Raw genomic sequence first — 43,134 nt, 5'->3', positions numbered from 1 at the left:
GGGGAATCATTCCTGAATGTCACCCACAAATATTTTACTCACACAAATCAGCCTTTCCTCTTGACAACCGGAGCATTTGGCGTCATAATTTCTTACAAATTGCACTCCTTGACAAGAAAACAACAGGAACGGCACGGGACTAGTAAACCGAGGGAACGCGCCAGAGAGTGGAACCCATAGGCTGGAAGGTTCCTCGCGGGAAGCCGGTTGAACCTGCCCTAGACGGCCGCTTATGCAAACATAAGCCGCACGCCTGCGTTACAGGCTCGAGGGGGCGCTTTAGGCGCCAAAAAAGGTGGTACCGCGGAACGCTTTTCCGTCCTTTTGCGAAAGGAGGAAAAGCGTTTTTTATTGGCCGGCCGCTTCGCAGGACGGCTAGGCAATCCAACTCATGCCATTCAACACGCAAAGGAGGGAGGAACGCGATGAAACGGCAGCGCGTGGTGGTCAAAATCGGCAGCAGCTCGCTCACCGATCCGAAAGGTGGCCTTTGCCGCGACAAGCTGCACGGCCATGTTGAAGCCATCGCCTATCTGAAACAGCTCGGCCATGACGTCATTCTCATCACGTCCGGCGCTGTCGCCGCCGGGTTCGGGCCGCTCGGCTACCCGGCGCGGCCGACGACGATCGCCGGCAAACAGGCCGCGGCTGCCGTCGGGCAAAGCTTGCTTATGCAGGCGTACAGCTCGGCGTTCGCCCGCTTTGGCTTCACGGCCGCCCAATTGTTGTTGACGCGCAGCGACTTTTACAGCCGCGAACGGTTTCGCAACTTGTTCGCCACGATGACGACGCTGCTCGAACACGGGGCGATCCCGATCATCAATGAAAACGACTCCGTTTCCGTTGAAGAATTGACGTTTGGCGACAACGATATGCTGTCGGCGCTTGTCGCCGGCTTTTTGCACGCCGATGCGCTCGTTTTGCTCACCGATATTAACGGGCTGTATGACGCCAACCCGAAAACGAATCCACAGGCGAAAAAATACGCCTTTTTGCCGCACATTACCGACGAAATGATCGAAGCGGCCGGCGGCAGCGGCTCGGCAGTCGGCACCGGCGGCATGCGCTCAAAGCTTCTCGCCGCTCAAAAAGCGTTGTCCTTCGGCGTCAGCGTCTTTATCGGCACCGGGCGAGGCAAAGAAGCACTCGCCGATATTTTAGCCGGAAAAGGTGATGGGACGTACATCGGCGCCCCATTTCCGAAGCAAATGCAAATGCACAAGCAATGGATCGCGTATCACGCGCCTGTCGCCGGCACGATCACCGTCGACAGCGGCGCGGAGGAAGCGCTCCTTGCGCGCGGCAAAAGCTTGCTTCCCGCCGGCGTCACGGCCGTTTCCGGCGACTTTCATGCGATGGATGTCGTCGATGTTGTCAATGAGAAAGGGATCACGATCGGCCGCGGCCAAGTGTATTATGCCGCCGCCGATTTAGAAAAAGTAAAAGGACTTCCGAGCGAGGAAGCGCGGCAATACTCGTACTTGCACCGCCCGGAAGTCATTCACCGCGACAATTGGGTCACGTTGCGAAAGGAGAGTGTATTCAAATGACCGAACTGCTTGAAAAAGCCGAGCGTCTGAAAGCCGCGTCGCAGACGCTGGCTATGCTGTCAACAGAGGAAAAAAACGCCGCATTGGAACAAATCGCCCAAGCGCTTGACCGCGAACGCGCCTTCATTTTGCAAGAAAACGAAAAAGATATGGCCCAAGGCCGCGAGCAAGGGCTGTCACCGGCTTTGCTTGACCGGCTCCAACTCACCAATGAACGCCTGGACCAAATCATCGGCGGCGTCCGCCAAGTCGCTTCCCTTCCCGACCCGGTCGGAGAAATCGTCGAGGAATGGACGCGGCCGAACGGGCTTCGCATCCAAACGGTGCGCGTGCCGCTTGGCGTCATCGGCATGGTGTATGAAGCGCGGCCGAACGTCACGGTCGATGCCGCCAGCCTTTGCCTGAAAACCGGAAACGCCGTCCTGCTTCGCGGCAGCTCGTCAGCGCTTCATTCGAACAAAGCGCTTGTTTCCGTCATGAAAGGGGCGCTCCGCACCACCGCCGTGCCCGATGCGGCCATTGAACTGCTCGAAGACACGCGCCGGGAAACGGCACAACAGATGTTCCGCCTCAATGACTATTTGGATGTGCTCATCCCGCGCGGCGGCGCCGGGCTCATCCGCTCGGTCGTCGAAAACGCCACCGTGCCCGTGCTTGAAACCGGCGTCGGCAACTGTCATATGTTCATCGACGAATCAGCCGAGCGGCAAATGGCGATCAACATCGTCCTGAACGCCAAATTGCAGCGTCCGTCCGTCTGCAACGCCATCGAAACGGTGCTCATCCATGAGCGTTGGCCATATGCCGACGACTTGCTTGAGGCGCTGCACGCCCGCGGTGTCGAGCTGCGCGGCGACGACCGCCTCGCGTCATCGCACCCGTTCATCAAACCGGCGACGGAAGACGACTGGCATGCGGAATATTTGGCGCCGATTTTAGCGGTTAAGCTCGTCGCCGATGTCGATGAGGCGATTGCCCATATCCGCCGCTACGGGACGAAGCACTCGGAAGCGATCATCACCGAAAACGAAGCGAACGTCCGCCGCTTTTTCCAAGCGGTCGACGCGGCGGTCTTGTACCATAACGCCTCCACCCGCTTCACGGACGGCGAACAGTTCGGCTACGGAGCGGAAATCGGCATCAGCACGCAAAAGCTGCACGCCCGCGGTCCGATGGGGCTTGTCGCCATCACGACGACAAAATCGCTCGTGTACGGGACGGGGCAAATTCGAACCGTGTAACCAAGGGCGGGAAGCGGGACCCCGCCCCTGCGCTCCCGTCCTTTTGACGCATACAACGATTAGGAAAGAAGGGGGGCCACGATGCCGTTCATTGATTTTCGCAGCGATACCGTGACCAAACTGACGCCAGAGATGCGCCGGGCGATGTCGGAAGCCGAAGTCGGCGACGACGTATACGGCGAAGATCCGACCCTCAATCGTTTAGAAGCGTTGGCGGCCAAAATGCTTGGAAAAGAAGACGCCTTGTTCGTCACGAGCGGCACGCAAGGAAATCAAGTCGCCATCTTGACGCATTGCCGCCCGGGGTTTCTGTGAAAATGTCGCACCGACGAGCCATGATTTTCACCCTGAGTGGAGAGCGGACCGCGGCTCATGGACCTTTCCGTGAAAATCCCATGCGGGAAGCGATGATGTTCGTCTCCGGGTGGAGGGCAAACCGTTGCTCGTGAGCCCTTTCTGTGAAAATCCCTGGCCGGCAATCCATGGTTTTCATCCCCAGGTAGAGGGCAAGACGTCGCCTATAGATTTGTTTCTGTCAACGTTCGCTTCGCGGTGCCGCAAACACCCAACAGCGGCTGCCGATGAAATTCACCGCCATGCCCATGATCGTGGCCGCACCTTTCGCGAGCCAAAGCGGTCCAAGCCGTTCGGCCGCCAACAAGACAACAAGCGACACCCCAAGCGACAGCCCGTTGACCGCAAGAAACCGAAGCAATTCCCCAATATTCGCCCTTTGCTTCATTTGAAACGTCCAGCGCCGATTCCAAACGTAGCTGTTCGCCACCCCGGCGCCGTAGGCAACGGCTTGGGCAACCGCCGCCTTAGCGCCTGCAGCAGTCAACAAAAAAAAGACGGCGAAGTCCACCGCGGTATTGCTCACCCCAACGAGGCCAAACCGCCATACGGCTTGTTTTTCTTTACGGAATATATGAAGGCTTTCGTTCATGTTTCGTTCCGACTCCCCACGTTTCGTTGACAATATAGAGCGGACGCTCTTTCACTTCATCGTAAATCCGGCCGATATATTCGCCAATCGCGCCGAGCATGAGCAGTGTCACCCCGTTGCCAAGCAGCATGACCATCGACAACGACGCCCAGCCGGCGACCGTTGAATGGGCAAACCATTTAAGGTAAAGGACAACGAACATCCCCACCACACTGGCCGCCGACATCAAGAACCCAAGCCAACTCGCTAGCTTCAACGGCTTGTATGAAAACGAGGTAATGCCATCAAGCGAAAAACGGATCATCTTTTTGAGCGGGTATTTCGTCTCGCCGGCGAAACGCGGCTCCCGCTCGTATTCAACCGCCGTCTGCCGGAAGCCGACCCAACTTACCAGCCCCCGAACAAACCGGCTTCGCTCTCTCATATAGCGTAACTGATCGCACACTTTCCGGTCAATAAGGCGAAAATCGCCTGTATCGACCGGAATGTCGATTTCAGTCGCCGCTCGCAGCAAGCGATAAAACACGTAAGCCGTCCATCTTTTGAACACCGTCTCGCCCTTCCGCTTGACGCGCCGGGCATACACCACTTCATACCCTTCCTTCCAGCGTTCGATCATCTCTAAAATAAGCTCGGGGGGGTCTTGCAAATCAGCGTCAATGACGATGATCGCTTGGCCCGAGGCATAGTCCATCCCTGCGGTAATGGCGATTTGGTGGCCAAAATTGCGGGAAAAGTCAATGTACTTCACGGTGTCATCCTTCACGGCCAATTCCCTCAAGATCTCCAGCGTCTCATCCGTGCTGCCGTCGTTAATGAACAACAATTCATACGGTTCGTCCGTTTGCTCCATGACAGTTTTCAACCGCCGGTACGTCTCGCGGATGACCAGCGCCTCATTATATACAGGGATAATGACAGAATAGGTCGCCATTCATGTCCCCTCCTTCGTTCGCTTCTTGCCTTTTTCTGCGAAAAGACAGCTCACACACGCCTCTATCCTCACACCCGAAAAAAGAGAGCGATGCAAACCGCATCGTTTTGCACCATCGTGCTCAAAGCGCAGCTTTTCGCGTGCGACGTCCCATGATTTCGCGAAAAACCGCACGGCGCTTCCGTTGCAAGTGGAAAAACGTTATCGAAGTATTCGCCAACATACTCGAGCACCAGATGCTAGCCGTTGTACACGTACAGCGTCATTCCTCCGCGGCCCATGCCGCCAAAGGTCTCGCTTTGCCCACCGCCCCATTGTGACGACGGCACTTCTTGGCAATGCGTTTTGATCCATTGCACCAGCTCATTGTCGCCCCGTCCCTCTCCGGAGAGAAGGAAATACTTCACCTCGCCGTTTTGGACCATCTTCTCCAACTTCGCGGGGGTCAACACTGGATCGGTTCCCCCAAATCCACCCATCGCCATCACCGCGCGGTCGGTATGAAGCATCATCTCCGCCGCTTCGGTTGCTCGAATGGTCGCGGCCAAGTATTTGGTTTTTCCAGCGTGTTGCTCTAAATAAGCCACTAAAGCGGCCAATGAATGGCGGCCTCCAAGCTCAGTCCCTTCATCCGAATGCACATCCCTTTGCCCTTGCCGCCAGCGCCCGTCCTGCCCCGCCGGCATCGCTGCAGTCAGCATGGCGCCTCCTTCCCGGCGTAAATCGGGCCCTGCATATGGGATCGTGCTGTTTGTTCCGTACAACACAGGTGTGAGCGACCAATACGCCGGCAGCACAAGCAAACCAAACAGCGCGGCCGCATAGACGATTCGCTGCCAGCGCTCGCGCCCTTCCATCGCCAACCAGAGGCAAACGATCGCCAGTCCGTAAAATCCAACTGCCATCGGCCACACGGCCGACAATGAGTGGTTGTATTGCCAAGCAATCCATATATCAAACGCATAAGTGGCCAAAAGAGCCGTCGGAAACAGCCATGACATTCGACGTTCACCGGTTCCAAACGAAGCGAGCATCTTTCCTCCGGCTCCCACCAACACTGCAATCGCCGGAGCCAGCATACTTAAATAGTAACGATGGTAAAACCCGGCGATGCTGAAAAACACCATCATCGGTCCAAGCCAAGCAAGCCAAAAGAGCAAGAAACGATGAAACAACGTTATTTGGCGGCGGCGCCATACATCAGCCATCCATCCGACAGCTACCACCATAACAAACGGCAGCAGCCAACTCGCTTGTCCGGCTAAAGGAAGCTGGAACAGCCGAAAAACGCCGGGATCGCCAATCTCGCCGCGGCCGATTCCGCCCATGCCGCCTCCTGGAGCAGAAGGAGGGGCTCCTGGCGCTCCGGACATCGAAGGCGGTGCTCCTTCTGAAGGAAATGCGCCATTGTCTCCATCGTTTGACGGTGCAGTGATGCCGCTCGTTTCTGTCAACCTCTCTCTCCCATTAAAATCCGTCCCCATTCTGCCGCCCGGCCCGGCCTCCCCCGTCAGCCGTTCAATGCCGTTGTAGCCTAGGGCCAGCTCCAACACCGAATTGGTTTTGCTGCCGCCAATGTACGGACGTTTATCGGCCGGAATCAAAGCGACAGCTCCCGCATACGAAAGGGAAACGGCAAGCAGCACGACCGTGGCCATCGCCAAATGGCCCGTCCGTTTTTTCCACGATGTTTTCGCCGCCAACCAATAGAACAAGTAAAACGCCGGCAGCACCATGTACGCCTGCAGCATTTTCATATTAAACCCCACCCCAACGACCGCAAAGCTGCCGATCAGCCATGCGAGCCGCTTGGTCATGACGGCTTTCATCAACATCCAAACCGCGACAAGCAGCGTAAACACCAATACGGCGTCAATGTTGTTCGTACGCGCCACGGCCACAAACACCGGGGTGCAGGAAAAAATGAAGCTTGCCCAGCGCGCCGCTATCCGACCCGCCCACGGCTTGACGATGACGTACATCATCCACGTCGAGGCAACCCCCGCCAACGCTTCCGGAAGAAGCACGCTAAAATCGCTCACTCCGAACACTTTCACGCTCAACGCCTGCAGCCAAAGCGCGGCCGGAGGCTTATCAACGGTAATGAATCCCTCTGGATCAAGCGCGGCGAAGAAAAACGCCTTCCAACTTGCAGCCATGCTTTTCGCCGCCGCCGTATAATACACATTGGAACCGCTGTTTCCCATTTGATAGAAGTGCAAAAAAGCTGACCATGCCATGATCGCCGTAATCCATCCATCCCATTTCCATTTTATGTTCTTCATCGACTCTCCCTTTCCGTCACGTTCTTCGTCTCCTGCCGTTACGTTACCCCGTGTTGGTGAAAGTTTGGTGAAAAAATCGAGCGAATGGACAAGGTTTTCATTTCGCTGGCCGCAGACGTGTGCTATGATAAAAGGCGAAGGGAGGTGAATCGTGTGGAAGGAGCCACCATGGTGCAACAAATTTTAAAGGCGCTCGACTTGCATTCCGGAAAAATCCAGAAACAAATGAAGGAAATGGAAGATCGACTGCGCGCTGAAATCCAAGACACAGAAAACCGACTGCGCGCGGAGATCCAAGATACAGAAAATCGGCTGTATGCCAAAATTCGCGAAACGGAAGACCGGTTGCACCAAAAACTCTTGGATCTGGAAAAACGCACCGACGCTCGGTTTGAGCGCTTGGAAACGAAAATGAACTATTGGCGCCTTGAATGGTCGGAAACACAGGAAACCGTCGACTTCCTCGCCCGCAAAACCCTCCAACATGAACGAAAACTCCGTTCCCGAGCTGAACAAAGCGAAATCTCTTAAAAAACGAAAAAAGCCAAACCGACCGCCGGCACTTTCCTGCTTGACGATCGGTTTGGCTTCTGCCTTCTGTTGTTTGAACAGGCGCCTGCTTTGATGAATGATCGCGATGTCGAGAGGAGGCAAGCCCTTTTCTTTTTATTCCACTCCCTGCTGCTTTGCGATGTTCACGCGTGAAAACGCCTCTTTCATCACCTCATACGACTGCTTCAGCCGCTCATGATAGCGCGGCGCCTCCCACACCGGCCACGTGTACTCATAAAATCGCGCGGCCGGCAGCACATTCCCGTTCATCGCCGGGAAAGAAAACGAACTGCCCTCGCCCGCGACGTACACACCGAGACGGATGCCCGCGACGATCCGCCGGCTCTTCAAGCCATCTTTCGACCACATGTCGCCCATCACCTCGCGCCGGCTCGGGTCGGTCACGTTCAAAAGCGCCCATGGCAGGCGGATTTCGTACATATCGCCATTGCGGCTGACGCTGATATCCGCGAGTGAATCGTACGCTGCATCGTCGGGGTTGGCCGTGCCAAACCGCAACACCCCGGTTTCATATGAGTCGAACGGCACGGCCTTGCCGCGGGCTTCTTCCAATTTTTTGTTCAATGTCAGGCGAATCGGGTGGTAGACGCCGTTATCTTTGCGATTGGCGTACGGCGCCGCCGGCATCATATGCAGCTCTTTTCCGTAATGGAAGTAAAACGTGTCATAGTAGCTGTCGACAAGCAGACGGGCGCTCTGTTTTCCATGAATGACCAAGGCAAAGTCGATTCCCGCTGTCCGGACGCCAGACAGGCCGGGCAGACGCGATTGCCCTTGATTCGGAATCGTATCAAACGCCATGTAGACCGTCGTCCGATCGGTGATGCGTCCGCTGTCAAGCCGCACATACAAATACCCTTCATCGCTTGTGACGTACAGCGCCCGCTTGCCCTCTGTCCAAGCCGGCCGGATTCCGTTGAATGTCCAATCGTCTTTTCGGCCGTCGACCTTCATCATCGCGGCTGCGCTTGGACCTGGCTCAAACCGAAGCAATCCAAATTGTTGTTCGTTCGTCTGCACGTTCAGCCAAAACGGGCGGCGGTCCTGGTTGTCATAATCCATTGTGTTCCATGTCCGCTTGAACCATTCATCCTGCCAGGAAAACAACAGCCCTCCCGCCATCCACTCATGGACGATGTCCTCAAACAGCTCCCGGTCGATCGTTCCTTGTTCTTGTTCCGACAAAAACCCCTGATTTTTCCCGTGTACATTTCGATGCGCCATGCCGCGCGAAGAAGGAACGCCAAATTCAGCGACCAAAATCGGCATCCGGTGCGCCGCCTTCATGTCATGCAAGTAGGCGGCATAGCTGTTCTGCTCGCCGCGTTGGTCAACATAGCTGACGTATTTTTCCTCACGATTCAAAAAGTCAGGGTAATACGGATAAATATGGTATGACGCAAACAACCCGGCCTGCAGCTCGTGAGTGGCGTACATGACATTGGGGTTGACGGAAACAAAATCTTCTTTCACAAACGGTTCGGCCGGATGGCGGAGGAGGTCGGTCGTCACCCAATTCGTAAAACTGACCGGCCGCTGCCAGCCGTATGTTTCCGTTTCATACGCCACCGCTTCGTCGATCATACGGGCCAGCCATGCCTCAAACGGGCTCGCTCCTTTCGTGTATACGTATTTGCCGCGGTAGTCGCCCTGCTTCGGGTGTTTTTCGTTCGTCGCCGCCACAACGTCCGGATCCCACTCGACACCGAAAATCCAGCCGAGAACATACGGAGAAAGGTCGTATCGGTACATCCCGCCGGCATGCCCAGGCCGTTTTGCAATGCGGGCCTTGCCATGAACGAGGTCAATCGTACGGCGAATGTCCGTGCGAAACGCCTCACTCACCTCAGGCGCCCACACATCCTTCGTCCGCAGCATCGTCCTTTCATCGATCCAGACGCCATGGAACAAATAAAGCGGCTGCTTCGCTATTTGGTTGTACTCGTAAAGCGCCTCGTAAAACGCCGGCGGGTGGATCGTATAGACGCGGATGGCATTCGCCCCCATCGCCCCGATGTACTGCAGCCAGCGGAAATATTCTTCCTTCGTAATCTTCGCCTCTCCCGGAAACGCGCCGGGCTTGCTGATGCCGAGGTTGACGCCTTTAATAAGCAGCGGCTCCCACCGTCCATTGCGATATACTTGAAGATAGTCGCGCCCGACCGTTCCCGCCAAGCGGACGCCGCTTTGTTCCGCCGTTTGAACGGCGTCCTGCAGCTTGCCATCTTCCTGATATGCCTTGATTTCCCGCAAAATCGCTTTCATCATCGGCACGTACGCCTTCCAGTAAAAGGCCGCGCCGTTGTCCGGGCGGCTGCCCGCCGTCCATTTGCGCCATACATCCAGCCCCACGGTCTGATAAACGGAAGGCAGTTCCCCTTGATCAGCGTAATCGCCGCAAAAGTAATACGACTGATACGTCTTTGTCTCATAGCGAACAACGGCTGGAAACGAAAGCGGCAGCCCGATCGCCCGCAGCTTCTCTTTCCCGCGCTCAGACAGTGACAACGTATACGTTGCCAACACCATGTGTTTATCAAGCGGCTTGACGATGTCAAACCAATACGAATACGATGTGCGCATCTTGCCGCCCCAACGGGCTTCCCCCGCTTTTGTGGAGGAAAACATGACGCCACCGCCGCCAAGGTCGCGCCGATCGAGGACAAGAAGCCGATCCGATTCATCGACCAACACTATACCCGGCCCGCGGAACGAAAACGGCTTTCCGTATTGCGCTTTGTAGTTTTCTTTCACCCACACCGGCACTTCCCGGCTTCCCAAGTCAGAAAAATAACGGCCAATCCAGCCGGTCCACTCAAGGCCGAACAGCTGGGCAAACGAGGCGCGCACTTCGTTTTCTGTCGGATGGGCCATCGAATTGAACTCAGCGATCAACGTTTTCCTGCCTTGGCGGGCAAACCGCCAAAGCGACTCCATCTCCTGCCGCTCAAGCCCGCCGTACACTTTCGCCGAACGGGCGCCGTCCGTTTGCTTGCGGACGAACTCCTCCTCATATACCCCCGTATGTGTCAACGATATAGACCGCATCGTACCGCGCCATCTCCTTTGGCAGCGGCCGCACCTCGTACGTTCCATCCTTTTTCGGCCCAAACCCGGCGTAATCGCGTGCTGCTTTGTATCGCTCTCCGTTGCCGTGGACGTATTTTTGCTGATTCAAGACCCAAACGAGCCCTTGATGCTCGCGGTACGACTGATCGGGCACCGTTTTGTCGACAATAAGCAAATCGAGCTTCGTTTCTGGTTTCAGCCACCAAAGCCAATAGGGCGCGAACAGAACCAGCACTGCCAAGACCATATACACATAAAGCCAGCTGAACACCCGCTTCTCCATCTCCCCACTCTCCCAATCTTTCACCTATTTCCCCTATTTATAACAAACGAAACGATTGTCCGGCAAGAACAGGCAGATGCGGCATTCGAAATTTCTTTTTTGGTCAACCGAAGTCCATTTCCAATCAAATGGCGGCAACCCTTGCCGATGAAAAAATCAAAAAAGCAAGCTCCCTTTCCTAGGAGCTTGCTTGCCTGCCACTAGATCCTCTCAACGGTTCGGCTCGTACACATCCCACGTCCATTTAATCGACTGAACAATTTGGTCCGCCGCCTGTTCAGCCTCGAGCTCATTGATGATGACGCGGGAATGGTAGAGCGCATAGGCTGATTGGCGCTGGAAAAAGAGCTGCTCCACTTCTTCCAACGTTTTGTTTTTCAACACCGGCCGGCTGTCGACAATGAGCGGCAGCCGCTCTTCCTTCCAATGCTCCCACGACAAGTCAAGGAAAAAGACGATGCCGTGGGCCAAACAGGCGCGCCGCACCTCTTCCTGCAAATACGCGCCGCCGCCGAGCGAAAGGATTTTCAACCTTGTATTCGTGCACAAATCAACGATCAGCTCGCGCTCAACTTGCCGAAAATACGCTTCCCCTTTTTGCGCGAACATCTCCGGAATCGTCATCCCGTGCTGCCGCTCGATTTCCGCATCGACATCGATAAAGTCGCGGTACAGCTTCTTCGCGACAAGCTGCCCGATCGTTGTTTTCCCCGCTCCCATAAAGCCGATCAAAATGATATTTCGCTCGCGGAGCGGGATGGCGGTTTGCCTCTCCACGTTGCTTCACCTCTTTTTACTCTCTCTTTCCGGAAGACTGGCGGATAACGAGCTCCGGATGCAAAATCGTCCGTTTCGGCTCGCCGTCATCCCCTTTCATGCGTTCGTGCAATCGCCGCGCTGCGCACGCACCGATCTTTTCTGGGAATGCAGCCACCGTCGTTAGCGGCGGTTGAAACAGCGCGGATTCTTGAATGTTGTCAAAACCGACGACCGCAATGTCGCGCCCCGGAACGATCCCTTCCTCTTTTAAGCCAAGCATTGCGCCGAACGCGACGACATCGTTGTAACAAAAGAGCGCTGTCGGCGGGTTGGGTTGCTGCAGCACGCGTTTGGCCGCCATTCGCCCGCCTTGCCTTGTCGTCGCCGATGGCACAAGCAGCGTGTCATCCACCTCAATGCCTGCTGTGCGCAAGGCGTCGCCGTATCCTGCCCGGCGCGCCTTCCATACGGACGACTGCGGGGAACCGCCGATAAAGGCGATGCGCCGATGGCCGCGGTCGAGCAAATGCTCGACCGCCATCCGCCCGCCGGCCACATTGTCAATCCCAATATAATCAAACAACCCGGGCGGAAGCTCTTCGCGGGCGAACAATACGACGGGGATGTCCCATTGCCGAAGCCGCTCGAGCATCTCTGCCGAACATCCGGGAACCGGGCTCATGATCACACCGCCCACCCGATGCTCCAGCATCGTCGACAATAAGGCGTCTTGTTTTTCCGGCCGGTCAAACGTCGTGCCTAAAATGACCGTATATCCTTCCTGATCGAGCGCCTCATGGACGCCAACGAGCAATTCGGAAAAAAACGGGTTGTCAAGTTCGGTGATAATAAGACCAACTGTCGACGAACGCTGCGAACGCAAATTGGCCGCCACGCGGTCATAGACGTAGCCAAGCTCTTTCATCGCTTGGAGCACTTTTTTTCGCGTTTCTTTCGAAATATTCGGACTCCCACGGACGACAAGAGAGGCGGTCGCCCGCGACACGCCGGCGTGTTTGGCGACTTGTTCGAGCGTCACGCGGGAACGCTTTTTATCTGACACCGTTCGAATCACCTGCTTTACCGTCGCTTTCACCTATCAAAAGTATAAAGGCTGGCGGCAAGCAGTGTCAATGCAAGGCGTGGGCTGCCGGGAAAACAAACTTCGAAACAAAAAAACCCGGCAGCCTCGCACAAGGCAAGGAGCCGGGAAGGCGGAAAGCCGCAGCCGTTCGCTCATTCATATGATCCCGTTTTCTCGCAGCCGCTCAATGTCTTCCTTGGACATGCCAAGCATCGTTTGCAAAATCTCTTCGGTATGCTCCCCTAAATCCGGAGCAGTGCGGCGGATGGCGCCTGGCGTTTTTTCGAATTTCGGCACAATGCCGGGCATTTTAATTTTGCCAAGGCGTGGATGGGCGACTTCGATGATGTTTTCCCTCGCTTGGTAATGCGGGTGCTCAAAAATATCTTTAATGCTCAAAATCGGACTGACCGGCACGCCATGCTCATCCAAAATGCGGAGCAATTCATCGCGCGTCTTCGTGCGGATCCAGTCGGCGACGATGCCGTTTGTCTCTTCATGATGAGCGAGCCGCCGTTCGTTTGTGCAAAATTTCTCATCCGTCAACATATCTTCCCGCCCCATCGCTTTCGCCAGCCGCTCGAACGTCGAATCGGTGCTGGTGACAAGCACGACCCAATGCCCGTCTTTCGTCATAAACGTGCCCGCCGGGCTCGAATGGCCGGACAATCCCGGCGACCGCTCGCGCACTTTGCCCAATTGGTCATATTCCGCCACCAAAAACTCCATCATGCGGAACACCGATTCGTAAAGACCGATATCGACCATCTGCCCTTCGCCATTCGGATGGACATCGCGGTGGTAAATGGCCGTCACCGCCGCAAACGCCACATAAATGCCGGTAATGTAATCCGTCAACGAAAACGATGGGCTGACCGGCGGACGATCCGGATACCCTTGCAAATACGTAAACCCACTGAACGCCGTTGCCGGTGTACCGAATCCGGCTTTCTCGCGAAACGGACCCGTTTGCCCGTAGCCCGAGACGCGAATCATCACCAGCTTCGGATTGATCCGCTTCAGTTCTTCATATCCGCCGCCCCATTTTTCGAGCGTGCCGGGACGGAAGTTTTCAATGACAATATCGACGTGGCGGACGAGCTCTTTAAAAATGTTCATTCCTTCTTCTTTGCGCAAATCCAACGTGAGCGACCGTTTATTGCGCGCCAGCCCGGGCCAGCGAAGCGGCTCACCGTCCTTGAACGGCCCGACATGGCGGAGCGTATCCCCTTTCCCTGGCAATTCCACCTTGATGACATCGGCGCCAAAATCACCGAGCAAAACCGCTCCAAACGGCGCCGCGATCATCGTTGACACATCGAGCACTTTGACGCCTTCCAACGGCAAACGCCCCATGATGCTCTCCTCCCCCTAAAGGTCCAATTATTGGCTGTATTTCATGATGACCGACAAAGCGGTCCGGACGTCTTCAATCGGAATTTGCCCGGGCGCCGAGCTTTGCCGCCCGACTGCGAAGGTGACAGCAGAGCCGAACAATCCGCCCGCCAGGCGGGTGATGGCGCCCAATGCCCCCATCGACATCGTGATGAGCGGAATTTCCACCTCTTGCCGCGCCTCTTCCGTCGCCTGCAGCAGCACGAGCACATCCCCCCGCGATTTTGGCATCACAGCCGCTTTCGCGATATCAGCGCCGCATTGCTCAGCTTGGCGCATTTTCGCAACAAGCTCTTCCTTCGAGGGCGTATCAGTAAAATTATGATAGGACAGCACAAGGCGCACCCCATAGCGGCGCGTCAGCTCCCGGACTGCGGGGACATGCGGCTCATGGACAAGCTCGTAATCAAGCAAATCGATCGCGCCGCTTTGGCATACAGTTTCAAACAACCGAAGCTTTTCCTCTTCTGTCAAGGAAATCGGTCGGCCGCCCTCCAGTTCGGAACGAACCGTAAACAAAATCGGGATGTCTCCGGCAATCGCCCGCATCTTTCTCGCCGTTGCCGCCACTTGCTGTTCGTCCTGAATCGCCTCGAAAAAGTCCGCCCTCCATTCAATGAGATGCGGCTTTTTCGCGCTGATTTGCCTTGTTTCCTCTAACACTTGCTCCGCGTCCGCTCCGACGACCGGGGCGCAAATGCACGGTTCGTCTCCCCCGATCAAGACATTGCGCACACGGACGGCGCGTTTTGAAATCGCCATATGCTCTCCCCCTTATGGTCGATAACCTAGTTTTTCTGAAATCGCTTGTGCTCCTTCTTTCACGGTCGTTTCGAACTTCCCAAGCACATCCGGCGCAAACCGATGCGTCGGCCCGGAGATGGACAAGCAGGCGCGAACTTCCCCACGAATATTGAAAATCGGCGCGGCAACGGCTGCAGAGCCGACTTCCCGCTCATCGACGCTGGATGCAACGCCGCGCTCCCGAATCACCTCAAGCTCCGCCGCTAGACGAGCCAAGCGTTCCTTTGTCGGCACTTGCGCGAAAATCCGCTCTTGAAAAGCAGGCGATTGATAAGCCAACAATACTTTTCCTCCCGCTCCCGCCCAAAGCGGCAGCCGTTCGCCGATTCTCACCATATGACGCAGCGCCTGAAGCCCCTCGCACTGTTCGACGCAAACGCGGGCATCTTGTTCGAGCACATACAAATTCACCGTCTCCCGCGTCTCATCGCGCAGCCGCTCCATCACAGGCCGCGCGATTTCCCGCACTTCCATCGATTTGCCGGCAATATATCCTAAATAGTACAATCCTTGTCCAAGACGGTACTTTAACGTCTCCGGATCTTTGACGACCAAGCGGTTTTGCTCCAGCGTAGCGAGCAAGCGCGTTGTCGTCGATTTAGGAAGCGAAATCTTTTTCGCAATTTCCGTGAGTGATAGCTCTTGTTCCTCAAGGGTAAAACAATACAAGATGTCAATGGCCCGCTGCACCGTACGCAATCCGGCCTCATGCTTTTTTTCTTCCTTCAACTGTTTGTCTCCCCCCTTCCTTACGTTCCATTCAACGGAATTTAATTTCCTTCAGTGGAACCTTACTCCCATTTTAGCATCTTCGGTCACCGCCGTTCAAGCTTTTTTTCGCGTTTCCTTCCTTTTCGGTTTCAACAAGGGAAAGGACGGCGAAGCCTCTTTTATATTCACACATGCTGCTATGGCCCGTCTTCCTGTCCGTCCATTGGTTGAACGGATTGCATAAACAGTTCAAATTTTTCAACAAGTTATGGACAAACGAGAGCGAACTTTGTTATAATCCATTCAAGAATTCCATTTATAGAAAATGAGTTACACATAATGGAACAAAGAAAGGGGATGATCAGCGAACATTGGGGAATCGATCATTTCATGGGATGATGAAACATCGAAACGCGATGTCCATTGAAAGGGAACTCGCTATTTTTTCTCTCTAACACTGTATGCGTTTTCCCGCATCAACACAAGGATGGTGAACAAAGATGAAGCACAAACGACGTTGGGCGATTGCGTTTTTGATCGCGTTAGGCGTCATTATCAACTATTTCGACCGCATCAACATGTCCGTCGGCATTCAGCCGCTGGCGAAAGAGTTCGGCCTCACGCCCGGACAGCTCGGCATTTTGCTGTCTGCGTTTGCTTGGTCTTATGCCATTTTGCAAATCCCGGCCGGCGTGATTCTCGATAAAATCGGCGTCAAATGGGTGACGCGCATCGGGACGATCATTTGGACAATCGCGTGTTTCTTGACCGCTATCGCCAGCGGCCAAGGCCTTGTCATGTTATCACGCGTCTTGTTGGGCATCGGGGAGGCGCAGTATTTCCCGTCAGCCGCCAAAGCAGTCGGGCAATGGTTCCCGCGCCATGAGCGGGCGACCGCGATTGCTCTTTACGACGCCCAGTCGAAGCTGTCAAACGCCATCGGCACCCCGATCATCGCCTGGATCATCACCGAGTGGGGATGGCGGGCTGGGTTCTATACGACGGCAGTGCTCAGCTTCATTTACGCCATCCTGTTCTGGGCGACATACCGCGACCCACATGAAGACAAACGGTTGTCGAAAGAAGAGTACAACTACATCGTCCAAGGCGGAGCGCAAAAATCAGACGAAACTTCAGGAAACGTTTGGGAGACAATTCGATATTTGCTGACGAAGAAAAAAGTATGGGCGACATTGATCGGGTTTGCTGCGTATGGCTACTCGTGGTTTTTGTTTCTTACGTGGCTTCCCGGCTATTTGGCGACGGAAATGCACATGTCGGTGCTGAAATCAGGCTGGTACGCCTCGATTCCGTGGATCGTCGGCACGATTTCGGAGATCGCGATCGGCGGATGGCTCGTCGATCGGCTTATCAACAAAGGAGGCCATTCAACGCGCGTACGAAAAACGTTTTTGGTCATCGGCATGCTGCTTGGGCTGTCCGTCATCGGCGCCGCTTTCACGACAAACCCAAACATCGCGATCCTTTGCATTTCGATTGCGCTCGGCGGCCTAGTCATCACGTCCTCGATTGCCTACAGCATTCCGACATTTATTGCACCGCCAGGCACGGTCGGGACGTTGACCGGCCTGTTGACGTTCGGCAACAACTCGATGGCGATTGTCGCCCCGATCGTGACGGGATTCATCGTTCAAGCGACCGGCTCGTTCATGTACGCGTTTCTCGTCGCGGCGCTCATTTTGCTCGCCGGCATTTTCAGCTATTTGTTCCTGCTGACCGATTTAGAGCCGATCGAACCGATGGCTCGGCCGGACACAACGCAAAACGCAAGCATCGGACATATAAAAGTGCGATAGCGAAAGAGAAGCGCCTTCGTCCAACGCGGCGAAGGCGCCTTTCTATGCTGCGGATGTGCGGTGAATCAAGCCTTCACTCCTCCTCAACGCAACACCATCCGTTTAATGACCCGCAAACCACCCAAGCGGCACGGTCACAAGAGACGGGAAGAAAATCAACAACAGCAACAGAAGCGTCTCGACCAGCAAAAACGGCCAAACTCCTTTCATAATGTCTTCCATGTTGATTTTCGCCACCCCGCAGGCGACGTTCAGCACTGTGCCGACCGGCGGCGTGAGCAGCCCGATGCAGTTGTTTAAAATAAACAATACCCCGAAGTACACCGGATCAATGCCTGCTTTTTCAATAATCGGCATCAGCACCGGCGTTAAAATGAGCACCGTCGGCGTCAAATCCATTGCCGTCCCGACCAACAGCACCAAGGCGTTAATGGCCAAAAGCAGCGCCAACGGATGATCGATAAACGGCGCAAGCACATTTGTCACGATCGCCGGAATGTTGGCGACCGTAATGAGCCAGGCCGACACCATGGCGGCGGCCACCAAAAACATGACGACGCTTGTCGTTTTCGCCGCGGCCACGAGCACGTGAAACAAGTCTTTCACCTTCAGCTCACGGTAAATGCACAAGCCGACAATCAACGCGTAAAACGCGGCCACCACCGCTGCCTCGGTCGGCGTAAACACTCCTCCGCGCAGCCCGCCGACGATGATCACCGGCAGCAGCAGCGCCCAAAACGCCTCGCGGGTCGCCCGCCAAATTTCTTTTGCCGATTGGCGCGGGAGCACCTCGACTTGATCCCGGCGCGTCACCCACCACCAGCAGATGGCCAGTGAAATGCCAAGCAAAATCCCGGGAACAATGCCGGCCATAAACAGCTTCGTGATCGACACGCCGCTTGTGACCCCGAAAATGATCATCGGAATGCTCGGCGGGATGATCGGCGCGATGATGCCGCCGGCGGCGATGAGGCCGGCCGACCGGTTGCGGTTGTACCCGGCTTTGACCATCATCGGGATGAGAATCGCCCCAAGCGCCGCTGTATCGGCCACCGCCGACCCCGACAACCCGGCGAACAACACGCTCGCGATGATCGCCACATACCCGAGCCCGCCGCGGATATGGCCGACAAGCGCCATGGCAAAGCGGATGATCCGCCGCGAAATGCCGCCGGCGTTCATGAGCTCCCCGGCCAGCATAAAGAACGGAATCGCCATCAGCGGAAAGCTGTCTGCGCCGCTGATCAAGTTTTGCGCGATGATTTGCGTATCAAAAATGTCCAAATAAAACATCAAGGCGACGCCGCTGACCAAGAGCGCAAACGCGATCGGCATCCCGAGCGCCATGACCCCTAACAGCGACCCGATAAAGACGACTAACGCCATCTACCGCTCACCTCCAGCCGCGTCTTGCGTTCGCCCGTGCGCCCATTCTGCCGCTTCGTGCTCGACGGGAGCGGCCGCCATGATTTCTTCTTCCGATTCTTTCATTCTCGTCAGCTCCTCAATCGCCCCGGGGCGAAACAGCGCCTGATACAAATGGTACAAAATAATGAGGCCCATGCCGATGCTCACGACAAGCCCGGTCCCATAAATGAACGCCATCGGCAGACCGGTGGCCGGGGCTTTGCTTTCCAATCCGCTCATCGTCATCTTCCAGCTTCCATCCAACAGCAAATAGAGAACGTACAGCACGATCGCATTGCTGATGACAAACACGACGCGCTTGGCGCCGGTCGGCAGCTTCCGCACCAATGTATCGACGCCTAGATGGTCATGGTCTTTCAAAGCACCGACCGCGCCTAAAAACGACATCCAAATGAACAGAAAGCGCGACATTTCTTCCGACCACGTGATGCCGGAGTTAAATGCGTAGCGGAGCACGACGTTGCCGAATACAAGAATGGACATAAACGCGAGGCAGAACGCCATTAAGGCGTTCAGCGCCTTCTCCAGTACGGCTCCGATCCTTTTCATCGCTGTCCCCTCCAAGTCTGCAAGAATGGAAGAACTCTTAAGGGGTGGACTCCCCTTAAGAGCCGGCTTTGCCATTCGGTTATTTTCCTGCGTTAACCAATTCGTTCACGAGATCTTGGCCGAATTTCGGCGCGTATTTTTGATAGATGGGCTGCACTTTTTCGACAAATTTTTGCCTCTCCTCCGGAGAAAGTTCGGTAATGACCATGCCTTGCTGTTTCAAATAGTCGAACATTTTCTCATCTTCTTCTTGGTTGAGCTTGCGCTGATAGTCTCTCGCTTCTTCCGCGGCTTTTTTGATGATGTCTTTTTCCTTGTCCGTCAACGTGTCCCAAAACTTTTTGCTGATGAGCAACGGACTTGCGTTGTAGACGTGGCCGGTTTTCGTCAAATATTTTTGCACTTCGTAAAACTTATTGATCGCCACATTCCCGACCGGGTTTTCTTGGCCGTCGACCACGTGCTGCTCCAAAGCGGTAAACAGCTCCGTAAATGCCATCGGCACCGGTGTGGCGCCCAACTCTTTCCACAAATCAATATGAAGGTCATTTTCCAACGTCCGAATTTTCAACCCTTTAATGTCGTCCACGCTTGTGACTTCCCGCTTATTGTTCGTCAAATGGCGGAAGCCGTTTTCCCAATAGTTCAAGCCGATCACGCCGACAGACGGCAAATCGTTGAGCAAATCTTGGCCGATTTTCCCATCCAGCACTTTGTAAGCGGTTTCTCGATCTTTGAATAAAAACGGCAAGTCTAGCACCCCGATGCGCGGAGCGAATGAAGCGATCGGACCGGTCGACATCGTCGATCCTTGAATCGTGCCCATCTTCAGCGCTTCAAACACGGCTACGTCTCCCCCGAGCTGTCCATCCGGATACACTTCCACTTTGATCGAGCCGTTTGTTTCTTTTTCCACGATGTCCGCAAATTTGTACAATCCTTTCGTCAGTGAACGATCCTTCGATGTCGCAACGGCCATTTTCATCACTTTCGGTTCGGCTTTCTTCGCCGCGCCGCCCCCTTGCGGCTCGGATTTCGATGAGCACCCCGCAAGCACCAACAGGCAGGCAAACAACAACACCAACATCTTTTTCATTACGTTTTCCCCCTTCTTTCCTCTATAGTGCAATGGTTGATGCAGCCGAACGGATCAACCGGCTGGCATCGTGTTGTATGTTGAACCCGCATTCCCGTTTGGCCGCAGGCCATTCTGTTCTCTCTCGACCGCGTCCGGTCATGCGGGAAACAACCAAATGAGCAAACCATTTATTTCTAATAATAGAATTAATATATATAATTTTCTGTCAATTAGTAATGTTCATAAGGCAGCCTCCCGTATCGGAAGCGCTGCCATATTTCTCTGTTGACTAGTCACGCCGATAGATCGCTTTGCGTTGCAATATGGCGGGCAAAATAGTCTTTTGCCGACTGCAGGCAGCGGCGTGCATGTTCTTCGTAGCCGAGCTCCTTGACACGTTTGATGTTTGGTAACTCGATCGAGCAAGGAACTTCTGGAATGCGACGGACAATGCCGGCAATGTCGATCCCACCTTCGCCGATGTACAGCCGCCCTTCGCGGAGAATTCTCGTCATCTCTTCTTTTGACGCCGGAATCTCGCCCGGCGCGTCGCAAAGATGGAGAAAATGGAACCACTCCCGCGGCACGGCTTCCAACGCTTCTGGCGAATCGCCGGCGCGATGAAAATGGTGCAAATCAATCATAACGCCAGCATTGTCTTTCTTTACCGTCTTTAACACATCGACGACTCCTGCCAAATTCGTCACCGCCGCAATCGGCACATACTCCAAATCGACCGTCAATCCATATGGCTTCGCCAGTTCGCACAGCTCGGCAAACTGTTCAATGTAAGCGCTTCGGTCGGCCGTCCAAATGCTGCTTAAGACGTGGCGGCCGCCCAGTTCAGCCGCCACTTCCAAAGCGGGTTCATACCGTTTTGGATCCGTATCAGCGTCAATGCGGGCCAGTTCGATATCCAGCAGCTTGACGCCGGTGTCCCGCAACGCCGCTTTCGTCTCACGCAACAGCTGTGGATTTTCCGCCAACGCATAGTTCGGTTCTCCCGGAAGCCCCATGTAGATGATCCGGAAACTGACGTAATCATACCCTGCCCGGGCGGCAATGTGCGCCATCTCCGGCGGCGGACAGCCGAGCACGGTCAAATGGGCCAAGGAAAACGTTCTAGCCATATCTTCCCCCTCCCCCCGATCTTGAAGGTTTCTCCTTACCGCTCTACGGCCACATGGTGAACACGTTTACCTGGGGAATAGATGTCCATAATATTCCAGTGGCCGGACGTCGGCGTCGGGACGTTGATCATTTCCACATCGATGACAAACGGTTTGTTCGCTTGGATGGCTCGCTCGAGCGCCGGTTTAAACTCTTCCGCCGAGCGGATTTTCACTCCTTCAACGCCGTATGCCCGGGCAATGGCTGCATAATCCGGCGAATACGGCTTACCGTCCTTTTGGAAAACCGTCCCGTGCGTCGTGCCAAAATGCGCCTTCTCGAGCCCGGCGATCGTGCCAAAGGCGTAGTTGTTCATAATGACCCAAACAACGGCGATATTTTCCTCGGCGGCTGTCGCCAACACCGCCGGGTTTTGGCCAAATCCGCCATCTCCAACGAGCGACACGACGACGCGGTCCGGGCAGGCGATTTTCGCCCCGAGCGCGGCCGGAGCGCCAAAGCCCATCGTCGCATAACCGCCTGGCGTCAAAATCGTTCCTGCACCATACGCTGGGAACTGTTGGCCGACCCCGTTTTTGTTCCAGCCGACATCGGTCGTGATGATCGCATCTTTCGGCAGCACTTCCCGCACCTCATGCAAAATGCGTTCCGGACGCATCGGATAGCTGTCGTCTTGAATGTGCGGCGCGTTTTGCCGCCGGAATTCCTCCTTATAGTTAGCGATGCGTTCTTTCAGCGCCTCGTCCGTCCGCCCTTGCGGCACGGTTTGTTTCGCCACGCGGTTCAACACGGTAAGCGCTTGCTTGACATCGGCGACGATGCCGAGTTCCGTTGGATAGTTGCGCCCGATTTCGTTCGGGTCGATGTCAATATGAATGAGCTTCGTTTCCGGAATGTTGAACGTGTACTCCGGCTCCCATGAACTGCAATCAGCTTCGGAAAATCTCGTTCCCAATGCCAAAATGACATCGGCGTTGCGGCACATGTCATTGACGAATTTCGTCCCCCAGAATCCGCTCATGCCCAGTGTCAGCGGATGGTCATCCGGCAGCGCCCCTTTGCCCATCAGCGTGTGCGCAACGGGGAGATCGAAATGTTCGACAAACGTTTTCAATTCTTCCGCCGCATCCGCCAGCATAATGCCGCCGCCGACGTACACAAGCGGGCGTTCCGCCTGCATCAGCTTCTCAATGATGTGTTTCGCGGTTTCATCGTCAATCGACGGCTTATGCAGCGTTTTCGTATGCCGCTTTTGCTTTTCAAACAGCGCCACATCCACTTCTTTGGAGAAAATGTCCATCGGCACGGAAACAAGCACCGGCCCTGGGCGGCCGCTCTCCGCCAGCTGGAACGCTTTTTCCAAAATTTCCGGGAACAAATCCGGCCGGTCGACCCGCCATGCCCGCTTCACAAACGGGCGGTAAATTTCATATTGCGACGCATCAGCGTGCAAGTTGATCTCCTGGTGCGGATGCTTTCCGTAATAATGACTCGGCACATCACCGGCGATGACGACCATCGGAATGGAGTCGAGCGCCGCATTGGCGACGCCTGTCGCCGCATTCGTCAGCCCCGGGCCAACGTGGCAGAGAACGACAGCCGTTTCCTTTTTCGCCCGCGCATAGCCGTCAGCCATATGCGCGGCGATTTGTTCGTGGCGGACGTTGACGAACTTGATTGAACTATGCTCCAAAGCCGCCAACACTGCGATGTTCGTATGGCCGCAAAGCCCAAAAATATGCGTAACGCCGCGGTCTTCCAAATACCGGACTAACTGTTCGGCTACTGGTTTTTTCATCGCTCTTCCTCCTCCTTGAAACGTAACACGACTTTGCCCGCATTGCCGGATGACGCCAGTTCATACGCCTGCTCATAGTCGCGGACCGGAAAAATGCGGGAAATGACCCGTTCGATCGGATGCGGCATCGTCCGCAAATAATGAATCGCTTGCAAATAGTCATCCGGGAAGCGGTAGATGATGGAACCATGCACGGTCACTTCGTTGCGGACAAGACGCACCACCGGAAACGTCGCTTCATTCGCCAGACCGATCAACACAAGATGCCCCCCTGGAGCGACAAGCTCCGCCGCCTGTTCGACCGCTTCGCGCGCACCGGCCGCCTCGATGACAACATCAAACGTTTCACCCGACAGCGCATCAGGCGCAAGCGTGCGGATGTCGGCCATCGCTTTCACCGTCTCAAGCTTCAACGGATTCACATCGACCGCCGTCACATCCGCTCCGAAATGGCGGGCGAGGACGGCCGCCATCATCCCTTCATTGCCACATCCGATCACCGCTACCCGCATGGCGGGCTCGATCCGCACTTTGCTCAAAGCATGCACGACGACAGCAAACGGTTCGACAAGCACCGCCTTTTCATCCGAGAGATCATCAGGAACAGGAAGCACATACTTGGACGAGATGATGAATTCATGCGAAAATCCGCCGTCCGTGTTGATGCCGAGTGATTGTTTATGTCGGCAGATGTTCGTCAACCCTTTTTGGCACAAATCGCACGCGCCGCAATACGTGTTCGGCAGCACAACGACTCGCGTTCCAATGTCATAGGCGGCTTGTTCGCCTTTTTCGACAATGACGCCGACTAATTCATGCCCGGCGCGAACGGGATAGTTCGCGTGCGGAAGTTTTCCTTTCAGCACCCCAAGATCCGATCCGCAAATCCCCCCGTAAATGAGCTTGATCTTCACCTCATCCCCTTGTGGGGAACGGACGGCCTTGAGGCGCCGCAGTTCTAATTCATTCGGCTTCGCCACATAAAGCGCTAACATGTTGCCACCACCCATCATCACTGTGGAAACTGCCATACAATCATCTTCATTTCCGTCATTTCTTCAATCGCATAACGCGGGCCTTCGCGGCCGATGCCGCTGTTTTTCACACCGCCGTACGGCCAATGATCCAACCGGAAATTCGAGGTGCCGTTCACAACGACCCCGCCGACATCAAGCGCCTCCGCCACTTGATGGACGATGTCCATCCGGTTCGTAAACAGCCCAGCTTGCAGGCCAAAGGCAGAATCGTTCGTCTCTGCAATCGCTTCGTCAATCGTCCGGTACGGGATGACGCTGACGACCGGGCCGAATACTTCTTCACAAACGACTTTGCTTCGCTTCGGCGGGTTGAAGAGCACCGTCGGCTCCACCGTCGCCCCACGCCGTTTTCCGCCGCACACCAGCGTCGCGCCGGAAGCGATGGCTTCATCAATCCAGTTCATCACCCGATCCGCCGCCCGCTCATCGACCATGCAGCCGACATCCGTATCGGGCAAGAGCGGGTCGCCGACTTTCAACGCCTCGACTTCCCGTTTGAGCAAGTCGGTGAACGGTTCAACGACCGACTCATGTACGTAAATGCGCTGGACGGAAATGCAGCTTTGCCCGGAATTGCTGTAGCCGGTTTTCGCGCAAAGCGCGGCCGCCCGTTTCAAATCGGCGTCTTCATGGACGATCGTCGCCGCATTGCCGCCGAGCTCCAGCAGCACTTTTTTCATGCCGGCCAACGCGCAAATGTTGCGGCTCGCCACCACGCCGCCGGTAAACGAAATGACGTTGACGCGATCGTCTTTCACGATTTGCTGCCCAACCTCGGCACCGCCAAGCACCATGTTGATGGCACGCGGTGGAAGCCCGGCCTCTAGCAGCAACTTCAACAGTTCTGTCGCAATCAGCGGCGTCTGCGGCGCCGGTTTTAACACAACGGTGTTGCCCGCCGCAAACGCGGGTCCGACTTTATGGCAAATCAAATTGAGCGGGGCGTTGAACGGCGTAATCGCCGCCACGACGCCGACCGGCACGCGAAACGTCACTGCCACCGCTTTCGTCCCGCGCGCCGAGGCGTCGCCCGGGATCGTTTCCCCAAACAGACGCTTCGCTTCTTCAGCTGACTGCTCAAGCGTTTCAATGGAGCGGGACACTTCATCCAACGTGTTTTTCAGCGGCTTTCCAAGCTCTTCCGAAATCCAGCGGGCAAACGTTTCTTTCCGCTCCTCCAGCAGCATCGACGCCCTTTTTAAGATGCGCGCTCGCTCATAGGACGGAATTCTCGCGATCTCTTTTTTTGCTTCAAACGCACAGGCGAGCGCCCTGTCCACATCTTCCGGCGTCGCCAGCTGCTGTTCGCCGATCACTTCCCCGGTATACGGGTTTTTCACCGGCTCCGCCGCACGCGGTTCTTCGATCCATGTCCCGTTAATATACAGCTGTGCTTTTCTCATCTTGATCACCTACTTTTCCAAATGACGTTTGGCTGGTCCGGTATAGCGGACTAAATCATCGCGGTTCGGGCACGGTCCTTTGATCAGCACGCCGTTTTGCCACTCTTCAAACGCATGGGCGACAATGCCCATCCCGCGCGACAGAGCGAACACACCTTTCGCCGCCGCCGCCGGCACGCCGAGCTCGCACTGGATCGCCGCCGCCACCCCGTCGATGTTCATCGTCATCCGCTTCCCTTTCGTCTTCTCCAAATGGGAACGATACGCTTCCGCGATCGCTAAATACCGTCCACTGATCTCCCCTTCTTCCACAAGCTCGCCCGCCAGCGCATACAGCCGTCTGACGCGCGGGTCGTCATCATGAAGCTGATGGCCAAATCCCGGCAGCTTCCGCCCTTCACGGCGAAACTGTTCAAACCGCTCGCCGATCACATCGGCCATCGCACCTTCCCCGCCGCGGATTTCGATTTGCTCATTTGTCTCGTAAAACAGCGCCATCGCCTTCTCCACCGCTCCCCCGTGCACATCACCAAGCACGTTGATGCCCGTCGCCACACACGAGTTGAACGAAATGCCGCATGTCGCCGCCATGCGGGCCGCCGCAATCGACGGGGCGCGCGGGCCGTGATCCGCCCCGGCGACAAGGACGCTTTCCCATAACTTCGCCTTTTTCTCGCTCAATATCTCCCCGCATAATAAGAGGTACAACATTTGCGTGTACGACACATTGCCGATTAATTCCTCAATCGGATATCCGCGAATGAGAATTTCATTTTTGCGGACGTCGCTGATCGACGTCTCCCACCACGCCCCTCCATCGGCGTACATATCGAGCGCACTTCGCTGCTTCATCCGAGTCGATCCCCCTTTGCCGCTCTTTGTAGATCGATCTAAAAGAATGGAATTTTAGTAGATCGATCTAAAACAAAAGAATGAAGATTAGATCGATCTAAAAACCTCCAGAACAAATCTTCTTTGTTTCCATTTTTAAGCAGACGATCCCGAGCGCACCAACTAGGCACGCCTATTTATTAGATCGATCTAAAAAAGAAATGACAAACAATTCAATCGATTCGATCTCATTATATCGTTCCGCCGAAAACGCTGTCAACCTAAAAATCTTCTTTCTTTGAAAAAAAAGAAGGAAACGACCCCACAACGCCATAGATATCAGCCGAAAAACAGCCGCTCCGCCAACAGCGCAATGCCGATTCCTACGGCCATATAACCGAGCGCAAACGGAACATTCCTCCTGCCGATCCGATACGGATTGTCCCCCAGCTCCTCCGCCAGCAAAGAAACAGAAATATTGTACGGGCTGTACATGACCGTCGCCAAACTGCAACAAATGAGCACAATCGACAACGGCACCGCCGGAACAAGCAGCCGCACCGGCTCAAGCAGCGGCATGAGCAGCGTCAAGCTCACCAGCGGGTGAAATCCGACAAGCGACGTCGTGAAAAAATAAGCGGCAATCATCGCATACAGCCAGACGGAATGTTCCGCCCCGACGCGAAACCAGCCTCCAAGCCCAGCGAGCAGCGGAGACCGGGCCAGCATCTCGACAAACAACCCGGCTCCTAAAAACATGAAAAAGTAGTTTCCCAATCCCTCTGTCCGCTCTTTCCAATGGCAGAGCGCCATCACCGCATACCGCTTCACCCGGCGCACAAGCAGCGCCCATCCGAAACAAAACGGGACAAGCAATAAGACGATCGAAAACAAAAATCCTTTGCCAAGCCAACGCTGAACGAGCGACACGAGCACCGTAAACACGACGAGCACCACTAGCAGCTGGGCGGCCTTTTTCCCGATCGAAACCGCTGATTCCCGCCCCGCTTCCTCGCCGTTGTCCAATGGGATGGATCGGTACGAAACAGCGGCCGTTCCCCAGTCGATCATCGCCATCGTAAAAGCCAGAAGCAGCAAAAACAGCGCCACTTCATAATAGTGCACACCGGTGAAATCAATCGTCGTGCTGATCATCACTTCCATCGGGCTCCACGTCAAACAAAGCGCATACGCCCGCAGCAAATTCCGAACATAAAACGACTCGGCCTTCCGTCCTCCTACATTTCGCAGCGCGGTGCGCAACGATTTGACAAGAAGCGGAATTGTGGCAATGTTCAAAAACAACCCAAGCAAATGACAAACGCTGAAACTGCGGCGGTACAGCGACGAAACGCCCCCGACGTTCCGCTTCAGCCATTCGCTCAAACTCTGATCATACCGCCCGACGCGAATAAGCGTATTCATGAACGGAAGCACAAAAAACAGCGCCAACAGCCCCAACACCCGTTCAAAATGCAGGACAAACGTCGGCCATGCATCGCCATAGAACAAAAACAATCCAACACCAAATGCAAAAAACAGAGCTCCCGACACCTGGTACACCCCGCGGGCGAAAAACGCGGACACAATAAACGCTGACAGCGCTGCAGCTCCCATAGCATAGTGAACGGGGGCCGTCTCGACAAACTGGGCCACCATATACAGCGCCACCGCCGCTGTATACACCGGCACCCGCCACATTCCAATCCAGTCTTGAATGCGATCGTGCGTCATTGTTCTCCCCTTTCGTTGCCATACGTTGAGATGATGATGCGACTGTTGTCCATAAGCGGCGAAAACGATTCCCCTCTCCGACAGCACACATTCACGTTTCAGCAGACGGGGCAAGCACCGGAAACCTGAGCCTCTCTACATCCAAAGCGATGTGGTGAACGTCCAATCGAAAAAAACGGGTGCCGCTACACCCGTTTCGCAAGCAGCCGCTCAAGCCCCGCCGCCACCCCATCTTCTTCGTGGGAGGACGTCACCATGTCGCAGATGGCTTTCAGCTCCGGTTCGGCATTGTCCATCGCCACGCGATAGCCTGCGACCTTAAACATCGACAAATCGTTATGGCTGTCGCCAAAGGCGACCGTGTCGCGCACATCGATGCCGTAATGGGCGGCGAGCTGTTTGAGCGCCTCGCCTTTTGTCGCCCGTTCGTTGTTCATCTCAATATTGTGCGGGTGCGACGAGGTGACCGTGACACCACGGAGCGCGGCGAATCGCGACGCTGCATCACGCAGCCGCTCGCGGTCGAGGGCGAAAATCAGCAGCTTATACATCACCGTCTGCGAGTCGTCCCACACCGTGCGGATGTCATCAACATACATCACCCGCGCCTGCTGGAACTGCTTGTTCACGAGCCACTTCACCTCTGGCGCCGCATCGGCCATCCCGGAAGCGAGCGCCTCCCATTGGGCGCGGTTGTGCAGGCCGACATAGACCGCATCGCCCGTGTACGTCTCGCAATACAAATCGGACTGTTCGCGCACCCACTCAAGCGTCGGACGGACGATTGTCCGCTCGAGCGGCGCCTCGCTGATGACCGTGCCGTCTTCGAGCGAAACGACCGCGCCGTTTAAGCTGGCGATCGGGCAGATAATGCCCGCCTCGCGAAGCGGGGCGAGCGCGTCTTTGCGCGCCCTCCCTGTCACGACGGCGACGATGTGGCCCTGCGCCTGCGCTGCAGTGATGGCCGCCCGGTTTCGTTCACTGATTTTTCCTTCCCCGTTTAATAGCGTTCCGTCCATATCGAGTGCAATCAACATCTCTGATCCCTCTTTCTTTCGTCATGCCAAAAGCGGCTGGAAAAACGGTGTTCCGACAGAAGCAGGGGCTAGTGGAAAGTTGGAAATGTCCGCCCTCTTCTCTCCGCACGTCAGCGCCTGCCCCCATCATCTCCTGTTCGGCATCACGATCGGCTTCTTCTTAGAATTCCGGTGAAAAACAGTTGCCACGCGCAAATCAGCGGCATTTCACCAAAAAAGAAGACTGATTTCGCAAGGTTTTCTAATTAAGAAACAACCGGAACTAACAGTGTTTTCTACTAAATCACTAGACCTTTAGATCGCAAACTGTTCAAACAATTCCCTCACTTCATCGGAACGAGGGGTTGGGCCTGTGCTCATATTCACACCCAACTCGCGCAAAAGCGGGGCCAGCAGCGGACCGTGTTCCTTCGTGACGCGCACATGGCTCGGTACACGCCCGAGCGCGCGAGCAAATTCAAGAAAACTTTGTTGCAGCGTCTTCGCCTCCAGCTGGCCGCGAAACACTTGGTGATGCAAAATGACTCCGCTCGCTGCATCGGCAGCCAGCGCCAGCAGCGGAAAATACGGGCGCTCCCAGCGTCGCTCCTGAATCGGCTTGTTCACATAAGCGATCGAAAACTCCGCAAACAGCGGGGCGCGATCGAGCGCCTTGACCTTTTCCAACTCGTCCGTTCCGATTTCAAGCACCGGTGTTTCCTTTTTCTTCGCCTTCGGGCGCGACACCCAGCCGTCGCGCCAATGAAGCCCGTCTTCTCTCCGTTCGGCAATCCGGGCAAACAATCGGTTGCCGCGAGCGGACAAAGCTAGGGACAGCTCGCCATCGCGCAGCCGCTCGGCGACAACGACCGCTTGTTCCAATGCCATAGCCGCCCATGCCGCTTCCTGTTCCGAAAGAAACCATGGATAATATCCAGGGGCAAAACTGCGGAACATCGGCAACAGCTGTTTTCCACTCACAGGAATGTGATACTTCCGCAACATCGCTTTATCGTCTCTTTCCAAGTCGTTTCGGGGCGCGAACGACACGAGCAATGCGCGCTCTTTAAACACAGCGTCTTTTGGATGCAACGTTCCAGATAAAATATCTTGCAAGCATGCATACCCTTCCTCACCGATGTAAATGACAAGGCCGTACTCCTGGCCAAGCGCCCCGATCACCGTACAATACAACGATTCCCCATCAGGAGTCACCACGGCAAAAATTTGATCATCGTCCATCCATGTCCACGGGGCCAAGTCCCTGTAGGCGAGCGCTTGATCGAACAGCGTTTTCCATACATCCTGTTCCACTTCTTCGACTCTGCCTTTGCTTGCGGCTCGTTTCGTTTTTTTCGCCTCACCTTCTTCCTTCACCACTTTTCGTTGAAACGGGGCGAGCGCCACATTCACGTTCGCCGTCAGCTCCGCTGTGCTCATCTCTTCCTCTATGGCTTGCACTTCTCCCCAGCTGTCCTCTTTCAAACCCACTCGCACGGCCTTGATACAGCACGGATACAACGCGTCGGGAACTGGATCGACGATCTTTTCCAAAACGATGTCATGCTCCCACATATCTCCAAAATCATACACGTATTGGGCGCGGTCGCCTTCTTCGACAAACCATTGCCCAATCCTTTCCTCCCGCTCATCGTAATCGGCGCCGTCCCATCCAGCCGCTTCGTTGCCGATTTCAATGCCCAGCCGCGCCGTTCCGCCGACCTTTGTCATGTAAAACGTATGCAAATGTTGGTCCATCCAGCCGAATGCGGCTTGCAACACGCGATGCAGCTCGGCGAACGTCATCTCCCCCGGCACAAGCAACCGACGCCAAATGGGAGGGCGCGTATGCTTCAATTGCACTTTGAGTTGATAAATCATTCTCTTCTTCCTTTCTCATTGGCTTGTCTTGTCCTCTATTATAACAGATCAACGGAAACATGATGAAATCTTCCCTCTTTTCGTAGTATAATAGATGAAAAAATTCTCAACGAAAGCGAAGGGATCGATATGTGGATCGTGTATGCTTTGTTGGCGGCGGTGTTTGCGGCGCTGACATCGGTGCTGGCGAAAATCGGCATTGAGAACGTGAACTCCCATCTAGCGACCGCCATTCGCACCATTGTCGTGCTCGTGCTCGCATGGATGATCGTCTGGATGACAGGGGCTCATCACGGCCTAAAAACCATTTCGACGAAAAGCTGGTGGTTTTTATGCTTATCCGGAGCAGCAACCGGATTGTCGTGGCTTTGTTTCTACAAAGCAATCCAAATCGGCGATGTCTCGCGCGTATCAGCCATTGACAAATCAAGCTTGGTGCTGACGATTTTGTTTGCGGCGATGTTTCTCGGCGAACCGCTGTCCGCGAAAGTGGTGATCGGGGTGCTGCTCATTACCATCGGGACATTGATCATGATGTTTTAGCCAGCCGCCTGCTCAAGCGTCTAGCCTGTTCTTCTGGAAGCATTGCCATCATGCCCAAATTTGGTATTTTTCCATCAAGCCTATAGACAGGACGATCCAAAAGATGTTACAATAATTCTTATAGTGACCAAGAGCTTTTCTCGCCCCTCCACATCATTTCGGCATAGAGGACAGCTTTTGGGATCACCTTATGAAATAAGGTCTTCGTTGCGACCAAGAGTGTGTGAATGGCCTCGCCGCTGCTTGTCAAACGGAGAGTAGTTTGAAAGGAGATCACTGAATGAATGATTTTCACCCGTTCGGCTGGTACGCGGCGAAAATAGCCCCGCATTTGCCGAAAAAAGCGTTTCAACCTGTGAAGTCCCGCTTGTTTGGAGGTCTGGCTTATGTAGGGCTCGTCATCGCCGGCATCCTCGCTGTATCACTTTTTCATCTTCACCCGGTATGGAACCTCCTCATCTCTGTTGTGCTTGGTTTCAGTTTTGCCGCGTTAGGATTTTTAGGACATGAAATTTTGCACGGCACCGTCGTCCGTACACCTTGGCTGCGCGATCTTCTCGGCGCAATCGCCTTTTGGCCGCTTTGCACCGGTCCGAAGTTGTGGAGAAAATGGCATAACGCCAGCCACCATGTGCATACCCAGCATGAAGAAAAAGATCCGGACGCGTGGCCAAGCATGGAAAAGTTAGCGAAAAGCCGCCTGCTCTCTTGGGTATACCGCATCCCGTTTCCGATTCGCGCTTTTTTCGCCTTTAGCTCGTTGTCCGTGATGTTTACCCTTCACTCGATCCGGATGCTGTTTTACTTTTTCAAAGACTTTCGCCGGAAGAACCGCGCGGTTGTCCTGTTTCAATTTTTCTTGCCTTGGGCGACATGGCTCGGGCTGTTATGGTTTGTCGGCTGGGAAAAATGGCTGTTCGCCTTTTTGCTTCCGTTGCTCGTCGCCAACACGATCGTCATGAGCTATATCGCAACCAACCATCGTCTCAATCCGTTAGTGCCGGTCAACGATCCGTTGGCGAACAGTTTGTCGGTCACCGTGCCAAAGTGGGTGGATATCCTCCACTTCCACTTTTCGCACCATACTGAACATCATCTCTTTCCTGCGATGAGCTCGAAGTACTACCCGCTCGTGAAAAAACACATCAAACAAATGTGGCCCGACCGCTACCACGAAATGCCGATGGGAAAAGCGTTGGCCGCCCTTTGGAAAACGCCGCGCGTCTACTACGAGCACAACGAGCTCATCGAGCCGAAGCAAGGCCATGTGTACGGCACGCTCGGCAATGGGCTCAACCCCGACCGGATTGTGCATCGCGAGCTGGAAACGGAAAAACAGCCGCGCGCAGCCAAAAAACGGGCAAAAACAAAAAAAGCAGCGGGGCAAGAGAATTTGTAGAAAGGATGGGCTTTGCGGCCGTCCGCCTCCTATGTGGATCAAATAGCGGCGAAGAGGGGAAAAGAGCGCTTTTCTTTCTGCAAACCCGCGTTTCCGTGTATGTGCGCACAACCAAAAGGTGCCCCGTCATGTGGGACACCTTTTTCCTTTTCACTGACGGCATTGGTCAATGCAAGCGACCAACCTTTTCTCAATATCTTCCGCGATTTCCTTCAACGCCGGCTCGTTCACCATGCCAACAAGCATTGTCGGCTTCGGCATGCCGATTTTCGTTGTGCCGTTCTCTTGATAGACGACGAGTTTGCACGGCAAAAAGTAACCGACCAACAAGTTTTCATTTAACACCCGAGCCGCTTCTTGCGGGTTGCACACTTCGAAAATGACCATCGGCGTGGAAAAATCAAGCCCCTTTTCTTGCAGCTTCTCGGTCACGCTGAACCGCCAGAGCACGCCAAACCCTTCTTGTTTCAAGTTCTCTTCCAAACGCTCGATCGTTTCGTCCATGCCTGTTGGCACGTCAACCGTGTAATGGAACATTGCTCCTTCTTCCCTTCGTGAAGATTTTCTCACTGTTTATCATGTCCAAATCGATCTGTAGAAAACAAAAGGCGAAACATGATCCGTTTTCGCCTTCACACATATCGGTTTCCCCTCGTTCATCGTCTTTCCATCGATCCACTCATAAAATATCCACCCAAATTTTCACCGCCGTCGCCAAAATCAACACGGCAAGGATGACTTGCAGCACTTTCGTGTTCATGTTTTGCCCCGCTTTCGCCCCCAGCGGAGAGGCAAGCAAGCTCGCGACGACCATGATGAGCGCCGGGATGTAATCGACTTGGCCGGTGGCGATTTTCCCGAACGTAGAGCCAATGGAGGAAATGAACGTAATGGCCAAAGACGTGGCGATCGTCATTCGCGTCGGGATTTTCAGGACAACGAGCATGACCGGCACAAGCAAAAACGCCCCCGCCGCCCCGACGATGCCGGACCCGACGCCGATCAGAAACGCCAAGGCGGCCGCCACCCCTTTGTTGAACGTCACTTGGTCAAGCGGAATGTCATCGATCCCTTTTTTCGGCACAAACATCATGATGGCCGCCAATGCCGCCAAGATGCCGTAAACGACGTTAATCGTTCCCTCGCTCATCAGCTTCGAGCCATAGCCGCCGACAAAACTGCCGACCAAAATGCTTATCCCCATATACAAAATGAGCGATTTATTCAAGTAACCGCTTTTTCGATACGCCCACACGCCGCCGATCGTGGCGAAAAACACTTGCACCGCACTGATCCCCGACACTTCATGGGCGCTGAACGCCGCCAGCCCAAACAACGGCGGAAGATACAGAAGCATTGGATATTTAATAATCGACCCGCCGATCCCCACCATCCCAGAAATAAACGAACCGACAAAACCGATTAAAAAGATGACAATGAGAAACGCGAGCGAAACATCCATCGACCATCCCTCCCTTTTGTTTTCAAAAGGGACGAGGCACGCCCCCGTCCCCTGCCAATCTGTGCCGCTTCTTTAGGCATGGGCATGATGCAGCGCGCAGCGGTTTGGGCCGATTTCAAGCTCCCGCTCTGTTTCAATATCCACGGTTTTGAGCCCGCGGTTGATGGCGACAATGTCTTCAAAGTTCGGCGGGGTTTCGGTATTGGCGCTTTGGATGACAAGATCGATAAATTCGTCTTTTGGTTTGTTTTGCATCATCTCATTGCGGGCGCGGATGCGGCCTAACGTATCGCCGACATACCCCTCCGCGTTGATTTCTTCATCTAAGCTCGCGTAGTGAGCCGGCAAGACGATCACATCATCCGCCATGGCTGCGACTTTTTCGTACACGGTGTCATACAAATCCGCCGCCCATTCCGCCACCTTGCCGCCGAGGTCCGGCCGCCCGAGACCGCCGACAAAAATCGTGTCACCCGAGAACAGCCATTTGCCGTTGACAAAGAACGAGACGCTGCCTGGCGTATGGCCTGGCGTTTTCACCGCCAACACTTCCAAATGAACGTTGGCAAAGTCGATCGTGTCATGCTGCTCGAGCGGCTCGAAATCAAACACCGCTCCCTCGCTTTTCATCAAGTAGTACGCAGCTCCAGTCCGCTCGGCCAGCGCCTTGCCGCCGGAAAGATGGTCGGCATGCAAGTGCGAGTCCACGATATGCGTGATCGTTGCCCCTTCTTGTTGGGCGGCTTGTTCGTACACATCGATAAACCGCAACGGATCGACGACAAGCGCTTCGCTTCCGGAGATGACCATATACGACAGGCATCCTTTGCCGACGCGGATGAATTGGTAAATTTTCAACTGATCATCTTCGTATACTTTCGCTTGATGGAGATGCTCACTCCACGCCTGCATCCCGCCAGCGAGCGTATAAACGTTGTCAAACCCGGCTTCCGTCAGCTGTTCGGCGACAAACGCCGCCGATCCGCCCTTCGCGCACACGACGACGATGTCTTTGTCTTTCGGAAGACGGTCGACAATCGAGTCAACCCCATCAATCAATTCAAAATACGGCACGTTCAAATAGTCAAAGTTTTTCCCTTCGATTTTCCAATCGCGAAAATCGCTTTCGTTGCGGACGTCCAAGATGAACAGCGATTCTTTGTTGAACACCTTTTCCGTCATTTGTTGCACGGTCATTTCTTTCACCATATTAACATACCCCCCAATGTATATTTGATTGTTGAAAAAGGCCGCTCATTACGATTGAGCGGAATCAAGCGGCCCGTTCCATTGCGACATGCCGGGAATGACGTTGCGCACACGGTCAAATCCGTTTTCGGCCAGCTTTTGCGCGGCCAAATCGCTCCGCGTCCCTGTGCGGCACACGACGTAAATCGTTTTGTCTTTCGGAAGCTCGGCCATCCGATCTTCAAGCTCCCCAAGCGGAATCGAAACGGCGCCCGGGATATGGCCAAACGCATACTCCGCCGGTTCGCGGACATCCAAGACAAACGAATCAGGATCGTGAAGTTTTTCTTGCAATTGTTCATTCGATACGACATGAGGGAATGTCGTTTCTTTGCGTGTTTCATTTTCCGCTGACTTGCGGATATAATGTTTCAAAACCCCATTTTCTTCAATTGTTCCTAAATATTGATGCCCTGTGCTTTCCGCCCATGCTTTGATATCGGCTTTGGATCCCTTATCCGTCGCCTGCACTTCCAGCACTTGCCCCGGCTGCAATTCATTGATCGCCTTTTTCGTTCGAACGATCGGCATCGGGCAGGACAGTCCTTTCGCATCAACGGTCATATCAACTTTAATCATGAACGAATCCCTCCTTACGGCTTATTCGACAGGCCCTTCCCAGGCCAGCATGCCCCCTGTCATGTTGACGACGCGGTAACCGCGGCTGTCAAGAAACTCCGCCGCACGGCCGCTCCGCCCGCCGGAACGGCAGACGAGAATGTATTCCTCGTTTTTGTCCAATTCATGCATGCGAAACTCGATCAAACCGAGCGGAATGTTGACCGCTCCTGGAATTTTGCCTGCAGCGACTTCCTCCGGCTCGCGCACATCAATGATATGAAGTGATTCTCCAGCGCGAAGCCGTTCTTCTACCTCTTTCGGTGTGATTGTTTTCATCATCATCCTCCTCTACTGCCAGGCGTTTAAGCCGCCTTTGACGTTCGTCACGTGCCGAAATCCCATTTTCTTTAACAGTCGGCTTGCTTTTTGGCTTCGCATCCCGCTTTGGCAAATGACAATCACTTCTTTTTCTTTGGATAGTTCGTGAACGCGTGCTGTCAATTCGTGCAGCGGGATGTTCCGAAACCCTGGCAGATGGTAAGACTGAAACTCCATCGGGGTGCGCACATCAATATATTGCACCCCAGGTTCTTTCAACCGGCGTTTCAATTCCGCTGTTGTGATCATCCGCACCCCTTTCGGCGGGATGAAGCGGCTGGCAAAAAACCAAACAAGCAAAACAAACAGGATGATGTTGATGATGGTTTGCGACATAGGATTCCCTCATTTGATTAAATGAATAAGTTCACATTTCCTTCCGACGCATCAGCCAAATACGCGGCGACGCCAGCAAACTCAACGCCATCGATCAATTCCTCCGGCTTCAGCCCAAGCAAATCGACTGTCATTTGGCAAGCGACGAGTTTCACGCCTTGCTCCTTCGCCATCTCGATCAACTGCGGAAGCGGCATGGCGTTATGTTTTTTGATGACCTTTTTGATCAACTTCGGGCCGATGCCGGCAAAATTCATGCGCGACAGCCCCATGCGGTCCGCGCCGCGCGGCATCATCTTCGCGAACATCTTTTCAAGAAACCCTTTTTGCACTGGAACCGACGCCTCTTTCCGCAAGGCGTTCAGCCCCCAGAACGTATGAAAGATCGTCACATCATGGTCGTAGGCAGCGGCGCCGTTGGCGATGATGTAAGCCGCCATCGCCTTGTCATAGTCGCCGCTGAACAAAATGATCGTCGTCTTTTTCTTCGGCTGTGTCATCTGGCTGCCTCCTTCCCTTCATACCTGTATGGGTATAAAAATGTGCACACATTATCCTTTTTGGATCCAGAACATCAACACACCGTTGTCTTCTTTCATCTCAAGCACCGTATGGCCGCTCGCTTTCGCCCATGCCGGCAAATCGTTTTTCGCCCCTTTATCGGTCGTTTGCACTTCCAGCACTTCTCCCGATTGCAATTCGTCCATCGCTTTTTTGGCTCTCACCACCGGCATCGGGCAAGCCAATCCCTTTGCATCCAATACTTTCGCTACGTTCATGATGATGACCTCCTTCACAACAGATTTTTATTACCATTACCCCTATGGGTATATTACTACAAGAAAAAGAACGTTGTCAACACCTTTTTGTTGAGCAACGCATTAACGGCTTTTCACAAGCAGTTCCACTGCTTCTTTGACAAGACTGTCTGTGCTTTCTCCTTTTTCCATGCTTTCACGCAGGCAATGTTCCAAATTGGTGCTGACGATGACGGCAATGGCGCGGTCAATGGCATTGCGCGCCGCTGAAAGTTGGGAAACGACGCTCTTGCAGTCTTTCCCTTGTTCCATCATGCCAAGGACGCCTTTAATTTGTCCTTCAATCCGTTTTAAGCGGTTTTTGATCTCTTTGTTATATTCCATCGGCTCGTTCGCCCCCTTTCTTGACAATCACAAGCCGTGATCGAATAGCTTTTCACCTCATAGCCATAGCGGCGCAACAGTCGGATGCCGACGTTTTTTTCGATGGCATCCTGGGCAATGATATGAAGCGGCTTTCGCGGGATATGCCGAACATGCCGTTTCAAATACGCCACCGGAATATGCAACGCTTGGCCAAATATGGAGCCGTTGCTTTCATTATAATCGCGCAAGTCAAGAAGAAGCAAGCCGTCCGGCACCTCTTCTACCGGAAGGCATGGGATATGTTTTACAGGATAGTAGCGTCGATACAACGCTGCGCCCAAAAGAATGAGAAAGAATAACAAACTGCTAACGATCAACGGTTCACCCCCTCTATTCACCCTATGCACGATCATTATATACCCTATACGGTATAATGACAATAAGAAATATTTTCCTCAACAATTGGTTATTCCCAGCGAATCAAAAGACCATAGACAGCCGGGTGAAAACGGACAAGTTCCACGTTGCCCGCCTTTTGTTTCACATAGGAAAACAGTTCATCCGACGGAATCCGCTCATGGAGCGGCGGCCCCATTTCGCTTTCAATCGCTTCCCATTCGATCAACAGAAACTGCCCTTTTGGCTTCATCACGCGGCGAATTTCGTCAATGGCGGCTTCTTTTCGTTCCACTTCATGAAAGACGAACGCCATGATTCCTTTGTCCAGCGAATGGGAAGGCAAGGCGGTCGAGGCGACATCCGCCACCCGATATTCGATGTTGGTGATCGCTAGTTTCTCGGCTCGCTGTTTTAACAATTCAATCATTTCCGGCTGCACATCGATCGCGTACACTTTTCCGTTTGTCGCCTGCGCGAGAGGAATCGTAAAATAGCCATTCCCCGAGCCAAGATCCACGATCGTGTCATTCGGTTTCACAGACAACATCGAAATTGCCTGTTGCGGGTCGATCCATTCCTTGCGCTTCGGATCCAATAATCGTTCAGCATGTTCGTAATGAAAACGATGCCCTGTCATCCTTTTCCCTCCTATTCCTCACTTCCATTTCATTATACTCGCAAAGAGAGGAAAAAAGCCGGCATTGGAAAACGCCGGCTTTTCCCTACCGAACGGCGCACCGGTTTGGACCGATTTCCATCTCCCGTTGTTCCTCTTCCGTAGGATGCAATTTCCCCATGTTGGTCTGCCGAATTTCCTTGTAAGCATTCGGCTGCGGCGGCAAGTTCTCCGTGACCGTTCGGCGGAATTCTTCATCGCTAGAAATATTTAAACCATGATTCTTTTCATAAAGAACCCCCAACCGTTCCGCCACGCTGCCATCCTTATTCATTTCATTCGGCCCCATATAGTGCGCCGGCAATACAATCAAATCATCTGCAAGCTGTTTGTAACGCCGGTAAAGCGTCTCCCGCAGATCATCGACCCAGTCTTGCGCTTTCCCGGCAAGATCCGGGCGCCCGATCGAGTCGATGAATAAAATATCACCGGTTAACAAATATTGATCGTCCACAATAAACGATGTACTGCCGATCGTATGCCCCGGCGAATACAACGCTTCAATCACGACATGGCCGACGCGGATGCGGTCGCCATCTTGAATCGGTGTGTAGGTAAACGTCACCTCTTCCGCGTCTTTCGGCGGCAAGTAATACGTTGCACCCAGTTCTTCCGCCAACTTGCGCCCGCCAGAAATATGGTCGGCATGCAAGTGCGTATCGAGCACATGCTTGATTGTAATGCCGTGTTCGTTGGCAAAACGGACGTATGCGTCAGTCATGCGGTTCGTATCGATCAACGCCCCCTCGCCGTTCGATTCGACGAGATACGAGAGACACCCTTTGCCGAGGCGGACGAATTGGTAAATCGTTCCTCCGCTTTTCAGCTCGCCGATTTTCACTGGTTCCAAATGTTCGCTCCATGCCTTCATGCCACCTTCGATTGAATAAACGTCCGTATAGCCCGCCGCTTCCAACTGTTCTGCCACAAACTCCGACGAGCCGCCCTTCGCGCAAACGGCATAAATCGTTTTGCTTTTATCTTTTGGCAAACGGTCCAAATATGGTTCAATGCCATCCAACACTTCAAAATACGGAATATTGACGACCTCGACATGTCTCCCTTCAATCCGCCAATCGGCAAAATCTTCGGGGTTGCGAGCGTCCACAATGAACAGCTCCTCGCCGCGAATGATCTTATTGGCGATCTCTTTGACCGAAATCGTTTTTGCCAACGATATCCCCTCCTGATCTCATAGTTTCGTCAATGGTCTGTTATTTCAACGATGATTCGCCTGATTCCACAATGCCATAATGGCATCCGGATCATACCCAAGCACCCAGCGGCCGTTAATCTCGATTTGCGGCACGCCCATTTGCCCGGTCGTTTCCACCAGCCTCCGCGCCGCTTCCGGATCGAGCTCGACATTCACTTCCTTAAACGGAATCCCTTGAGCGCGCAAAAAGTTTTTCGCCATGACACAATACGGGCATGTCGTTGTGGTATAGACAGTGACTTGTGCCATATTCTCCTTCCTCCTCTCCCTTATTAGAAGGCCAATGTAATATCGGCGTCTTTCGCAAACTGCAGGAACGTCGCCGCCCCCGCTACTTCAATGCCATCGACGAATTGGTCTTTGTCAAGCCCCATGACATCCATCGTCATTTGGCAAGCGATCAGCTTTACCCCCATCTCTTGCGCCATTTGAAGCAATTCGGCAATCGATGGAACGTTCGCTTTTTGGAACCCTTGTTGAAAATGTTCCTTCCCTTCCGGAATCGGCAATTGTTTGTGCGCTTCTTTATGGATGAGATTCAACCCCTCAAACGTAAAGAACACCCCGACCTCCGCGTCTGCCGCCGCAGCGGCCGTCGCAATGTTGAACACCTTGTACGCATCAAACAACCCGCCGTTTGCTGCAATAATCGCCACTTTCATGACAACAACCTCCTTCACGTATGTCGCTATTCTATTTCGATACCCTCATAATATTTTATACACATATACACGCTGTATTATACATATACGTGTATATGTATTGCAATAATCATACTATCGCATCATTGTTTTCTTGTCAACAAAAAAACGCAAAATCCAATGCAACGACTTTTCAGCCAGCTTCCAAAAAACGCTTCCCACTTCAAACGAAGCGAGAAGCATCCATTTTCCCGATTTCCCCGCTGACTAGACAACCAACGGAAATGGGTGTTTCTTATACTTTCCGAACAGTAAAAAACTTTCGCACCAACCATGGGCCTGGCGCAAATCGCAGCCCCAACTCCCATGCACCGATGCCCGCAATCTGAAATTGGCGGGCCAATTTCATTTTCTGCCCTATGCTTCTGACATCTTCAAACCATACCTCATGAATGTTTCCAAGTTCATCCGTATATCGAAAAAAGGGGGATTCATATTGAAACGAATATTGAATCGGCGATTGGTAACGCATGGCGGTTAAAACCGCCTCTTGGTTGGAGAGGGCCTCCGCCAATGTCCCAGGCTGGTACGGAATGATCCAATCGTATCCATATAAAGGAAGTCCGAGCAAGATTTTTTTTCGGGGGACGCGCTCGACGGCAAACTGAAGCGTCGATCTCACCTCACTAATAGGAGCGACTGGACCAGGTTCACTTGTTAAATGGTGCCAATCGTACGCCATAATAAACATATAGTCGACGACAGCACCAATGCCGCCGTAATCGTAGCCCCTGAGCCAAGGGATCTCCTCGCTCGTTTTCGCTGGAACGGCGATCGTCAAAACATACCCAGCCGGTTTTAACCGATCGCGCAACTGGCGCAAAAAACCCGTAAACAAATCACGATCCTCTCCGCGAACCTGCTCGAAGTCAATATTGACGCCACCATAGCCTTTCCGGGATACTAAATAAAAAATGTTTTCAACCAAGTTCGCCCTTGCTTCCGGATTGTTCAGCACTTGGCTTGCCAGTCTCGCACTAAATCCTTCTGATGTTAGGTTCGTCACTACCGCAATGGGTGTGACGCGGTTTTGCCATGCTGTTTCAATCGCTGCGGCGTCATCCCGCGTAGTGACAATGTCGCCATTAGGGGCAAAGTGATATTCGAACAGGGCAATGTACGATGAATACGGGGCAAAATCTCGCACGAACGCCCGATCTAAGTTCGGTTCGCGGAGAATGTAATAGGCTAACGTTATAGCTTGATACCAGGAAATATCAGGAATATAAATTTTCATTCCCGGATACATCCTGTACGGATCCACCGCCGGATTGGCTGCCCGCAACTGTTCGACCGTCACAAATGCTTTCTGTGCAATGGCGCTTAGCGTGTCTCCTGGCTGCACTGTATACGTATAGCTAGGAACAAGCAAAGCTTGACCAGGAACAATATTCGTTTCAACTAAGCCATTGACAAGGCGCAGACTTTCCAGCGGATAATCGTATCGCCTGCTGATTGAAAAAAGCGTATCTCCAGGTTGAACAATGTGGATAAACATGACCATCCCCCCGTTGAATCAACAAAGCTTCGGCGCTGGCATCATGATAAATATATATATGCTTATCGACCGCAACCGCACCTTGTCTTGACATGGCTAGTTTGCGATTCTTTTGCATGTTCCTAACGCGCAAGTCCTCCACGCACACCAATGCTCACACGCGGAAGCGGGTGTCTTCTCGGTTTAGGATAATAAAAAGCGGCCAAAAAGCCGCTATATAAATTGAAATAAAGGTTTTCTCCCGTTCCACGGCGAA

40 protein-coding genes and 2 pseudogenes are annotated in these 43,134 nt (G+C 54.0%); 7 read left to right on the top strand and 35 right to left on the bottom strand.

What is annotated here, in order from left to right; genetic code table 11:
* The first annotated feature begins 425 nt into the window (after positions 1-425).
* The 3 genes and pseudogenes from proB to ETR37_RS05550 form a co-directional block, all read left to right on the top strand.
* Complete coding sequence (proB, locus tag ETR37_RS05560; protein ID WP_033006218.1) at positions 426-1,550, top strand: glutamate 5-kinase; 1,125 nt, start codon at positions 426-428, stop codon at positions 1,548-1,550.
* Positions 1,547-2,791, top strand: a complete 1,245-nt coding sequence (locus ETR37_RS05555; protein WP_129447024.1) for a glutamate-5-semialdehyde dehydrogenase — start codon at positions 1,547-1,549, stop codon at positions 2,789-2,791. The genes proB and ETR37_RS05555 overlap by 4 nt, the downstream gene beginning before the upstream one ends.
* An 81-nt stretch (positions 2,792-2,872) precedes the next feature.
* A pseudogene (locus ETR37_RS05550) lies at positions 2,873-3,097 on the top strand (beta-eliminating lyase-related protein); the annotation flags it as partial.
* A gap of 229 nt (positions 3,098-3,326) precedes the next feature.
* On the opposite strand, the gene ETR37_RS05545 reads toward ETR37_RS05550, so the two are convergent.
* The 3 genes from ETR37_RS05545 to ETR37_RS05535 form a co-directional block, all read right to left on the bottom strand.
* Positions 3,327-3,737: a GtrA family protein gene (locus ETR37_RS05545; RefSeq protein WP_129447023.1), complete on the bottom strand. Its 411-nt coding sequence runs from the start codon at positions 3,735-3,737 to the stop codon at positions 3,327-3,329.
* On the bottom strand, positions 3,709-4,671 hold the full coding sequence (locus tag ETR37_RS05540; protein WP_020755995.1) for a glycosyltransferase family 2 protein: 963 nt from the start codon (positions 4,669-4,671) through the stop codon (positions 3,709-3,711). Before ETR37_RS05540 ends, ETR37_RS05545 begins: the two co-directional genes overlap by 29 nt.
* Before the next feature lie 239 nt (positions 4,672-4,910).
* Positions 4,911-6,956, bottom strand: coding sequence for a glycosyltransferase family 39 protein (locus ETR37_RS05535; RefSeq protein WP_081132638.1), 2,046 nt, complete (start codon positions 6,954-6,956; stop codon positions 4,911-4,913).
* A gap of 153 nt (positions 6,957-7,109) precedes the next feature.
* Here ETR37_RS05535 and ETR37_RS05530 point away from each other — a divergent pair, with 153 nt between their 5' ends.
* Positions 7,110-7,487: a hypothetical protein gene (locus ETR37_RS05530; protein ID WP_129447022.1), complete on the top strand. Its 378-nt coding sequence runs from the start codon at positions 7,110-7,112 to the stop codon at positions 7,485-7,487.
* 135 nt (positions 7,488-7,622) lie between these two features.
* Here the strand turns inward: ETR37_RS05530 and ETR37_RS05525 are convergent.
* The 6 genes and pseudogenes from ETR37_RS05525 to ETR37_RS05500 all read right to left on the bottom strand — a co-directional run bounded on the left by ETR37_RS05525 (position 7,623) and on the right by ETR37_RS05500 (position 15,652).
* Positions 7,623-10,881: pseudogene (locus ETR37_RS05525) on the bottom strand (hypothetical protein).
* Between the two features lie 210 nt (positions 10,882-11,091).
* A complete protein-coding gene (locus ETR37_RS05520; protein ID WP_129447021.1) occupies positions 11,092-11,658 on the bottom strand; it encodes a shikimate kinase in 567 nt (188 codons plus the stop codon).
* A gap of 16 nt (positions 11,659-11,674) precedes the next feature.
* A complete protein-coding gene (locus tag ETR37_RS05515; protein WP_205728139.1) occupies positions 11,675-12,703 on the bottom strand; it encodes a LacI family DNA-binding transcriptional regulator in 1,029 nt (342 codons plus the stop codon).
* Between the two features lie 177 nt (positions 12,704-12,880).
* Positions 12,881-14,080 (bottom strand): CaiB/BaiF CoA transferase family protein, encoded by a 1,200-nt coding sequence (locus tag ETR37_RS05510; RefSeq protein WP_129447020.1) that lies wholly within the window; start codon positions 14,078-14,080, stop codon positions 12,881-12,883.
* A gap of 27 nt (positions 14,081-14,107) precedes the next feature.
* Complete coding sequence (gene aroD / locus ETR37_RS05505; protein WP_020755987.1) at positions 14,108-14,881, bottom strand: type I 3-dehydroquinate dehydratase; 774 nt, start codon at positions 14,879-14,881, stop codon at positions 14,108-14,110.
* A 12-nt stretch (positions 14,882-14,893) separates the two neighbouring features.
* Positions 14,894-15,652: an IclR family transcriptional regulator gene (locus ETR37_RS05500; protein ID WP_060788389.1), complete on the bottom strand. Its 759-nt coding sequence runs from the start codon at positions 15,650-15,652 to the stop codon at positions 14,894-14,896.
* 482 nt (positions 15,653-16,134) lie between these two features.
* On the opposite strand from ETR37_RS05500, the gene ETR37_RS05495 reads away from it, so the two are divergent.
* Positions 16,135-17,451 carry an MFS transporter gene (locus ETR37_RS05495; protein ID WP_129447019.1) on the top strand — a complete coding sequence of 439 codons (1,317 nt, stop codon included), beginning with the start codon at positions 16,135-16,137 and terminating at the stop codon, positions 17,449-17,451.
* A 102-nt stretch (positions 17,452-17,553) separates the two neighbouring features.
* On the opposite strand, the gene ETR37_RS05490 is transcribed toward ETR37_RS05495, so the two are convergent.
* The 11 genes from ETR37_RS05490 to ETR37_RS05440 all read right to left on the bottom strand — a co-directional run bounded on the left by ETR37_RS05490 (position 17,554) and on the right by ETR37_RS05440 (position 31,337).
* Positions 17,554-18,837: a TRAP transporter large permease subunit gene (locus ETR37_RS05490; protein WP_129447018.1), complete on the bottom strand. Its 1,284-nt coding sequence runs from the start codon at positions 18,835-18,837 to the stop codon at positions 17,554-17,556.
* On the bottom strand, positions 18,838-19,428 hold the full coding sequence (locus tag ETR37_RS05485) for a TRAP transporter small permease (RefSeq protein ID WP_081132633.1): 591 nt from the start codon (positions 19,426-19,428) through the stop codon (positions 18,838-18,840).
* A gap of 79 nt (positions 19,429-19,507) precedes the next feature.
* Positions 19,508-20,524 carry a TRAP transporter substrate-binding protein gene (locus ETR37_RS05480; RefSeq protein ID WP_129447017.1) on the bottom strand — a complete coding sequence of 339 codons (1,017 nt, stop codon included), beginning with the start codon at positions 20,522-20,524 and terminating at the stop codon, positions 19,508-19,510.
* Between the two features lie 275 nt (positions 20,525-20,799).
* Positions 20,800-21,636, bottom strand: a complete 837-nt coding sequence (locus tag ETR37_RS05475; RefSeq protein ID WP_020756275.1) for a sugar phosphate isomerase/epimerase family protein — start codon at positions 21,634-21,636, stop codon at positions 20,800-20,802.
* A gap of 35 nt (positions 21,637-21,671) precedes the next feature.
* Positions 21,672-23,435 carry a thiamine pyrophosphate-binding protein gene (locus tag ETR37_RS05470; protein ID WP_013145031.1) on the bottom strand — a complete coding sequence of 588 codons (1,764 nt, stop codon included), beginning with the start codon at positions 23,433-23,435 and terminating at the stop codon, positions 21,672-21,674.
* A complete protein-coding gene (locus tag ETR37_RS05465) occupies positions 23,432-24,430 on the bottom strand; it encodes a zinc-dependent alcohol dehydrogenase (protein ID WP_129447016.1) in 999 nt (332 codons plus the stop codon). The genes ETR37_RS05470 and ETR37_RS05465 overlap by 4 nt, the downstream gene beginning before the upstream one ends.
* Before the next feature lie 17 nt (positions 24,431-24,447).
* On the bottom strand, positions 24,448-25,875 hold the full coding sequence (locus tag ETR37_RS05460) for an aldehyde dehydrogenase family protein (RefSeq protein ID WP_033006417.1): 1,428 nt from the start codon (positions 25,873-25,875) through the stop codon (positions 24,448-24,450).
* Between the two features lie 9 nt (positions 25,876-25,884).
* Positions 25,885-26,727 carry a citryl-CoA lyase gene (locus ETR37_RS05455; protein WP_014196107.1) on the bottom strand — a complete coding sequence of 281 codons (843 nt, stop codon included), beginning with the start codon at positions 26,725-26,727 and terminating at the stop codon, positions 25,885-25,887.
* 318 nt (positions 26,728-27,045) lie between these two features.
* Positions 27,046-28,440, bottom strand: a complete 1,395-nt coding sequence (locus ETR37_RS05450; RefSeq protein WP_050572318.1) for a hypothetical protein — start codon at positions 28,438-28,440, stop codon at positions 27,046-27,048.
* A 185-nt stretch (positions 28,441-28,625) separates the two neighbouring features.
* The gene (locus ETR37_RS05445) at positions 28,626-29,477 is read right to left on the bottom strand and encodes an HAD family hydrolase (protein WP_129447015.1); all 852 of its coding nucleotides are present in this window, start codon (positions 29,475-29,477) and stop codon (positions 28,626-28,628) included.
* Between the two features lie 294 nt (positions 29,478-29,771).
* Positions 29,772-31,337 (bottom strand): plasmid pRiA4b ORF-3 family protein, encoded by a 1,566-nt coding sequence (locus tag ETR37_RS05440; protein WP_014196111.1) that lies wholly within the window; start codon positions 31,335-31,337, stop codon positions 29,772-29,774.
* 129 nt (positions 31,338-31,466) lie between these two features.
* Here ETR37_RS05440 and ETR37_RS05435 point away from each other — a divergent pair, with 129 nt between their 5' ends.
* The gene (locus ETR37_RS05435) at positions 31,467-31,880 is read left to right on the top strand and encodes an EamA family transporter (protein WP_129447014.1); all 414 of its coding nucleotides are present in this window, start codon (positions 31,467-31,469) and stop codon (positions 31,878-31,880) included.
* 280 nt (positions 31,881-32,160) lie between these two features.
* Positions 32,161-33,279, top strand: coding sequence for a Delta(10) desaturase DesB (gene desB, locus ETR37_RS05430; RefSeq protein WP_129447013.1), 1,119 nt, complete (start codon positions 32,161-32,163; stop codon positions 33,277-33,279).
* 150 nt (positions 33,280-33,429) lie between these two features.
* Here the strand turns inward: desB and ETR37_RS05425 are convergent, their stop codons facing one another.
* From ETR37_RS05425 to ETR37_RS05355, 15 genes are all read right to left on the bottom strand, one after another.
* Positions 33,430-33,816 (bottom strand): DUF302 domain-containing protein, encoded by a 387-nt coding sequence (locus tag ETR37_RS05425; RefSeq protein ID WP_021321731.1) that lies wholly within the window; start codon positions 33,814-33,816, stop codon positions 33,430-33,432.
* 142 nt (positions 33,817-33,958) lie between these two features.
* On the bottom strand, positions 33,959-34,741 hold the full coding sequence (locus tag ETR37_RS05420; protein WP_129447012.1) for a sulfite exporter TauE/SafE family protein: 783 nt from the start codon (positions 34,739-34,741) through the stop codon (positions 33,959-33,961).
* 72 nt (positions 34,742-34,813) lie between these two features.
* The gene (locus ETR37_RS05415) at positions 34,814-35,950 is read right to left on the bottom strand and encodes an MBL fold metallo-hydrolase (protein ID WP_129447011.1); all 1,137 of its coding nucleotides are present in this window, start codon (positions 35,948-35,950) and stop codon (positions 34,814-34,816) included.
* A gap of 48 nt (positions 35,951-35,998) precedes the next feature.
* On the bottom strand, positions 35,999-36,568 hold the full coding sequence (locus tag ETR37_RS05410; protein WP_129447010.1) for a sulfurtransferase TusA family protein: 570 nt from the start codon (positions 36,566-36,568) through the stop codon (positions 35,999-36,001).
* Positions 36,569-36,589: 21 nt separating this feature from the next.
* A complete protein-coding gene (locus ETR37_RS05405; RefSeq protein WP_015375136.1) occupies positions 36,590-36,886 on the bottom strand; it encodes a rhodanese-like domain-containing protein in 297 nt (98 codons plus the stop codon).
* A gap of 12 nt (positions 36,887-36,898) precedes the next feature.
* Entirely contained in the window at positions 36,899-37,264 is a 366-nt protein-coding gene (locus tag ETR37_RS05400) for a rhodanese-like domain-containing protein (protein ID WP_129447009.1), read from the bottom strand.
* 17 nt (positions 37,265-37,281) lie between these two features.
* Positions 37,282-37,764: a DsrE/DsrF/DrsH-like family protein gene (locus tag ETR37_RS05395; RefSeq protein ID WP_015375138.1), complete on the bottom strand. Its 483-nt coding sequence runs from the start codon at positions 37,762-37,764 to the stop codon at positions 37,282-37,284.
* 51 nt (positions 37,765-37,815) lie between these two features.
* Positions 37,816-38,043, bottom strand: coding sequence for a sulfurtransferase TusA family protein (locus tag ETR37_RS05390; protein WP_060788958.1), 228 nt, complete (start codon positions 38,041-38,043; stop codon positions 37,816-37,818).
* Between the two features lie 102 nt (positions 38,044-38,145).
* Positions 38,146-38,406: a metal-sensitive transcriptional regulator gene (locus tag ETR37_RS05385; protein WP_013145015.1), complete on the bottom strand. Its 261-nt coding sequence runs from the start codon at positions 38,404-38,406 to the stop codon at positions 38,146-38,148.
* Complete coding sequence (locus ETR37_RS05380; RefSeq protein ID WP_060788959.1) at positions 38,373-38,765, bottom strand: hypothetical protein; 393 nt, start codon at positions 38,763-38,765, stop codon at positions 38,373-38,375. The genes ETR37_RS05385 and ETR37_RS05380 overlap by 34 nt, the downstream gene beginning before the upstream one ends.
* Before the next feature lie 89 nt (positions 38,766-38,854).
* Positions 38,855-39,424, bottom strand: a complete 570-nt coding sequence (locus ETR37_RS05375; RefSeq protein ID WP_020278575.1) for a class I SAM-dependent methyltransferase — start codon at positions 39,422-39,424, stop codon at positions 38,855-38,857.
* A gap of 85 nt (positions 39,425-39,509) precedes the next feature.
* Positions 39,510-40,637: an MBL fold metallo-hydrolase gene (locus ETR37_RS05370; RefSeq protein ID WP_014196120.1), complete on the bottom strand. Its 1,128-nt coding sequence runs from the start codon at positions 40,635-40,637 to the stop codon at positions 39,510-39,512.
* Positions 40,638-40,682: 45 nt separating this feature from the next.
* Positions 40,683-40,928, bottom strand: a complete 246-nt coding sequence (locus ETR37_RS05365; RefSeq protein ID WP_013145011.1) for a glutaredoxin family protein — start codon at positions 40,926-40,928, stop codon at positions 40,683-40,685.
* Between the two features lie 23 nt (positions 40,929-40,951).
* On the bottom strand, positions 40,952-41,341 hold the full coding sequence (locus ETR37_RS05360; RefSeq protein ID WP_011231562.1) for a DsrE/DsrF/DrsH-like family protein: 390 nt from the start codon (positions 41,339-41,341) through the stop codon (positions 40,952-40,954).
* 274 nt (positions 41,342-41,615) lie between these two features.
* On the bottom strand, positions 41,616-42,878 hold the full coding sequence (locus ETR37_RS05355) for a glycoside hydrolase family 18 protein (RefSeq protein WP_129447008.1): 1,263 nt from the start codon (positions 42,876-42,878) through the stop codon (positions 41,616-41,618).
* Positions 42,879-43,134 lie beyond the last annotated feature (256 nt).

It is taken from the genome of Geobacillus sp. PK12 (genome assembly GCF_004123125.1).
In the GTDB taxonomy this organism is placed as follows: domain Bacteria; phylum Bacillota; class Bacilli; order Bacillales; family Anoxybacillaceae; genus Geobacillus; species Geobacillus zalihae.
The sequence above is the reverse complement of the archived record's forward strand: the minus strand, read 5'-3'. Positions and strand labels throughout refer to the sequence as shown.

Bases quoted from the DNA above. Each gene is read 5' to 3' on its own strand.
- proB (WP_033006218.1), top strand. From the start codon at position 426: ATGAAACGGCAGCGCGTGGTGGTCAAAATCGGCAGCAGCTCGCTCACC.
- ETR37_RS05555 (WP_129447024.1), top strand. From the start codon at position 1,547: ATGACCGAACTGCTTGAAAAAGCCGAGCGTCTGAAAGCCGCGTCGCAG.
- ETR37_RS05545 (WP_129447023.1), bottom strand. From the start codon at position 3,737: ATGAACGAAAGCCTTCATATATTCCGTAAAGAAAAACAAGCCGTATGG.
- ETR37_RS05540 (WP_020755995.1), bottom strand. From the start codon at position 4,671: ATGGCGACCTATTCTGTCATTATCCCTGTATATAATGAGGCGCTGGTC.
- ETR37_RS05535 (WP_081132638.1), bottom strand. From the start codon at position 6,956: ATGAAGAACATAAAATGGAAATGGGATGGATGGATTACGGCGATCATG.
- ETR37_RS05510 (WP_129447020.1), bottom strand. From the start codon at position 14,080: ATGGGGCGTTTGCCGTTGGAAGGCGTCAAAGTGCTCGATGTGTCAACG.
- aroD (WP_020755987.1), bottom strand. From the start codon at position 14,881: ATGGCGATTTCAAAACGCGCCGTCCGTGTGCGCAATGTCTTGATCGGG.
- ETR37_RS05495 (WP_129447019.1), top strand. From the start codon at position 16,135: ATGAAGCACAAACGACGTTGGGCGATTGCGTTTTTGATCGCGTTAGGC.
- ETR37_RS05490 (WP_129447018.1), bottom strand. From the start codon at position 18,837: ATGGCGTTAGTCGTCTTTATCGGGTCGCTGTTAGGGGTCATGGCGCTC.
- ETR37_RS05485 (WP_081132633.1), bottom strand. From the start codon at position 19,428: ATGAAAAGGATCGGAGCCGTACTGGAGAAGGCGCTGAACGCCTTAATG.
- ETR37_RS05480 (WP_129447017.1), bottom strand. From the start codon at position 20,524: ATGAAAAAGATGTTGGTGTTGTTGTTTGCCTGCCTGTTGGTGCTTGCG.
- ETR37_RS05475 (WP_020756275.1), bottom strand. From the start codon at position 21,636: ATGGCTAGAACGTTTTCCTTGGCCCATTTGACCGTGCTCGGCTGTCCG.
- ETR37_RS05470 (WP_013145031.1), bottom strand. From the start codon at position 23,435: ATGAAAAAACCAGTAGCCGAACAGTTAGTCCGGTATTTGGAAGACCGC.
- ETR37_RS05465 (WP_129447016.1), bottom strand. From the start codon at position 24,430: ATGTTAGCGCTTTATGTGGCGAAGCCGAATGAATTAGAACTGCGGCGC.
- ETR37_RS05460 (WP_033006417.1), bottom strand. From the start codon at position 25,875: ATGAGAAAAGCACAGCTGTATATTAACGGGACATGGATCGAAGAACCG.
- ETR37_RS05455 (WP_014196107.1), bottom strand. From the start codon at position 26,727: ATGAAGCAGCGAAGTGCGCTCGATATGTACGCCGATGGAGGGGCGTGG.
- ETR37_RS05450 (WP_050572318.1), bottom strand. From the start codon at position 28,440: ATGACGCACGATCGCATTCAAGACTGGATTGGAATGTGGCGGGTGCCG.
- ETR37_RS05445 (WP_129447015.1), bottom strand. From the start codon at position 29,477: ATGTTGATTGCACTCGATATGGACGGAACGCTATTAAACGGGGAAGGA.
- ETR37_RS05440 (WP_014196111.1), bottom strand. From the start codon at position 31,337: ATGATTTATCAACTCAAAGTGCAATTGAAGCATACGCGCCCTCCCATT.
- ETR37_RS05435 (WP_129447014.1), top strand. From the start codon at position 31,467: ATGTGGATCGTGTATGCTTTGTTGGCGGCGGTGTTTGCGGCGCTGACA.
- desB (WP_129447013.1), top strand. From the start codon at position 32,161: ATGAATGATTTTCACCCGTTCGGCTGGTACGCGGCGAAAATAGCCCCG.
- ETR37_RS05425 (WP_021321731.1), bottom strand. From the start codon at position 33,816: ATGTTCCATTACACGGTTGACGTGCCAACAGGCATGGACGAAACGATC.
- ETR37_RS05420 (WP_129447012.1), bottom strand. From the start codon at position 34,741: ATGGATGTTTCGCTCGCGTTTCTCATTGTCATCTTTTTAATCGGTTTT.
- ETR37_RS05415 (WP_129447011.1), bottom strand. From the start codon at position 35,950: ATGGTGAAAGAAATGACCGTGCAACAAATGACGGAAAAGGTGTTCAAC.
- ETR37_RS05410 (WP_129447010.1), bottom strand. From the start codon at position 36,568: ATGATTAAAGTTGATATGACCGTTGATGCGAAAGGACTGTCCTGCCCG.
- ETR37_RS05405 (WP_015375136.1), bottom strand. From the start codon at position 36,886: ATGAAAACAATCACACCGAAAGAGGTAGAAGAACGGCTTCGCGCTGGA.
- ETR37_RS05400 (WP_129447009.1), bottom strand. From the start codon at position 37,264: ATGTCGCAAACCATCATCAACATCATCCTGTTTGTTTTGCTTGTTTGG.
- ETR37_RS05395 (WP_015375138.1), bottom strand. From the start codon at position 37,764: ATGACACAGCCGAAGAAAAAGACGACGATCATTTTGTTCAGCGGCGAC.
- ETR37_RS05390 (WP_060788958.1), bottom strand. From the start codon at position 38,043: ATGAACGTAGCGAAAGTATTGGATGCAAAGGGATTGGCTTGCCCGATG.
- ETR37_RS05385 (WP_013145015.1), bottom strand. From the start codon at position 38,406: ATGGAATATAACAAAGAGATCAAAAACCGCTTAAAACGGATTGAAGGA.
- ETR37_RS05375 (WP_020278575.1), bottom strand. From the start codon at position 39,424: ATGACAGGGCATCGTTTTCATTACGAACATGCTGAACGATTATTGGAT.
- ETR37_RS05365 (WP_013145011.1), bottom strand. From the start codon at position 40,928: ATGGCACAAGTCACTGTCTATACCACAACGACATGCCCGTATTGTGTC.
- ETR37_RS05360 (WP_011231562.1), bottom strand. From the start codon at position 41,341: ATGAAAGTGGCGATTATTGCAGCAAACGGCGGGTTGTTTGATGCGTAC.
- ETR37_RS05355 (WP_129447008.1), bottom strand. From the start codon at position 42,878: ATGTTTATCCACATTGTTCAACCTGGAGATACGCTTTTTTCAATCAGC.